Source organism: Flavobacterium sp. (assembly GCF_044360715.1).
Lineage (GTDB): Bacteria > Bacteroidota > Bacteroidia > Flavobacteriales > Flavobacteriaceae > Flavobacterium.
Genome location: NZ_JBIKJY010000001.1, coordinates 57672 through 115342 on the forward strand (window position 1 = coordinate 57672; position 57671 = coordinate 115342).

The 57671-nt window shown below is 31.9% G+C and carries 51 protein-coding genes and 2 tRNA genes (2 of these 53 cut by a window edge); 29 read left to right on the forward strand and 24 right to left on the reverse strand.

Annotation, left to right across the window (positions count from 1 at the left end; translation table 11 throughout):
* The 3 genes in view from infB to rimP are tightly spaced (at most 53 nt apart) and all read right to left on the reverse strand, a layout consistent with a single transcriptional unit that may run on beyond the window.
* On the reverse strand, positions 1 to 2215 hold the 5' portion of the coding sequence (gene infB / locus ACIQ16_RS00230; RefSeq protein WP_396148007.1) for a translation initiation factor IF-2. It extends 611 nt beyond the left edge of the window; 2215 of the gene's 2826 nt are visible here — the first part of the coding sequence; the start codon lies at positions 2213 to 2215; the stop codon falls past the left edge of the window.
* A 53-nt stretch (positions 2216 to 2268) separates the two neighbouring features.
* Positions 2269 to 3510: a transcription termination factor NusA gene (nusA, locus tag ACIQ16_RS00235; RefSeq protein WP_396148008.1), complete on the reverse strand. Its 1242-nt coding sequence runs from the start codon at positions 3508 to 3510 to the stop codon at positions 2269 to 2271.
* Between the two features lie 14 nt (positions 3511 to 3524).
* Entirely contained in the window at positions 3525 to 3992 is a 468-nt protein-coding gene (gene rimP / locus ACIQ16_RS00240) for a ribosome assembly cofactor RimP (protein WP_396148009.1), read from the reverse strand.
* Between the two features lie 180 nt (positions 3993 to 4172).
* Between rimP and ACIQ16_RS00245 the strand changes: the two genes are divergently transcribed.
* A complete protein-coding gene (locus ACIQ16_RS00245) occupies positions 4173 to 4997 on the forward strand; it encodes a universal stress protein (protein ID WP_396148010.1) in 825 nt (274 codons plus the stop codon).
* 55 nt (positions 4998 to 5052) lie between these two features.
* Here ACIQ16_RS00245 and ACIQ16_RS00250 read toward each other — a convergent pair.
* Positions 5053 to 5123: transfer RNA gene (locus ACIQ16_RS00250), tRNA-Gln, on the reverse strand.
* Between the two features lie 140 nt (positions 5124 to 5263).
* On the opposite strand from ACIQ16_RS00250, the gene ACIQ16_RS00255 reads away from it, so the two are divergent.
* Together ACIQ16_RS00255 and ACIQ16_RS00260 are read left to right on the forward strand one after the other, a co-directional pair.
* On the forward strand, positions 5264 to 8491 hold the full coding sequence (locus ACIQ16_RS00255; protein WP_396148011.1) for a protein O-mannosyl-transferase family: 3228 nt from the start codon (positions 5264 to 5266) through the stop codon (positions 8489 to 8491).
* 37 nt (positions 8492 to 8528) lie between these two features.
* Entirely contained in the window at positions 8529 to 9158 is a 630-nt protein-coding gene (locus tag ACIQ16_RS00260) for a polysaccharide deacetylase family protein (protein ID WP_396148012.1), read from the forward strand.
* On the opposite strand, the gene ACIQ16_RS00265 is transcribed toward ACIQ16_RS00260, so the two are convergent.
* Positions 9155 to 9451: a co-chaperone YbbN gene (locus tag ACIQ16_RS00265; protein ID WP_091312869.1), complete on the reverse strand. Its 297-nt coding sequence runs from the start codon at positions 9449 to 9451 to the stop codon at positions 9155 to 9157. The two genes, ACIQ16_RS00260 and ACIQ16_RS00265, sit on opposite strands and share 4 nt — an antisense overlap.
* A gap of 74 nt (positions 9452 to 9525) precedes the next feature.
* Entirely contained in the window at positions 9526 to 10755 is a 1230-nt protein-coding gene (locus ACIQ16_RS00270) for a metallophosphoesterase (protein ID WP_396148013.1), read from the reverse strand.
* Between the two features lie 125 nt (positions 10756 to 10880).
* Here ACIQ16_RS00270 and polA point away from each other — a divergent pair, with 125 nt between their 5' ends.
* Positions 10881 to 13715 (forward strand): DNA polymerase I, encoded by a 2835-nt coding sequence (gene polA / locus ACIQ16_RS00275; RefSeq protein WP_396148014.1) that lies wholly within the window; start codon positions 10881 to 10883, stop codon positions 13713 to 13715.
* A 97-nt stretch (positions 13716 to 13812) separates the two neighbouring features.
* Here polA and ACIQ16_RS00280 read toward each other — a convergent pair whose 3' ends face one another.
* The 3 genes from ACIQ16_RS00280 to ACIQ16_RS00290 are packed head-to-tail and all read right to left on the reverse strand — an operon-like array spanning position 13813 to position 18601.
* A complete protein-coding gene (locus tag ACIQ16_RS00280) occupies positions 13813 to 15198 on the reverse strand; it encodes a DUF5689 domain-containing protein (RefSeq protein WP_396148015.1) in 1386 nt (461 codons plus the stop codon).
* Positions 15199 to 15203: 5 nt separating this feature from the next.
* Positions 15204 to 15821: a choice-of-anchor J domain-containing protein gene (locus ACIQ16_RS00285; protein ID WP_396148016.1), complete on the reverse strand. Its 618-nt coding sequence runs from the start codon at positions 15819 to 15821 to the stop codon at positions 15204 to 15206.
* A gap of 11 nt (positions 15822 to 15832) precedes the next feature.
* Entirely contained in the window at positions 15833 to 18601 is a 2769-nt protein-coding gene (locus ACIQ16_RS00290) for a carboxypeptidase-like regulatory domain-containing protein (RefSeq protein WP_396148017.1), read from the reverse strand.
* Between the two features lie 134 nt (positions 18602 to 18735).
* Between ACIQ16_RS00290 and ACIQ16_RS00295 the strand changes: the two genes are divergently transcribed.
* The 3 genes from ACIQ16_RS00295 to ACIQ16_RS00305 all read left to right on the forward strand — a co-directional run bounded on the left by ACIQ16_RS00295 (position 18736) and on the right by ACIQ16_RS00305 (position 22085).
* A complete protein-coding gene (locus ACIQ16_RS00295; RefSeq protein ID WP_396148018.1) occupies positions 18736 to 19830 on the forward strand; it encodes an endonuclease/exonuclease/phosphatase family protein in 1095 nt (364 codons plus the stop codon).
* Between the two features lie 68 nt (positions 19831 to 19898).
* Positions 19899 to 20432: a 3-hydroxyanthranilate 3,4-dioxygenase gene (locus ACIQ16_RS00300; RefSeq protein ID WP_396148019.1), complete on the forward strand. Its 534-nt coding sequence runs from the start codon at positions 19899 to 19901 to the stop codon at positions 20430 to 20432.
* Between the two features lie 99 nt (positions 20433 to 20531).
* Positions 20532 to 22085, forward strand: coding sequence for an aldehyde dehydrogenase family protein (locus ACIQ16_RS00305; protein WP_396148020.1), 1554 nt, complete (start codon positions 20532 to 20534; stop codon positions 22083 to 22085).
* 106 nt (positions 22086 to 22191) lie between these two features.
* On the opposite strand, the gene ACIQ16_RS00310 is transcribed toward ACIQ16_RS00305, so the two are convergent.
* The 4 genes from ACIQ16_RS00310 to ACIQ16_RS00325 all read right to left on the reverse strand — a co-directional run bounded on the left by ACIQ16_RS00310 (position 22192) and on the right by ACIQ16_RS00325 (position 27174).
* Positions 22192 to 23805: a DUF1501 domain-containing protein gene (locus tag ACIQ16_RS00310; RefSeq protein WP_396148021.1), complete on the reverse strand. Its 1614-nt coding sequence runs from the start codon at positions 23803 to 23805 to the stop codon at positions 22192 to 22194.
* Between the two features lie 5 nt (positions 23806 to 23810).
* The gene (locus tag ACIQ16_RS00315; RefSeq protein WP_396148022.1) at positions 23811 to 25619 is read right to left on the reverse strand and encodes a DUF1800 family protein; all 1809 of its coding nucleotides are present in this window, start codon (positions 25617 to 25619) and stop codon (positions 23811 to 23813) included.
* 188 nt (positions 25620 to 25807) lie between these two features.
* Positions 25808 to 26383 carry a PhnA domain-containing protein gene (locus ACIQ16_RS00320; protein WP_396148023.1) on the reverse strand — a complete coding sequence of 192 codons (576 nt, stop codon included), beginning with the start codon at positions 26381 to 26383 and terminating at the stop codon, positions 25808 to 25810.
* 53 nt (positions 26384 to 26436) lie between these two features.
* Complete coding sequence (locus tag ACIQ16_RS00325; protein WP_396148024.1) at positions 26437 to 27174, reverse strand: metallophosphoesterase family protein; 738 nt, start codon at positions 27172 to 27174, stop codon at positions 26437 to 26439.
* A gap of 123 nt (positions 27175 to 27297) precedes the next feature.
* Between ACIQ16_RS00325 and ACIQ16_RS00330 the strand changes: the two genes are divergently transcribed.
* From ACIQ16_RS00330 to ACIQ16_RS00345, 4 genes are all read left to right on the forward strand, one after another.
* Positions 27298 to 27537, forward strand: coding sequence for a ferrous iron transport protein A (locus ACIQ16_RS00330; RefSeq protein ID WP_396148025.1), 240 nt, complete (start codon positions 27298 to 27300; stop codon positions 27535 to 27537).
* Entirely contained in the window at positions 27538 to 29640 is a 2103-nt protein-coding gene (gene feoB, locus ACIQ16_RS00335; protein WP_396148026.1) for a ferrous iron transport protein B, read from the forward strand.
* Positions 29641 to 29786: 146 nt separating this feature from the next.
* Entirely contained in the window at positions 29787 to 29912 is a 126-nt protein-coding gene (locus ACIQ16_RS00340; protein ID WP_396148027.1) for a FeoB-associated Cys-rich membrane protein, read from the forward strand.
* 232 nt (positions 29913 to 30144) lie between these two features.
* On the forward strand, positions 30145 to 32376 hold the full coding sequence (locus ACIQ16_RS00345; RefSeq protein ID WP_396148028.1) for a TonB-dependent receptor family protein: 2232 nt from the start codon (positions 30145 to 30147) through the stop codon (positions 32374 to 32376).
* A gap of 62 nt (positions 32377 to 32438) precedes the next feature.
* Here the strand turns inward: ACIQ16_RS00345 and ACIQ16_RS00350 are convergent, their stop codons facing one another.
* Entirely contained in the window at positions 32439 to 33257 is an 819-nt protein-coding gene (locus ACIQ16_RS00350; RefSeq protein WP_396148029.1) for a ZIP family metal transporter, read from the reverse strand.
* A gap of 73 nt (positions 33258 to 33330) precedes the next feature.
* Positions 33331 to 33978, reverse strand: a complete 648-nt coding sequence (locus ACIQ16_RS00355) for a metal-dependent transcriptional regulator (RefSeq protein WP_396148030.1) — start codon at positions 33976 to 33978, stop codon at positions 33331 to 33333.
* Positions 33979 to 34056: 78 nt separating this feature from the next.
* Between ACIQ16_RS00355 and ACIQ16_RS00360 the strand changes: the two genes are divergently transcribed.
* Positions 34057 to 34797: a transporter gene (locus ACIQ16_RS00360; RefSeq protein WP_396148031.1), complete on the forward strand. Its 741-nt coding sequence runs from the start codon at positions 34057 to 34059 to the stop codon at positions 34795 to 34797.
* Between the two features lie 3 nt (positions 34798 to 34800).
* A complete protein-coding gene (locus tag ACIQ16_RS00365; RefSeq protein ID WP_396148032.1) occupies positions 34801 to 35937 on the forward strand; it encodes a lycopene cyclase family protein in 1137 nt (378 codons plus the stop codon).
* A gap of 42 nt (positions 35938 to 35979) precedes the next feature.
* On the opposite strand, the gene ACIQ16_RS00370 is transcribed toward ACIQ16_RS00365, so the two are convergent.
* The gene (locus tag ACIQ16_RS00370) at positions 35980 to 36801 is read right to left on the reverse strand and encodes a hypothetical protein (RefSeq protein WP_396148033.1); all 822 of its coding nucleotides are present in this window, start codon (positions 36799 to 36801) and stop codon (positions 35980 to 35982) included.
* 151 nt (positions 36802 to 36952) lie between these two features.
* On the opposite strand from ACIQ16_RS00370, the gene ACIQ16_RS00375 reads away from it, so the two are divergent.
* The 4 genes from ACIQ16_RS00375 to ACIQ16_RS00390 all read left to right on the forward strand — a co-directional run bounded on the left by ACIQ16_RS00375 (position 36953) and on the right by ACIQ16_RS00390 (position 39893).
* Positions 36953 to 37363: a BrxA/BrxB family bacilliredoxin gene (locus ACIQ16_RS00375; protein ID WP_396148034.1), complete on the forward strand. Its 411-nt coding sequence runs from the start codon at positions 36953 to 36955 to the stop codon at positions 37361 to 37363.
* Positions 37364 to 37454: 91 nt separating this feature from the next.
* Entirely contained in the window at positions 37455 to 38186 is a 732-nt protein-coding gene (locus ACIQ16_RS00380; protein WP_396148035.1) for a lysophospholipid acyltransferase family protein, read from the forward strand.
* A gap of 5 nt (positions 38187 to 38191) precedes the next feature.
* Complete coding sequence (locus ACIQ16_RS00385; RefSeq protein ID WP_396148036.1) at positions 38192 to 39181, forward strand: acyl-ACP desaturase; 990 nt, start codon at positions 38192 to 38194, stop codon at positions 39179 to 39181.
* A gap of 67 nt (positions 39182 to 39248) precedes the next feature.
* On the forward strand, positions 39249 to 39893 hold the full coding sequence (locus tag ACIQ16_RS00390) for an HD domain-containing protein (protein WP_396148037.1): 645 nt from the start codon (positions 39249 to 39251) through the stop codon (positions 39891 to 39893).
* A gap of 125 nt (positions 39894 to 40018) precedes the next feature.
* On the opposite strand, the gene gdhA is transcribed toward ACIQ16_RS00390, so the two are convergent.
* A complete protein-coding gene (gene gdhA, locus ACIQ16_RS00395) occupies positions 40019 to 41362 on the reverse strand; it encodes an NADP-specific glutamate dehydrogenase (protein ID WP_396148038.1) in 1344 nt (447 codons plus the stop codon).
* Positions 41363 to 41636: 274 nt separating this feature from the next.
* Here gdhA and ACIQ16_RS00400 point away from each other — a divergent pair, with 274 nt between their 5' ends.
* The 8 genes from ACIQ16_RS00400 to ACIQ16_RS00435 all read left to right on the forward strand — a co-directional run bounded on the left by ACIQ16_RS00400 (position 41637) and on the right by ACIQ16_RS00435 (position 48852).
* Entirely contained in the window at positions 41637 to 41975 is a 339-nt protein-coding gene (locus tag ACIQ16_RS00400) for a T9SS type A sorting domain-containing protein (protein ID WP_396148039.1), read from the forward strand.
* 102 nt (positions 41976 to 42077) lie between these two features.
* Positions 42078 to 43964, forward strand: a complete 1887-nt coding sequence (locus ACIQ16_RS00405; RefSeq protein ID WP_396148040.1) for a T9SS type A sorting domain-containing protein — start codon at positions 42078 to 42080, stop codon at positions 43962 to 43964.
* 126 nt (positions 43965 to 44090) lie between these two features.
* On the forward strand, positions 44091 to 45071 hold the full coding sequence (locus ACIQ16_RS00410) for an acyl transferase (protein WP_396148041.1): 981 nt from the start codon (positions 44091 to 44093) through the stop codon (positions 45069 to 45071).
* 8 nt (positions 45072 to 45079) lie between these two features.
* Positions 45080 to 45847, forward strand: a complete 768-nt coding sequence (locus ACIQ16_RS00415) for a TatD family hydrolase (RefSeq protein ID WP_396148042.1) — start codon at positions 45080 to 45082, stop codon at positions 45845 to 45847.
* A 57-nt stretch (positions 45848 to 45904) separates the two neighbouring features.
* Positions 45905 to 47032: a 1-acyl-sn-glycerol-3-phosphate acyltransferase gene (locus tag ACIQ16_RS00420; protein ID WP_396148043.1), complete on the forward strand. Its 1128-nt coding sequence runs from the start codon at positions 45905 to 45907 to the stop codon at positions 47030 to 47032.
* Between the two features lie 58 nt (positions 47033 to 47090).
* Positions 47091 to 48071, forward strand: a complete 981-nt coding sequence (locus tag ACIQ16_RS00425; RefSeq protein ID WP_396148101.1) for an asparaginase — start codon at positions 47091 to 47093, stop codon at positions 48069 to 48071.
* A 4-nt stretch (positions 48072 to 48075) separates the two neighbouring features.
* Positions 48076 to 48160 (forward strand) — tRNA-Ser (locus tag ACIQ16_RS00430).
* Between the two features lie 47 nt (positions 48161 to 48207).
* A complete protein-coding gene (locus tag ACIQ16_RS00435) occupies positions 48208 to 48852 on the forward strand; it encodes a porin family protein (protein ID WP_396148044.1) in 645 nt (214 codons plus the stop codon).
* Here ACIQ16_RS00435 and ACIQ16_RS00440 read toward each other — a convergent pair.
* From ACIQ16_RS00440 to asnS, 3 genes are all read right to left on the reverse strand, one after another.
* A complete protein-coding gene (locus ACIQ16_RS00440; protein WP_396148045.1) occupies positions 48840 to 49451 on the reverse strand; it encodes a hypothetical protein in 612 nt (203 codons plus the stop codon). The two genes, ACIQ16_RS00435 and ACIQ16_RS00440, sit on opposite strands and share 13 nt — an antisense overlap.
* Positions 49452 to 49479: 28 nt before the next feature.
* The gene (gene rpoN / locus ACIQ16_RS00445; RefSeq protein ID WP_396148046.1) at positions 49480 to 50952 is read right to left on the reverse strand and encodes an RNA polymerase factor sigma-54; all 1473 of its coding nucleotides are present in this window, start codon (positions 50950 to 50952) and stop codon (positions 49480 to 49482) included.
* An 86-nt stretch (positions 50953 to 51038) separates the two neighbouring features.
* Positions 51039 to 52487: an asparagine--tRNA ligase gene (asnS, locus tag ACIQ16_RS00450; RefSeq protein ID WP_396148047.1), complete on the reverse strand. Its 1449-nt coding sequence runs from the start codon at positions 52485 to 52487 to the stop codon at positions 51039 to 51041.
* A 132-nt stretch (positions 52488 to 52619) separates the two neighbouring features.
* Here asnS and ACIQ16_RS00455 point away from each other — a divergent pair, with 132 nt between their 5' ends.
* From ACIQ16_RS00455 to ACIQ16_RS00465, 3 genes are read left to right on the forward strand one after another with little or no spacing between them, the layout of a single operon-like run.
* Complete coding sequence (locus ACIQ16_RS00455; RefSeq protein WP_291242970.1) at positions 52620 to 52835, forward strand: addiction module protein; 216 nt, start codon at positions 52620 to 52622, stop codon at positions 52833 to 52835.
* Complete coding sequence (locus ACIQ16_RS00460) at positions 52835 to 53137, forward strand: type II toxin-antitoxin system RelE/ParE family toxin (RefSeq protein WP_396148048.1); 303 nt, start codon at positions 52835 to 52837, stop codon at positions 53135 to 53137. Before ACIQ16_RS00455 ends, ACIQ16_RS00460 begins: the two co-directional genes overlap by 1 nt.
* Positions 53138 to 53188: 51 nt before the next feature.
* The gene (locus tag ACIQ16_RS00465; RefSeq protein WP_396148049.1) at positions 53189 to 54205 is read left to right on the forward strand and encodes an NAD-dependent epimerase/dehydratase family protein; all 1017 of its coding nucleotides are present in this window, start codon (positions 53189 to 53191) and stop codon (positions 54203 to 54205) included.
* A 61-nt stretch (positions 54206 to 54266) separates the two neighbouring features.
* On the opposite strand, the gene frr is transcribed toward ACIQ16_RS00465, so the two are convergent.
* Together frr and pyrH are read right to left on the reverse strand one after the other, a co-directional pair.
* Entirely contained in the window at positions 54267 to 54830 is a 564-nt protein-coding gene (gene frr / locus ACIQ16_RS00470) for a ribosome recycling factor (RefSeq protein ID WP_396148050.1), read from the reverse strand.
* Between the two features lie 66 nt (positions 54831 to 54896).
* Entirely contained in the window at positions 54897 to 55604 is a 708-nt protein-coding gene (gene pyrH, locus ACIQ16_RS00475; RefSeq protein ID WP_353079415.1) for a UMP kinase, read from the reverse strand.
* A gap of 141 nt (positions 55605 to 55745) precedes the next feature.
* Here pyrH and ACIQ16_RS00480 point away from each other — a divergent pair, with 141 nt between their 5' ends.
* Positions 55746 to 56336, forward strand: coding sequence for a thioredoxin family protein (locus ACIQ16_RS00480; protein ID WP_396148051.1), 591 nt, complete (start codon positions 55746 to 55748; stop codon positions 56334 to 56336).
* On the opposite strand, the gene truB is transcribed toward ACIQ16_RS00480, so the two are convergent.
* Positions 56302 to 57006, reverse strand: a complete 705-nt coding sequence (gene truB, locus ACIQ16_RS00485) for a tRNA pseudouridine(55) synthase TruB (RefSeq protein WP_396148052.1) — start codon at positions 57004 to 57006, stop codon at positions 56302 to 56304. The two genes, ACIQ16_RS00480 and truB, sit on opposite strands and share 35 nt — an antisense overlap.
* Positions 57006 to 57671 carry the 3' portion of an undecaprenyl-diphosphate phosphatase gene (locus ACIQ16_RS00490; RefSeq protein ID WP_396148053.1) on the reverse strand. It continues 144 nt past the right edge of the window, so 666 of the gene's 810 nt are visible here — the last part of the coding sequence; its start codon lies off the right edge, out of view — the gene reads right to left on this strand; its stop codon occupies positions 57006 to 57008. The genes truB and ACIQ16_RS00490 overlap by 1 nt, the downstream gene beginning before the upstream one ends.

Sequence of the window (57671 nt, forward strand, 5' to 3'; positions counted from 1 at the left end):
CTTTAAATTGTCCTAAAGCAATACGACGACCAATTTCAGAAAGTGTAATATGTTTCTGAGTACGAACCGATTGCTCACGAGCTAATTGTGCACGTTTAGTAGCAATTTGTTTTGCTTCTCTTTCGTCTTCATATACATTAAACTTGTCTCCGGCAGTTGGCGCTCCGTCTAAACCTAAAACAGATACTGGTGTTGAAGGTCCGGCAATTTTTACATTGTTACCTCTTTCATCAAACATGGCACGAATTTTACCATGATTTTTACCCGCTAACATGTAGTCTCCAATTTTTAAAGTTCCTGCTTGTACTAATATTGTAGAAACATAACCACGACCTTTGTCTAATTGTGCTTCTACTACAGTTCCTTGTGCTGGTTTATTTGGATTTGCTTTTAGTTCAAGAACCTCAGCTTCTAATAATACTTTTTCTAATAATTCAGGAATACCTTGTCCGAATTTTGCAGAAATATCATGAGATTGGTATTTTCCACCCCAATCTTCTACAAGTAAATTCATACCTGCTAATTGCTCTTTAATTTTCTCAGGATTCGCATTTGGTTTATCTACTTTATTGATTGCGAAAATCATTGGAACTCCTGCTGCTTGTGCGTGAGAAATTGCTTCTTTTGTTTGAGGCATTATGTCGTCGTCGGCCGCTACTACAATAATTGCAATATCGGTAACTTGAGCTCCACGAGCACGCATCGCTGTAAAGGCTTCGTGACCAGGTGTATCTAAGAAAGCGATTTTTTGACCACCATCTAAAGTTACTCCGTAGGCACCAATATGCTGTGTAATTCCTCCAGATTCTCCAGCAATAACGTTTGCTTTACGGATGTAATCTAATAACGATGTTTTACCATGATCAACGTGACCCATAACGGTAACAATTGGTGCTCTGAATTCTAATTCTTCTTCAGTATCTTCAATAATTACTGCATTTTCTTCAATGTCGGTTGTGATAAATTGCATTTCATAACCAAATTCATCTGCAACAATTGTTAATGTTTCAGCATCTAAACGTTGGTTCATGGTTACCATAATACCTAGTGACATGCATGTTCCAATCACTTTTGTAATAGGCACATCCATCATAGTAGCAATTTCACCAACCGTAACAAATTCTGTTACTTTAAGGATTTTGCTTTCTAAATCTTGTTGTGCTAAATCGTCATCAGTACGTTGACGGTGCGTATCTCTTTTATCTCTTCTATATTTTGCAGCTTTAGATTTATTACCTTTTCCTTGTAATCTTTCTAAAGTTTCTTTAATTTGATTTTTTACTTCTTCTTCCGTTGGCTCAACCTTTACCACTGGTGTTGATTTGTTAAAACCTGGTTTTTTGAAACCACCAGCACCTTGTCCGCCTTGATATGGTCTTTTTACAAAACCACCTTGACCGCCACCTTGCGTATTTCCAGCTGTACCACCTGTATTTGGTGTTCCTGGCTTAACAATTCTTTTTCGTTTATTTGCTGCTGAACCTGGAGCGCCTGGTGTTCCTGGCTTACTTGCCGCAGCACCTGGTGTTCCTGGTTTTTTAAATTCTTCTTTCTTTTTCTTAGGTTTATTAAATTGAGTTAAATCAATTGTTTGACCCGTGAAAGTAGCTCCTGAAAGTTTCGTGTATTGTGTATCTAATCGTACTTCAATTGGTGTGCCATCAGGATTAAATTCTTGAGGTTGAACTGAAGCTTCTTCTGATTTTGCTTTTGTTTTTTCAACAGATTTTTTTACCGTTTCTGCAGGTTTGTCTGAAGTTTTTTCTGCAACAACTGTTTTTTCTTCTTTTGAAACAACATTATTTTCTTTAGCAGCAACAGTTTTATAAGCTTTAGTTGCTTCTTGTTTTTTTGGATTTAAATCAATTTTTCCCAAAGAAACTGGAGCGGTAACAACTGCTTTTGCTTTTATTATTTCTTGTTTTTGTCTTTCTTCATCTGCAAGACGTTTTACTTCGAGTTCTTTTTCGATTTCACGTTTTAGTGCTTCTTTTTCTTTTTTCTTTTCTTCGCCAACTTCTTTCGAAGCTACTTTATTTCCTTTATCGGCCGAAAAAATATTGCACAAGACGTCGAATTCCAATTGAGAAACTTTTGCATTGGGACTGTGCTCAATGGTATGACCCTTTTCTTTTAAGGTGTCAACAGCTCTATCAAGTGAAATGTTGAATTCTTTTAAAACTTTACTTATTCGTATTACTCTTTCTTCAGACATATTTGTTTTTTGCTTAATTTTCTTTGTGATTGTGATGCTAAATTAATTGTTGATTAGCTATCTAATTCTTGTTTTAGGATATTGATAACATCTAAAATGGTTTCTTCTTCTAAATCTGTTCTTCTTACTAAATCTGCAACATCTTTATCGATAATACTTCTAGCGGTATCTAAACCAATTTTTTCGAATTCTTCAATAATCCATTCTTCAATTTCATCACTAAATTCTCTTAATTCCACATCGTCTTCTTCTTGAACAATTCCTTCGCGAATTACATCTAATTCGTATCCAGTTAATTGACTCGCTAATTTAATGTTTTGTCCGTTTCTTCCAATGGCTTTTGAAACTTCTTCAATTTTTAAGAAAACCTCTGCTTTTTTATTTTCTTCATCAATTTTTACTGTAGAAACTTTAGCTGGGCTAAGCGCTCTTGTAATAAATAATTGTGTGTTTTGTGTGTAATTAATTACATCTATATTTTCGTTTCCTAATTCACGAACAATTCCGTGAATACGAGATCCTTTCATACCTACACAAGCTCCAACTGGATCAATTCTATCGTCATAAGAATCAACGGCAACTTTTGCTTTTTCTCCAGGGATTCTAACTACTTTTTTAATTGTAATTAGTCCATCAAATACTTCAGGAATTTCTTGTTCGAATAATTTCTCTAAGAAACTTGGTGCTGTTCTTGACATTATAATTTGAGGTTTATTACCCTTAAGCTCAACACTTTCGATAATACCTCTTACATTTTCTCCTTTTTTAAAGAAATCGTTTGGAATTTGTTTTTCTTTTGGTAAGATAATTTCATTTCCATCGTCATCCATTAAAACTACCATTTTTGGTCGTACATGGTGTACTTCGGCAGTATAAATATCGCCAATTAAATCTTTAAATTGTTTGTAAAGATTGGTGTTATCGTGTTCATGAATTTTAGAAATCAAATTTTGGCGTAACGCTAAAATAGCTCTTCTACCTAAATCGATTAATTTCACTTCTTCAGATACTTCTTCTCCAATTTCAAAATCAGGTTCGATTTTTCTAGCTTCTGTTAATGTGATTTCTTCGTTTTCAAGATCTAAATCTTCATCAGCTACAACTACACGGTTTCTCCAAATTTCCATATCTCCTTTATCAGGGTTTATGATAATATCGAAATTGTCATCTGAACCATATTTCTTTTTCAACGCATTTCTAAACACATCTTCCAAAATAGCCATAAGGGTTACTCTGTCGATTAGTTTGTCGTCTTTAAATTCTGAAAATGAATCTATTAATGCAATATTCTCCATGGTATGCTTTATTTTTAAAATGATATTATTACTACTGCTTCTTTTATGTCTGAATAAGGAATTGTAATTGTTTTTTGAACGGTTACTTTTCCTTTACCTATTTCTTTTGGTTCTCTTGCACTCCAAGATAATGTAGCGGTTTGTTCATCTGCATCAGATAATGAAGCCTCAAAATCGCCTTGAGAAATGGTTTTTACTTTTACTGTTCTTCCTATATTTTTTTTATATTGTCTAACCATTTTTAATGGCGAAGACACTCCTGCCGAGGCAACTTCAATAGAATATTCTACTTCTTCTGCTTCTAAACCGCTATCTAAAAACTTATTTACATTGATACAATCTTGTAAATTCACACCAGAATCACCATCTAAGATAACAGAAATTTTGTTTGATTCTGAAAAATCTAAATCAATCAGAAACAATTGTGTGTTCTCCTCTAACGCTTTCTCAAGCAAGTCTTTTACTTTTTCTTTAAATGTCATCTTTATAAAAAGAGGCACGCAATGCGTGCCTCATTATTTGGTTGTTTACTAAATAACTTCGCAAATATACAACATTTTTTTTTAAATGTCCAAATATTTCATTTTTCCAAAAAAGCGAATCAAATCCATATTAAATCCGTAACTTTATAATATAATTAAACAATAATTAAATTTACACATATGAAAACAATTTTAGTACCTACCGATTTTTCAAAACATGCCGAAAATGCTTTACGAGTAGCGGCACAAATTGCCAAAAAAAACAATGGCGAAATAATATTATTGCACATGTTGGAATTATCAACTTCAGGAAATGATGCACTGAATACCTCTCATGAAATTCCTGAATTAATGTTTTTTAAAAATGCAGCCGTAGCCAAATTAGAAGAATTAGAAAACATAAGTTTTTTAGATGATATTAAAGTTTCGAGTATTGTACAGTTTAATATGGCTTTTGAAGGAATTATTGAAAATGGAAAAAAACATCAGGCTGATTTAGTAGTAATGGGCTCTCATGGGGCAAGTGGTTTCCACGAAATGTTTGTGGGTTCAAATGCCGAAAAAGTGGTAAGAAATTCAGAAATTCCAGTATTAGTGATTAAAAAAGAAGATGCGGATTTTAAAGTTGACACACTTACATTTGCTTCTAATTTTTCGGATGAAATTAAAAAACCTTTTGAAAAAGTAGTTGATTTTGCGAACTATTTCGGAGCTCATATTAATTTACTTTATGTAATTACACCAAATAATTTTAACACAACAAGAGCTGCAGAAGAAAAAGTTAGAAACTTTATTGAAGAATTTCACTTTTCTGATTATTCTACTCACATTTATAATGACATTAACGTAGAAAAAGGGATTTTACATTTTGCAAAAGATTCAAATTCTGATGTTATTGCCGTTTGTACGCACGGAAGAAAAGGAATCTCTCACTTTTTAAATGGAAGTATTTCTGAAGACTTAGTAAACCACGCTAAAAGACCTGTTATTGCTTTTAAAATATAAGTGATTTAAAAGTAATACAAATAAAAAATCCCGCTTTTCCAAGTGGGATTTTCTGTTGGTTCACAAGGACTCGAACCTTGAATGACTGCACCAAAAACAGTAGTGTTACCATTACACCATGAACCAATTATTTTGTAATTGCGAGTGCAAATGTAATATATATTTTATTCTCTGCAAATAATTTTTAAATAATTTTTAAGAAAAAATTAATTGGTAATCTCTTCAATAAATGGTTTCTTTGTAATCTAAATTAATTTAGTAAATATATGATTTCATTTAACTACAGCAAATGGAACACCTACATAGGTTGGTTTGCTTTTATAGTTGCATTAGTTACCTACACTCTAACCGTAGAACCAACAATGAGTTTTTGGGATTGTGGTGAATATATTGCCACCGCAGCTAAACTTGAAGTGGGGCATCCGCCAGGGGCGCCATTATATCAAATGATAGGTGCGTTTTTTGCTATGTTTGCCACAGATAATAGTCAGATTGCATTAATGGTAAATATGGTATCGGTATTTTCAAGTGCTTTTACTATTTTATTTATGTTTTGGTCGGCATCTAAAATTATACGAAAAATTGTTATCGCTACCTCTGAATGGAATAATGAAACTTCAAAACTTACACTTGGCGCATCATTAATTGCTGCCTTATCCTATACATTTACAGATAGTTTTTGGTTTAATGCAGTAGAAGCTGAAGTATATTCAATGGCTTCATTATTTATTGCTTTATTATTTTGGTTGGGTCTAAAATGGGAAGAAGAACTGGAAACAGAAAGAGGAAATAAATGGGTTATCTTAATTTCATTGGTTATTGGGCTTTCCTTTGGGGTTCACTTCTTGGCCTTATTAGCTTTACCATCAATTGGAATGTTATATTTTTTCAAAACCCAAAAAAACATTACAGTTAAGAACTTTATTATTGCCAATGTAGTGATATTAGCTATATTGATGTTTATCTTTAAATTCTTACTGCCTTATACGTTATCGTTTTTTGCAAAAACAGAAATTTTTGCTGTAAACTCCATGGGATTGCCTTTTAATTCTGGAACTATTATTGCCTTTTTACTAATTGTAGCTGGTTTTTATTTTGGTTTAACATATACTAAGAAAAAAGAATTAGTAAAGTTTAATACACTATTATTAAGTATACTATTTATTTTAATTGGATTTTCAACATGGATAATGCTTCCCGTAAGAGCCAATTCAAATATTAACATTAACGAGAACAAACCAAGTGATGCTGCTGAAGTTTTAGCGTATTACAATAGAGAACAATACGGGGAAACTAAGTTATTTTATGGGCCTCAGTATTCTAATACTTATGCTGGGGCTGATGAAGAGAATCCGTATTCTGATGATAAACCAAATTACGAAAGAGACGAAAAAACAGGAAAATATATTATTACCAATAATTATATAAATGGAAAACACAATCCAAACTCTAAACACAATGCGTTTTTACCAAGACTTTGGAGTGAGGAACACGCCAAAAACTACATGACTTTTACAAAGCCATTAGAATTTAGTGTAAACCATGAAGCCTTTTATGATGAAGAAACTGGAGAAACGGATGAAGATAAATTAGGACAATTTACCGAAATTGTTTCTGATTTTAGAAGTCAATTTGCATCTAACAAACTTGGATTAGACGAATACGAAGAATTTCTTAAAACCTATGGCGATTATTTAACTATTGAAAAACCATCGTTTTCAGACAATATGAAATTTATGTTTGAGTACCAATTTGGCTATATGTATTTCCGATATTTAATGTGGAATTTCGTTGGAAGACAAAATGATTTACAAGGAAATTATGAAAGTTTAGAAGGAAATTGGTTAAGCGGAATCAGCTTTATTGATAATATACATTTAGACAACCAAAGTGAATTAACTACCGATATGAAAAACAATAAAGGTAGAAATACATATTTCTTTTTACCTTTTATTTTAGCCGTTATCGGAATGGTTTATCATGCACAAAAAGAATGGAAATCGTTTTATGTTTTACTACTCTTGTTTTTATTCACTGGTTTAGTTTTGAAAATCTACTTAAACGAAAGACCTTTCGAACCAAGAGAAAGAGATTATGCTTTAGTAGGTTCGTTTTATATTTTCGCAATGTGGATTGGCGTTGGAATTTATGCCATTTATCAATATATTTTAAAATATGTGTCGCCTAAAGTAGCGCTTCCAGCCGTATTGGCCACTACTTTATTAGCTTCACCAGTACTATTGGCATCAGAAAACTGGGATGACCATAATAGAAGTGGAAAATACACCGCTGTAGCGATGGCAAAAGCCTATTTAGATTCTTGCGAACCCAATGCTATATTGTTTACAATTGGCGACAATGACACCTTTCCAATGTGGTATTTGCAAGAAATTGAAGGATACAGAACAGATGTTAGAATTGTAAACACAAGTTTGTTAGCAACCGATTGGTATATTGATGAGATGAAAATCAAATCAAATAAATCAGAAGCTTTACCTATTTCTTTTACTCACAATCAATATGTGGGCGATAAAAGAAATTACTGTTTATTTGACGAAAGAACAACTGACACGTTAGATTTAGGTTTAACTTTAGATTTCTTAAAAGACGATCGTTCTAAAAGAGAAATGAAAAATGGTCAATTTGTACATTTTTATCCGAGCGAACATTTAAAAGTTAAAATTGACAAGCAAAACATAATCAAAAATAAAGTTGTAGATAAAAAATATTACGATTCTATTGTGCCACAAATTAATTTAAAATTAAAAGGCGGTGCAATTTATAAAAACAGAATTTTAATGTTAGATATTTTTAATGCCAACAACTGGAAACGACCTATCTATTTCTCTCCAGGAAGTTTTGGGGCAGACGACTATATTTGGATGAAAGAATACCTTCAGTTAGATGGTATGGTATATAAATTAGTCCCTGTAAGAACCAAACTAAAAGAAGGAAATTCTTACGATATGGGTTATATTGATACTGAAAAAACCTTCAAAATCATCAACCAATGGACTTGGGGTAACGCTGGAAGCGATAAAATTTATCACGACCCAGAAACGCGCAAAAATGCATTATCTTACAGAAACAATCTTTCTCGTTTAATGACCGCATTAATTGAAGAAAAGAAATTTGATAAAGCCGAAAAAGTAATTCAAATAGCTATGAAAAATATGCCAATTGATTACTTTGAATATTATACTACTGTAGAACCATTTGCTGAAGGATATTATAAAATTGGTAAAAAAGAAGAAGCAAGAAAAATCTTAAATCAACTGATTAAAAAATATCAAGAAAAAATAACTTTCTTTCATTCGCAATCAGAAAAACAGAAAGCCTTTTATCGAATGGAAATTTATAGAGAAATTGAAATTTATCGTTCGCTATTGTTATTAGCTCAGGAAAATGGAGATATAGAGTTTTACAATTTACAACGCGTGAAATTCAACAACTTCAATAATATGATGGGCGATTATAAAAGAGAAATTGAATAAACAAATACACAAGCCATTCGTTTGAATGGCTTTTTTTATGATAAAAGTTCCTAAAATAATAAAGCTGTTATTTTTCAATCAGGTTTGGGATATTCCAAATTCTGAAAATACTATTTATTTAACTTTTGATGATGGTCCTACTCCAGAAATCACAGAAAGGGTTTTAGAAATTTTAGACAAACATCAAATCAAAGCCACCTTTTTTTGCATTGGTGACAACGTAAGAAAACATCCAGAAATCGTACAGAAAATTCTTTCTAAACAGCATTCTGTAGGAAATCATACCTATAGTCATTTAAAAGGATGGAGAACTCCTACAAAAACATACATTAACAACACAGAAGCTTGTAGAATGAAACTAAATTCACAATTTACCATTCAAAATTCACAAATTTTCAGACCTCCTTATGGAAAAATCACACCTTGGCAATCCTTCAAACTGAGAAAATTAGGTTACAAAATAATTATGTGGGACGTATTGAGCAAAGATTATGATGCAAGTATTTCTGTAGAAAAATGTTATGAAAATGTATTAAAAAATGTTTCTTCTGGAAGTATTATTGTATTTCACGATAGCAATAAGGCAAAAGAAAATATTCTCAATAGCTTAGAAAAAACCATTGAAACATTAAAAAGTAAAGGATTTAAATTTGAAAAAATCGCCTAAGCTTGTTCTTGAATAAGAGAAATTAAAGTATTGGCATCAAATTCACCGCTTTGTCTCCAAACCATTTGACCATCTTTGTAAATCATAAAAGTTGGTAGACCTTTAATACGAAGTGCTTCCGCTAATTCTTTATTTTTATCTACATCAATTTTAATCACTTTTGCTTTGTCGCCTAAAGCAGCTGCAACGTGACGAATTGTTTCATTCATAGTAATAGATTGTTCGTGCCATTCCGTAAAAAAATCAATTAATACTGGCACTTGTGCATCTATAAGTTCTCCAAATTTCGACATAGACCGAATTGTTTATTAAACAAATGTATATATTTTTTTAATATATCAAACAAAAAACCACATTTTTTAAGCAATTACGCCTCTTTTTTGGATTTTTTTAACTCAATTACGGTAATTTCGGGCATAATTCCTACTCTACCTGGATACGCGTGAAAGCCAAAACCCCGATTTACATAAATATATCTTCCGGCATTTTCATACAATCCTGCCCATTGTTTATATACATACTGTACAGGACTCCATTTGAACCAACCCGGAATTTCAATTCCAAATTGCAATCCGTGCGTATGACCTGACAAGGTTAAATGATAATGAGTATCGTGATTTTTTATTTCATTTTCCCAATGACTTGGATCGTGACTCATTACTATTTTAAAATCTTCTGGTTTAACATCTGATGTTGCCTTTTTTAAATCGCCTTTTTTACCAAAATGTACACCCCAATTTTCTACACCAACCAACACAATTTCAGAAGAACCTTTTTTCAACTTTACATTTTCATTCATTAACAAAGTAAAATCTAATTTTTTATGAATGTTTTTTACATCTTCAAAATTTTGAATTTCTTCTTTTTCTGAATCCCAATCGAAATACTTCCCATAATCGTGGTTTCCTAAAATGGAAAATTTACCAAATTTAGGTTGATACAATCCTTTAAACGTATCAATCCACGGATCCATTTCTTTGGCGTGTGTATTTACGATATCACCTGTGAACAATAATAAATCGGAATTTTGTTGATTAATTAAATCTACAGCGTATTTAATTTTATCGGTATCTTCATCAAAACTACCGCTATGAATATCTGAAATTTGAGTAATTGTCATCCCGTCAAATTCTTCAGGTAAATCGTCGAAAAAGATTTGTTGTCGCAGTACTTTAAAATTATATTTTCCAATAGTCATTCCGTAAAGTAAAGAAGCAAAAGGAATTGTCGCAATTCCTAAAGCAATCTGACTCACAAAACGTCTTCTTGGACTAAAAAATTGTTCTCTGTTTTCATCAACAAAACTCATAATAGAAGCTTCCACCAAGCGTGAAACATCCTCAATAAATAAAATTAAGAAAAGTAATATTTTAGGAACATAAATAAGTAATGTCATCCCAATAACAAGCAAACTTGATTTATTTTGACCTTTCCCTCTATCGAAATTCATAAATGAATAGACGATAAAAAGCATTAAAACGATTGAAATCACTAAATAAATTAATAAAACCCATTTGTTTTTGGTAATCGTTTTAATTGCTTGAAATGAATAAAATTCGACAATTAATAATATTAGAAGCGGTAGTAAACCTTTCATATTTTTTTATTTTTTACAAATTAACTAACAAGTTCACAATTAACATAAATATTTATTGAAATTTAACAAAGATTTTTTATTTAAAGTATTGTATTTTTACAAACGAATAGATAAAAAGACCATTTATGTCACAAAAACGCTTATTTCTTTTAGACGCTTATGCATTAATTTTTCGCGGGTATTATGCCTTTATAAAAAACCCAAGAATTAACTCAAAAGGTATGGATACTTCTGCCATTATGGGATTTATGAATGCCTTAATGGATGTCATTAAACGTGAGAAACCAGATCATTTAGCGGTTGCTTTTGATAAAGGCGGCAGTACGTTTCGTTTGGAAATGTTCGAACAATATAAAGCCAACCGAGATGCTACGCCAGAAGCTATAAAAATTGCGGTGCCTTATATTCAAGATTTATTGCGTGCTATGCATATTCCAATTATAGAAGTTGCTGGTTTTGAGGCAGATGATCTCATCGGAACGATTGCCAAACAAGCCGAAAAAGAAAATTACAAAGTTTTTATGGTTACGCCAGATAAGGATTTTGCCCAATTGGTTTCCGAAAATATTTTTATGTATCGTCCTGCCAGAATGGGAAATGACATTGAAATTTGGGGAATTCCAGAGGTACAAGCGAAATTTGAAATAGAACATCCATTGCAAGTAATAGATTATTTGGGAATGATGGGCGATGCCGTAGATAATATTCCAGGATTACCAGGTGTTGGAGAAAAAACAGCAAAGAAATTATTGGCCGAATTCGGTTCAATGGAGAATCTTTTAGAGAATACAGATAAATTAAAAGGCGCTTTAAAAGACAAAATTGAAGCCAACAAAGCACAAGGAATCTTATCTAAAAAATTAGCTACTATTTTATTAGATTGTCCTGTAACTTTTAACGAAAAAGATTACGAATTATCTTCGCCAGATGTAGAAAAAACAGATGCGTTATTTATGGAATTAGAATTCCGACAAATGAAAGCGCAATTCGATAAATTGTACAATCCGACGGCGAATACTGAAGTAACAAATTCTGAGATTCCCTTTTTAAAGAAAGCACCGGTTAAAAAAACTACAGATGAACAATATGATTTATTTGGTTTTTCAGATAGTGAAGATGCTACAGAAACACACTCATCGTATTATGCAACTTTAGAAAATACGGAACATTTCTATCAAAACGTACAAGGTGATTTACCAACAAGAATGTTCATTCAGAATGTATTGAATCAAACTTCGGTATGTTTTGATACGGAAACGACTGGTTTAGATGCGTTAAATTCCGAATTAGTAGGTTTGGCATTTTCTTGGGAAAAAGGAAAAGGATTTTATGTGCCATTTCCAGAAAACAGAGAAGAAGCTCAGGTTTTAATTGAAAAATTCAAGCCGTTTTTCGAAAATGAAAACATCGAAAAAGTTGGTCAAAATATTAAATACGATTTAAAAATTCTTTCTCAATACGGAATTGAAGTCAAAGGAAATTTATTCGATACGATGATTGCGCATTATTTGATTAATCCAGATATGCGTCATAATATGGATGTATTGAGTGAAACGTATTTAAAATATTCACCAAAATCTATTACAGAATTAATTGGGAAGAAAGGGAAAAATCAGGGCAATATGCGCGATATTCCTTTAGATGAAATTAAAGAATACGCTGTAGAAGATGCCGATGTAACGATTCAACTTAAAAATCATTTTTTACCTATTTTAGAAAAAGTGGGTACTAAAAAATTATATGATGAAATTGAAATTCCGTTAGTTCCTGTTTTAGCCGATATGGAAAAAGAAGGTATTAATTTGGATGTCGATTTTTTGAATAAAATGTCCGTTGAAATGACGGCTGAAAGTAAAGCTTTAGAACAAAGTATATATGAAACCGCTGGTGAAACCTTTAATTTAGCGTCTCCTAAACAATTAGGTGATGTTTTATTTGAAAAAATGAAAATTGGCGGAGCAAAACAGAAGAAAACAAAAACGGGTCAATATGCCACGGGTGAAGAAATATTAAGTTATTTAGCCCACGACAATCCGATTGTAAAAGACATTTTAGAATGGCGTCAAATGGTAAAATTACAAAGTACTTATATTGATGCATTACCGAATCAAGTGGATTCAAAAACAGGTCGTGTTCATACCGATTACATGCAAACCGTTGCCGCGACAGGTCGTTTGAGCTCTAATAATCCGAATTTACAGAATATCCCTATTCGTACCGAAAGAGGAAGACAAATTAGAAAAGCATTTATTGCCAGAGATGAAAATTACACCTTAGTTTCTGCCGATTATTCTCAAATTGAATTGCGAATTATAGCGGCTTTATGTGGTGAAGAAAATATGATTGCTGCGTTTAAAAACAACGAAGACATTCATAAAAGTACAGCGGCTAAAGTCTTTAATATTCCTTTAGAAGAAGTAACAAAAGAGCAAAGAAGTCACGCCAAAACCGTCAACTTTGGAATTGTGTATGGTGTTTCAGCTTTCGGATTGAGCAATCAAACCAATTTATCACGTAAAGAAAGTGCCGAGTTGATTGATGCGTATTACAAAACCTATCCGAAATTAAAATCATTTATTTCTGAACAAGTAGATTTTGCAAGAGAAAATGGTTATGTAGAAACCATTTCGGGCAGAAGACGTTATTTAAAAGATATAAATTCTGCAAACGCAATAGTTCGTGGTGGTGCAGAAAGAAACGCCGTAAACGCTCCGATTCAAGGTTCAGCTGCAGATATTATTAAAATCGCAATGATTAACATTCATAAAAAACTAAAATCGGAAAATTGGCAATCGAAAATGTTATTGCAAGTTCACGATGAATTAGTTTTTGATGTGCATAACAGCGAATTAGAAAAAATTCAACCGATGATAAAACACGAAATGGAAAATGCCTTTAAAATGATTGTTCCGTTAGAAGTGGAAATTGGTAGTGGTAAAAACTGGTTGGAAGCACATTAATAAGTTATTAAACCTGACAGGTTTCGAAAACCTATCAGGTTTAAACAAAAATGCCTTCTTAAAATTAAGAAGGCATTTTTTATTTGTATTATATAAATTAGTTTATAACAATATCATCAATTTGCATTGTAGTAGTTACACCACCACTACCATTTCCAATATATTCAAAAACTAAAAAGCCATTTCCAGTTAATGCGCTAGGTATTGCCCAATTTCCACTATCGGTAAAATTTGTAGGGTATCCTGAAGACAAACCAGCATCTATCGTAAAACTTGACGTAATATTTGTTAATGTCGCTGATGTAACATCTGAACCCGCTACATAATTTGTAGTATAATATACTTTTAAACAAGTTCCGTTTGCAAAACCTGCTTTGGTTTTAAATGAAACTGTTGAGGCACTCGTAAGATTAATAGGTACAAAAAACAAACTTCTATTAGCTTCTGCTGTTCCTCCAAAAGAGCTCATTTGAATGTATTTATTTCCACCAAACGTTTTCACTTGCCAATATCTAGTTCCAATTGCAGCATCATTGATATATTTTGGAAAAATTTGCTGATTTGTAGTGGTGTATGATGTAAAAGGTTCGTTTAAAGTAGCGTCATACGTTAATGATGTACCAACAATTGGCGGCGCTAAATCAATTACTAATCTAGGATTCGTTAACTTAATATCATTTTCCGTACGAACCATAAATTGGAAAGTACTCCCAAATTTGGTTAATACACCACGTATTTTTCCGCTTTTATTTGAAACTGGTTTTGATGAAAAGTTTGCAAATTCAGAAATTCTTACAATAATTTTATTTCCAAATTGATCTAAAATTTCATGATTTGTAGCACCACCTAAATTATTTAAAGTGGCATCAAAATATTTTTTCCCAATTGATGCATCAGTAAATTGCACATTATCCAATTCGATAAGTTTATTTAAATTAGCATTATTTAATGTAGCCAAAATAGTTAAATTATTTACCAAAGTATTTTCATTTACTTTTGTACAACCACGTTTAATAATTCCTTCATATTCAACACCAGAAATTCTTCCTACTTCATCATCCGTTAAAATAGCAGGTGTTCCATTATTGTATAAAGAACCTAAAACCATAGCGCCATTTTCTGTTACAAAATATCTGTCTTTTAAATTTACATATACTTTTCTACCTGGCTCATACTTATTGAATAAATTGTAAGCGTCTATTGGCATACTAAACCCTCTAGTGCCATCAACAGATACTAATGATATTGATTTATAAAAATTCCCTCCTTCATCACTTGAAGTTACAAATGCTTCAATAATGTCATTTGGAACATATTTTTGATATGTTGTTGTAGAGGTAGCTATTAAAGCCGGCACCGTTATAGTTGCAGTTAAATCACTACACTCACCAGATAAATTTGGTACGTCATAATTATCACTATTAATACAACTAAAAAGTGTTGAAAATAGTAATGTTGCTAATAATATGTGTATTTTTTTCATAACTCTTAATTTTTAGTGATCTTAACATTATCTAATTGGCATGTTGTAGTAACGCCTCCTGTTTTGCTTCCTGTATATTTAAAAGCAATTCTTACATTATTACTATTATATGCACTAATATCAATATTTCCGCTACTAACTACAACATCATTAGCGCTTGGAGTTGCAAAAGTTAAAGGTGTCCATGTAGCTGTTGAAATCCCAGCAGTACTACCATCATAATTTGTTGAAATAAAAGCGGTCATTGGATATCCATTTGAAAATCTTGTTTTCGTAGTAAAAGAAAGAATTTCACCAGTAGTACTAGTTAAATCGATAGCTGGAGTAATTAACCATGCCACATCGTTAGTTCCTGCCGCAGAATAGAACGAAGAAAATTCAGCATAATTATCACCCGTGAAAACTCTTGCGTGCCATAAACGAGTTGAAGTCGCATTATGATTTACCCATCCTGTTAAAGTAATTGGCACTTCAACAGCACCACTTCCTGTTGTAGAAGTTGAAAAACCTTCATTGAATGCGTATTTAAAAACTGTCGGAATATCTGTTTCAGCTACATCACAACTTACAAAAGATACAGCAGTAATAATTGCAAACGTAATTTTTAAAAATATATTTTTCATTTTCAATTTATTTAGAAGTTAACGTATAAGTTAATAAAATAAGTTCTTCCGAATCCATAAAAATATTTAGGACCGAAAGCTGGTGTACCATTGGCATTATCAGCTTGTAGATCTGGGAAAGTTGCTTTTCTAGACTGTTCAAAACCACCCGTTTTATAGGTTGTATTTAGCGCATTATTAATTGAAGCGAAGAAACCAATTGTAGTAGTATCAATTCTCCAAGATTTACCACCCGTAAGATTTAATAAATTAAAGTTAGCAAATTTTTCTTGTTTTAATGCTTTTCTAACTGTTTCTTCATTAGCTCCCGAATAATTATCTCCAGTAGCTCCGTCTATACTAAAATTATCTGTTCTTGTTATATTTGAAATGTCTAAATACGAATCAGCTAAGTAATTAATATTTGCACCAACCCACCAGAAATTTGGATCTCTATATTCTAACCCTAAAGAAGCTGCTGTTTGTGGCATACCTGGTAATCTGTAATTTTTTAAATACGCTTTTCCAAAATCTACAACTGGTTGTGTATTGGTTAAAGTTGCTTGTGCATCGTCATTAATTTTTAAGTTTGGATTGTTTCCATATAGATATTGACCATATGATGCGGCAACCGTACCTTTAATTGTAGAAGTAAATTGATATTCTAAACCAATTTCAGCACCAAAATTTCTCTTTTCAATTCCTGTTAAAAGTTCAGAAATAAACGAATCTTGATCGTTTCCATCTACATCTTCTCCAATACCTTCAGCATAAAAGAATGAAATTTCTGTTGCATTTTGTACTCTTGAAGCAAATCCTGTTACACGTGCTTTAAACTTAGGCGTTCTTACTACATAAGAAGCATCTGCACTTGCAATTGTTTCGCTGTTTAATTCTGGAGTAATGTTATTATTAACACGAGCATTGGCAAAAGTATTTCTCATATTTGGTGCTTTTGTCATATACACCCCATTGAAATCTAATAAATGTTGCCCTGTAATTTTATATGTTAATCCACCTTTGAATCCAAAATTTTCAAAAATTTGTTTTGATCCTTTTCCAAAAGACGTGTTGGCATAAATTCCGTTTCTGTATAAACCTTCTCTTTGATATTGCGTTCTTGAGAAAGATTGTGCCAAGTAGAAATCTACTTTTTTATAGGTAAATTTAAATTGCGTAAATGCATCTGCAACAATAGCATTTAAATTATAATTGTATCCGTATTCGTCACCTACTTTAATTTGTCGGTTCGGATTATTAAGATTCGACTGTCCCATATCACCTGAAAAGAATGGGTCAATATCTTCAAAAAATTGTCCTCCTAATAAATCCAACATATTCTGGAAATTATGAGATTTTAATTTTTTAAAACTCGCACCAGCATTTAATTTTACGTTATCCGATAAATCTGAAAATAAAATGGAGTTAGCTGTAATCTGTTTGTCATCTGTTCTGTCTTCATACAACGCATATAAACTTTTTCCTGGAGTAACACTACTATTTAAGTTCGCGTAATACATATTATTCCAATTAATTTGACTATTATTTGTAAAATAACCTTGTGCTGCTACTGCACCTGCTGTATCACCTAAATTAGAAAAATAACTCGGTAAGTTTTTATAGTAGGTTGGATCGGGATTATTTGCTGTTTGAAAATCTAATCTACTATTTCCTATAGAACCCGTTTGATAAGCAACATTAGTATTTAATGTAGTTTTATCTGAAATCTTCCAATAATGACTTAACATCAAAATTGGTTCTTCGACATCTTTATCTCTAGAATTTCGTTTTTTACCGTCTTGCCATCCCCAAAATGAATTATATTTAATTCCCATTAAATTATTAACCTCAGCAGTATTTGGAGACGATTTTCCTCTTGTATTTTGAGCATAAATTGCTGTAAAATTTAAACTGTGTTTCTTATTAATTCTTTTTTCTACACTTGCAAAAAAGGAATTAGCTCCGTAATCTGTTCCTTCAAAATATGCTTCTTGCGCCCATCTTCTTGAACCAGAAATACTATATGCCCAACCATTATCCATTAAACCTGAATTATGAGTAACCATAGAACGCCAAGAATAATTCGTATTGGTTCCTGCCATAGAAATTCTTGTTCCTTTTCTGTATAAAGAAGCTCTTGTATTAATTTCTTGCGTTCCTAAAATACCTCCAAAAGTATAATCTGATGGTGCAGAACCTAATGTAAATTCTTGGATTCTTGTGGCGTCATTTAATCCGCCCCAGTTGCTCCATTGTGGTCTTCCATCATAGATTTTATTCATTGAAATACCATTAATCATAGTTACTCCATATTCATTATCTAAACCTCTCATTCGAAATCTAGCTAAACCCCAGTTAAATGCTGCGGCTTGCTGATAAGCATCTCTTGAAGATTGTAATAAACCTGCAGTACTTTCAGAACCACTGTTGTCATCACCTAAGTCGTTTTCAGTAATGGTTACTAAACTTAATTGCTGCTCTAATGTAATGTCTTCGTCCAAAAACAATAAACCAACATCTAAGGTTTGATTTGCCACCACTTCAATGGCAAAATTTTGGGTGTTATATCCTTCTACGGAAATTACTAAAATTTGGTTGCCTACTGAAATACCACTAATTTGAAATTCTCCAAAACTATTGGTCGTTACAAATTGTTCATTAGATTGAATCATTACTTTCACGCTACCCAAAGGGCTTTGCGATTTTGAATCAACTACCTTTCCTTTTACAGTTGATTGGTTTTGAGCCATTACAAAAACAGCCTGAAACAAAAACAAAAGACTTAATACAAGTTTTTTCATACTTAATTTTAAATTAATACCTTACAAGCAATTTAGTAACAAACTAAAAAGCTAACAAAGATAAAACAATAAATTAAATTATTTACCTTTGTTTCAAATTTTACACTTTATATAATTATAACTTAACCTTAAATATGAACATCAAATCAATTTACAGTGCTTTAGCGATACTATTATGTGTTTCTGCAAGTTTTTCTCAAGGAAAAAAGACCTACCTGGTTAATACAATTGCTTTTTACAATTTAGAAAACTTATTTGATACCATTAATGACCCAAATATAAATGATGAAGATTTTATTTATACGCCTGAAAATTATAAAGATAAACTTCAAAAATTAGAACGAGTAATTTCTCAACTTGGAACAAGCGCCGAGCAAAAGAATTCTCCAGTGATTTTAGGCGTAGCCGAAATTGAAAACAGACAAGTATTAGAAGACCTATGTAAGCAACCACTTTTAGCTGCTAAAGGCTATTCGGTTATTCATTTTGATTCGCCAGATAGACGTGGAATTGATACCGGATTTTTATATCAAAAAGGACATTTTCAACCTACGAGTTATAAAAATTATGCCTTAATCGTTACAGAAGATGAAACCGATAAAAAAGCAAAAGACAAAGAAAAAGTAGAAGATACCGATGATAATGTGGTAGACATAAAAACCAAAAGAATTTACACTCGAGATCAAATATTAATGACAGGATTATTAGACGGTGAAGAAATGCATTTTATAGTAAACCATTGGCCTTCGCGCAGAGGTGGTGAAAAAAGAAGTAGTCCGCTACGTGAAGCTGCAGCAGCATTGAATAAAAAAATTATCGATTCGTTACAAGTTATTAATCCAAATGCGAAAATCTTCACAATGGGCGATTTGAATGACGGCCCTTTTAATAAAAGTGTGAAACAAGTTTTAGGCGCAAAAGGAGATGAAAAAGAAGTGCAACCGTTAGGACTTTACAATCCTGCCGAAAAATTAATGAATAAAGGAATTGGAACCTTAGCTTTTAGAGATTCTTGGGATTTTTTCGATCAGATTATCATTTCTGAGCCTTTATTGAGAAAAGATTATTCTTCTTGGAGATATTGGAAAGCTGGGGTGTACAATGCACCTTTTATGATTCAACAAACGGGTCAATATAAAGGATATGCTTTACGAAATACTTCGATTGGACCTGGATATTCAGATCATTTTCCATCCTATATTTACTTGATAAAAGAAGCCAAAAAATAAAAAATAATTGAAGGTACATTAAAAGTGCCTTTTTTTATTTTGTAACTTTACCTTTTAAAATTCTTTTTATGTCAATTGCAAAACCTTTCAACTTGAATAAGTGGATAGAAGAAAACAGACATCTTCTTGTTCCGCCAGTTGCAAATAAAAATTTATATATAGATTCTGGCGATTATATTGTTATGATTGTAGCAGGACCTAATGCCAGAAAAGACTATCATTATAACGAAACTGAAGAATTATTTTATCAGTTAGAAGGCGATATTACTGTGTATATTCAAGAAAACGGAGAAAAAAAAGCGATGCATCTTTCCGCTGGAGATATGTTTTTATTACCTGCTAAAGTACCGCATTCGCCAAGCAGAACAGAAAATTCTATTGGTTTAGTAATTGAAAAAAAACGAAATCATTTAGATGTAAAAGACGGATTGCTTTGGTTTTGCGATTCTTGCAATCACAAACTTCACGAAGTATATTTTGAGTTGAACAATATTGAAAATGATTTCCTTATACATTTTAGTGATTTTTATGCTTCAGATGAAAAAAGAACGTGTAAAAAATGTGGAACGGTTATGGAAAGCAATCCAAAATTTGTAAAATAACCACATCTATATTCTATTCTCTATAATCTATAATCTAAAAGTTAAAATCAATTTATTACCTTTGTATAAAAATAACAAAATCATTTAAAAAAGTTAAAAATGTCAACAATAGCCTCACAATTTGGAATGCCTGAAGCTTTAAAAGCACTTGGAATAAAAGAAATTAATGAAGGAACCTCAACGGGTTCTAACAGTTTTTCATCTGGAGAAATCATTGAAAGTTATTCGCCAGTAGATGGTCAATTAATTGGAAAAGTTAAAACAACCACAGCTGCTGATTACGAAAAAGTAATGCAAAGTGCTACAGCTGCATTCAAATCGTTTCGAGCTATGCCAGCACCGCAACGTGGTGAAATTGTTAGACAATTTGGAAATAAATTAAGAGAATTAAAAGAACCTCTTGGAAAATTAGTTTCCTATGAAATGGGGAAATCGTTACAAGAAGGATATGGTGAAGTACAAGAAATGATTGACATTTGCGATTTCGCAGTAGGTTTATCCAGACAATTGAACGGACAAACCATTCCGTCTGAACGTCCTGGGCACGTAATGAGAGAACAATGGCATTCCATTGGAGTAGTAGGAATTATTTCTGCTTTTAACTTTCCAGTAGCCGTTTGGGCTTGGAATACGGCATTAGCTTGGATTTGTGGTGACGTTTGTGTGTGGAAAGCTTCGGAAAAAGCACCTTTATGTTCTATCGCTTGTCAGAATATTATTGCAGATATTTTAAATGAAAATCAGTTACCAGAAGGAATTTCTTGTATCATTAACGGCGATTACAAAGTAGGCGAAATGATGACTACAGACGTAAGAATTCCATTAATTTCTGCTACAGGTTCTACCAGAATGGGAAGAATTGTTGGCACTACTGTGGCACAACGTTTTGGAAAATCTTTATTGGAATTAGGCGGAAACAACGCCATTATTATCACACCAACTGCCGATTTAAAAGTAGTAGTTCCTGGAGCCGTTTTTGGAGCGGTTGGAACAGCTGGACAAAGATGTACTTCTACAAGACGATTAATCATTCACGAAAGTGTATACGATAAAGTAAGAGATGCCATTGTGGGTGCTTACGGACAATTAACCATTGGGAATCCGTTAGATCAAAAAAATCATATAGGACCGCTTATTGATACAGATGCGGTGAACACGTATTTAGCAGCAATTGAAAAAGCAAAAGCAGAAGGTGGAAAAGTATTAGTTGAAGGTGGTGTTTTATCAGGTGAAGGATACGAATCTGGATGCTATGTAAAACCAGCCATCATTGAAGCTGAAAATCATTTTGAAATTGTACAACACGAAACGTTTGCCCCTATTTTATATCTAATGAAATACGAAGGCGAAGTGGAAAATGCAATCGAAAAACAAAATGGTGTGGCACAAGGTTTATCTTCAGCCATTATGACAAATAGCATAAAAGAAGCTGAGAAATTTTTATCTTTTGCGGGTTCCGACTGTGGAATTGCAAATGTAAACATCGGAACTTCTGGTGCAGAAATTGGTGGTGCTTTTGGTGGTGAAAAAGAAACAGGCGGCGGAAGAGAATCGGGTTCAGATGCTTGGAAAGTGTATATGAGACGACAAACCAATACCGTAAACTATTCGGATCAATTGCCATTAGCGCAAGGTATTAAGTTTGATTTGTAGAATTGAAGTGATTAGTGAAAAGTAATTAGTGATTAGTCGCTTTTTAAGATAAAGAAAAACCCCTGCAATATTTTTGCAGGGGTTTTTTGGTTTTATAGGTAAGGAATTACTCAATAATAAATTTCTTATATACTTTTTTTCTGTTCCATTCAATAGATAATAGGTACATTCCAGAAGATAAATTTTGATAATATAAGGTGCTATTATTTTCTAAGATAAATTCTACAGTATTGTAAATTAAACTTCCATTAACTGAAAACACAGTAAATTGCACGTTAGTATTTACGGTATCTGAAAACAAAACCTTTAAAATTCCGTCTTTGGATGGGTTTGGATACAATAGTACACCTTGGTTATTTTCATCTTCAAAATTGATACTATCACTTAAAGTAGCATCAAATATGGGTAATTTTACATAATTACCTCCCAAAACTTCTGCGGCTTCAGTCTCAGACATACACAACCAATCTTGCATCACAGTGGTATAAATTTGTCTGTAATCAAACTGCATTGGAATTTGATCATTTACCGCAGCATTTGTTGGTAAAACAGGAGAAGTTCCTATCATTCCAGGAATTGGGTGCGTCGTATTTGCCACTTCATTAGGGCTGGTGTTTAGTGCGCCACCAAAGAAAATAACTGGTGCTGCCGAACCGTGGTCTGTTCCTTTACTTGCGTTACTTTTAATTCTTCTACCAAACTCACTAAACGTCATTCCGGTAACATCATTATCTTTACCCATATAGGTAATTTCTTGTTGAAACGCACCAATAGCTTGAGACAATAAGGTCAAATTTATAGCTTGAGAACCTTGCGTTTTATCAGTACTATCTACCTGATTTTCGTGTGTGTCGTGCGTATTAGGATGATTTACAATGTAAACTGGAGTTTGTAATCCTCCATTAATAAGTTTGGCTACAATTTTTAACTGGTCGGCCAATTTGTTACTTGTTGGATAAGTAACTCCCGAGTTTAATGCAAAATTATAAGCGGTTTGAATCACATTTCTATACACATTACTTTGGTCTTTCATTAATCGAAGAAAAGTAAGTTCGTGTCCATAATCTGAATTTGGCGAAGGGTCTGTAATACCGTTAATCACATTAAGTAACGCATTTGGATCTGGAGCACTGTAACCCATATTCATATTTGGTCCTTGCAATGAAAAAGGCAACGTTGACCCAATTTGTATGGCTAAAGGATGCGGCATTTCAGGCGAAGGATAATCCATTGGGTAATTTGGATATTTAATATCTAATGCTCTACCAAGCCAACCGCTATTTAAATTTTGATTACTTCCCGATGCCGTAAACCAAATATCAGTTGCTCTGAAATGACTATAATTTGGATTGGGATAAGATACCCCCTGCACAATCATCATTTTTCCATTATTGTACAGATTTTTCATTTCTGTCATAGCAGGATGTAATCCAGTAGTAGCGTTATTATTTAAAGTTAACACGCTACTTTCTGGCATTAATATATTAGCACGCGCATTAACTAAATTGCTCCATTTGTCCAATGGAAAAACCGTATTTAGCCCATCATTACCACCATTTTGTTGAATAATAACTAATATTTTACCACAGTTTATGGCAGAAAGCGCCATTTTTTCTAATGTTACACTATCAACTTCCGAAGATGCCATAACAGGAATACCATTAAATAAAAGTGGCGTTGTTGCTAAAGCAGTAGTTTTTATAAAATTTCTTCTTTTCATAACAATTACATTAGTTGATATTCTGAAAGTTGCGTAATAGCAAGTAACAAACTTTTTAATCTTGTTTTTACGATACTGGTAAAACCGGCATTTGTTGGATTGTTAACATAATTGCTCCATGCACCAGACCAGTAATAATTTTCTACTTGATTTGATAATAGATTCTGTACTTTTAAATTGTTTTTTACGGAACTACTTAAATCAATAGGAAGTAAATATTTTACACATTCGTTTACTAATAAGTCTGGATCAGAAATTACTGAGGGTGCAAACTGAGAAACCCACGCAATCACATTTACTTCAATTCGGGTTGTTAACCCATTATATGTTAAATTAAAACCATTAAAAATAGCATCAATAAATGCAGCTCTTTTTTGTACCGTATTTGAATTAATCCAATACTCGTGAAAATTTGGATTTTGATAATAGGCTGGCCATCCTGCAACATTTGGAATGGCTCCCATTGTTTGATCCATAGTTAGTAAATAACGACTACTTATGGCACTCCAAACAGAATATTGCGCATAATAATTTGTTTGGTCAGTTACATTATAATTGAGATTAAAAGTACGAAGCGAACCAATAACTAAATCGAAAGGTGATTTAATATACACCCCATAATTTGCCATATCATAAAAATGCTGACTTTTAAATAATTTATCTAAAACTGGTGCAATTTCCCAATTATTAGCAACAAAATGTTGCGCTAAAGGCACAATAACATTCGCTTCTATATTGGCATCAATATCATAATAAACAAAATAACGGTACAATCGTCTGCAAATATATTCGGATACGACTTGCGATTTTGAAAAAATCATATCAATAAATGCATCTAATTCTGCACTACCATTACTTGCAATAGTAGTATTATTAAAAAAAGCTGAAAATTGTTTTGTACTTGTATTGTGTTGCGTTGAAACAAAGCTTGTTGTAGTTGGATGTGCATTTAAATTTTGAACGCGCCAACCGGTAAGAATCTTTGCTGCTGCCACCACATCAGCTTCTGTAAACTGACTCAAAGGATCTTTTCCAAGCGTAAAAAGCTCCATTATTTCTCGAGCAAAATTTTCGTCAGGCGCATTACTGGTATTGGCTTGATTATTTAGATAATACATCATCGCAGGTTGTGTTGCAACATTTCGTATTAAAGTTTTAAAATTGCCTAAACCATTATTCCTAAAATTTTGAACATATTCGTGAGATATTCTTGCTGAATTTGTATTACAGTAGGTATTTTGAGAAAGTCTAACCGTATTAAAATCAACAGGAATAAAATGATACCAAAACCAAGTCATTTTCTCTCTTATATTGAGTTGTTGGTTTAATGCCAAACCCAAATTCCAAGAAGCAACGCTATTTATCCTGTAAATATTTGTAGTGTTTCCAATACTTGTTGAATTAAAGGCGTGTTGTGTCCAGTTACTCCCGTATGGAATATTTCCCTCATCAGCAAAAATATTCTGATAGTAATTAACTGGTGGATTTGGTTGTGTATTTGGGACTGTTAATAGTGAATTAACACTCGAATTAAAACCCGCTTGTAAAAAAGGGCCAACGTCTGAAAATTTAAAGCCAAATTGTGTTCTTCGTAATAAATGTAAAACCGAAGCCGTATTCCAAGCACCAGCATATGGAGTTAAACCGCTTGTGATGTTACCTATTCTATTGGTTTCAGCATTTGCGTCAATAGATTGGTACCTTCTTAAGCCATAGTTTTTTCTTTTATATTTTTCAAAAAGAGGATCTTGACTTTCTTCTCTTCGAAGGAATACTTTTTTAAAAAGATTTCTTCTCGAATATTTTTTTTCCATACCCTAAACTTAACACATTAATTATTAGACTATTAAATCTAAAAATGGTTTAATATTTTTTATAAAAATACAAAAAAAAATATTTAAAAATAAAAACCCTGCAAATTAAGGTGTATGCAGGGTTTTATATCTCTAAAATTCTGACAGGTTTTTGAAGCCTGTCAGGATTAATACGATACATTAACTAATTACTTCGTTTTCTTCACGTATTGTGTTAAAATATAAATATGTTGGTTTTCTACTCTACCTTCAATCAAGTTAGCATCATCCCAAACTACTTTTATATTATGTACTGCTGCGCCTCGTTTTGCAGTAAACGTAGCGCCTTTAACATCTAAATCTTTAATTAACACCACTGAATCGCCATCTTTTAAAATGGCACCGTTGCTGTCTTTATGAACAATTTTATTTTCGTCTTCTTCTTCGCCTTCGCCTGTAGCTTTTGCCCATTCTAATGCTTCTTCGTCTAAATACATCATTTCTAAAGTATCGATGTTTTTTAAACGTGCTAACATTCTCCAAGATAAAATTTGAACAGGTAAATTTTCGTTCCACATACTATCAGATAAGCCTCTCCAATCATTTGGATTCATAATATCTGGGTTTTCCACTTGATCTTTTAATTGCTTGGTCAATAAAACCGAATGAGCTAAACTTTCTTCTGTATAAGGTGGTAAAGTGTACACCACTAAATCCAATTCGGCACCACTAATTTCACATTTTGACTCGCTTCTGTCTTTTAATTTTCTTTCAATTACACTCATTATTTCTGTTTTTATGGCTGTTATTTATTCCTAATTATGGGCAAATATAAGTATTAATTTCTTCCTATTTCGTTTGGATAAAACTTACGCAATTCATCACTTTGCCAAAACACTTTAGAAGTACAATCCATTATAGTTAATACCCCATAAAAAGCGGCTCCAGTATCTAAATTCCAAACAGAATTTTTACAAAGCGGCGGCACAATTTCAGTTTTAGAAACAGGCGTGTGTCCGATAAATATTTCAGAATAAATTTTTAATCTTTTTGGATATAAAGGCGAATCTTTATCCATATTTTCATCTAAACACAAAGCCACTTCCCAAAGCGTTCTATCCCAATATAATAATTTGGGGAAAAACTCCTGTGAAACGCCATTCATATTTGTAAAACCCGCGTGAATGAACAACCTGTTTTCAGCATCTAAATAATAATTTCGTAATGATTTTAAAAAGGCAATGTGTTTTTGTTTCGTTTCATTTGAAACAATTAAATACGCATCAACAGTAGCTTTGCCTCCATGTTTAAACCATAGTTCTTCTTTTAAGTTTTCATGTCGATTTTCTAACCAATCCAAAAGCAATTCATCATGATTTCCTTTTATAAAAATACATTTTTGTTGTTCCGATAAGGCAATTAAAAAATCTAAAACGCCTGGCGATTCGCTCCAACCATCTACATAATCTCCTAAAAAAATTAACGTATCATCTGCTTTTATTGCTGCTTTTTGTAGCACTTGAATTACTGCTTTTAATCCGCCGTGTATGTCTCCAATGACTAAGGTTCTGCTCATTTGTTGATTTTAAATACGGTTACTAAGGTACAAATATTTGTTCAATGGTAAAACATGATAATTGTTAGGTTTTTGTTTTCGGAATATGTTATCTTTGTATTTTAATTCAATCTAAATAAGTTTGTGAAAAATAGTAATGCTAGTGTATTAAAAAAGGGACAAATGGCTCAAATTTCGGATATTAATATTGATGAAATTCCATTAAAACTTATTGAAATGGGTTGTTTGCCTGGTAATACTATCCAATTAATTCAGGTGGCGCCAATGGGAGATCCTTTATTTTTTAATATAAACGATGCTAAAGTGGCGATTAGAAAAAAAATAGCTCAAGAAATCTATATTTTACAAGAATCTATTCAATAAATGTATTCTAATACCATAAAAGTTGCGTTAATAGGGAATCCAAATGTGGGTAAAACTTCTGTTTTTAATCAGTTAACAGGATTAAATCAGCAAGTGGGAAATTATCCTGGAATTACTGTGGATAAAAAAACAGGCATTTGTAAACTCAATCAAATTACGAAAGCTAAAATTATTGATTTACCAGGAACGTATAGTTTAAATGCCAATTCTATTGATGAAAATGTAGTAATTGAACTGCTATTAAATAAAAATGATGAAGATTTTCCAGATGTGGCTGTTGTGGTTACTGAAGTGGAAAACTTGAAGAGAAATTTATTGCTTTTTACACAAATAAAGGATTTGGAAATTCCAACGTTACTTATAATTAATATGAGTGACCGAATGAAACAAAAAGGAATTGAACTAAACATTCCGTTGCTTGAAACAGAATTAAAAACCAAAATTGCCTTAATAAGTTCCAGAAAAAATATTGGAATTGAGTATATAAAAGAATTAATTTTAAATTACAAAAATCTTTCTACAGAAGCTTGTTTAAATTCGAGTTCTATTGATATAGAATATTTTAATCGTCTTAAAAAAGCATTTCCAAATCAGTTACTTTATAAATTATGGCTGGTAATTACGCAAGATGTAAACTTCCTAAATTTAGAACGAAACGCAATAGAAAACAACTTTACCCGATCGCACTCTGATTTAAAAAAACTACAACAAAAAGAAACCATAAAAAGGTATCAATTTATTAATGATACGTTGAAGATTACCCAAAAAATCGACAAATCAAAAGCGACCGATTTTCAAAGTAAATTAGACAATATTTTAACTCACAAAGTCTTTGGATATTTAATTTTCTTTGGCATATTATTACTTATTTTTCAATCTATTTTCGATTGGAGTAGCATTCCAATGGATTTTATAGATACTACTTTTTCAAAATTTAGTGCATTAACTAAAGAGAATCTTCCGAAAGGAAAATTTACAGATTTACTTTCTGACGGAATCATTCCTGGAATTGGAGGGATTATTATTTTTATTCCACAAATTGCCTTTTTGTTCCTGTTTATTTCTGTTTTAGAAGAAAGCGGTTATATGAGTCGTGTCGTATTTTTAATGGATAAAATTATGCGAAAATTCGGCTTGTCCGGAAAAAGTATTGTGCCTTTAATTTCTGGAACGGCTTGTGCTATTCCTGCCATAATGAGTGCTCGAAATATTGAAAATTGGAAAGAACGTTTAATTACAATTTTAATCACACCTTTTATTACTTGTTCTGCACGCTTACCAGTTTACGCCATATTAATTTCATTAATTATTCCAGAAAAACGATTTTTAGGTTTCAGTTTACAAGGTTTAACTTTAATGGCATTGTATTTATTGGCTTTTGTGGTAGCAATTGGCTCGGCATATTTACTAAATAAGGCACTAAAATTAAAATGCAAATCGTATTTCATTGTAGAAATGCCGAGTTATAAAGTTCCTCTTTTAAAAAATGTAGCCCTAAATGTTCTTGAAAAAACAAAAGCATTTGTAACGGGAGCTGGAAAAATAATTTTAGCTTTATCAGTAATTTTATGGTTTTTAGGCTCACACGGACCTGGAGAAAATTTTAATAACGCGCAAGAAATCGTTGAAAAACAGGTATATTCTAATGAACAAAAAATAAATCCTTCTGTGATTGAAAATAATGTTTCAGCTTATAAATTAGAAAATTCCTACATTGGGATTATGGGAAAAACCATTGAGCCTGCCATAAAACCATTAGGTTACGATTGGAAAATTGGAATTGCTGTTGTAAGTTCTTTTGCAGCCAGAGAAGTATTTGTTGGAACACTTGCCACCATTTATAGTGTAGGAAATCAGAGCGAAGAAGAAGCTACTATAAAAATGAAAATGGCGGAAGACATTGATGCTAAAGGAAATAAGATATTTAATTTTGCCACTGGAATTTCATTACTGTTATTTTATGCTTTTGCGATGCAATGCGTAAGTACACTTGCTATTGTGAAAAAAGAAACCAACTCGTGGAAATGGCCGATTATTCAACTGGTTTTTATGAGCGGATTTGCTTATTTGGTTGCACTAATAGCATATCAAACACTAAAATAGGTTTTTAAACACATAAACACAAAGTTTGCTTTTAATTTGTTATGAACAAGTTAATATTAGAACTTTTTTATAAACACAGATTGTAGAAATTTATTTAATTTTAATAATCCGTGTTGTTAACTTAAAAATTTAAAAAATTGGAATTTATGAATTTGCAAGAAATTTTAACATACATCTGTTTGACTTTAGCCGTTGGTTTTTTATTAAAAAAATTCTTTTGGAAGAAAAAAGCAAATAAAAAAGGTTGCGGAGATGACTGCAGTTGTCATTAATAGTTCTAATTCAAAAAAAAAATGAATTTTTACATTTTTAATATTTAAAAAAATGTTCTTAATTAAATTTAATTTGACAAATATTAACAATTAAATTTAATTTTATGCTAAAATTTACCCTAAATATTTATAAATATTTAAAATTTAAAAATCCTTAAAAAGTTTTTATTTATAATTTGTCTAAATAAAATTAAGTAATTAATTTTGTTGTCTAGAATTAATCTAAATAAAAATGAGAAAAGTATTTGTAATTATCACCACATTAATTAGTGGTGTTTCAATAAGTCAAAATCAAAAAATTAAAAGCGCCGATACCATCTATAAAATAGAACCTGTTGTCATTAAAACAAAACAACAAAGTCCAGAAAGAATGCCAGAAATAAAAGAAAATATTCTTTTTTCAGGTAAGAAAAATGAAGTTTTAAGACTTTCTAATATTAATGGAAATTTTACCACTAACAATGCCAGAGAAATTTTTTCAAGAGTTCCAGGAGTTACCATTTGGGAAAATGAAGGGTCCGGAATACAAATTAACGTGGGCGTACGCGGTCTAAGTCCAAATAGAAGTTGGGAATTGAATACCCGACAGAATGGATACGACATTTCATCCGATGTATTTGGGTATCCAGAAGCGTATTATAATCCACCATTAGAGGCTGTGGAAACAATAGAATTAGTTCGTGGTGGATCTGCCCTTCAGTTTGGCCCTCAATTTGGTGGGATGTTAAACTACGTTTTAAAAAGAGAAACTAAAAAACCATTTTCATTTGAATCACAAAATACAGTAGGTAGTTACGGTTTAATGAGTAGCTTTAATGCCATTGGTGGAAAATACAATAAATTTTCTTATTACATCTACAATCATTCCCGAAGTGGTGATGGCTGGAGAGACAACAGTAAGTATTCCGTTAGAAATACACACGCTTTCATAGCTTACCATTTTACAGAAAAAACCAAGCTTACTGCAGAATATACGAATATGGATTACAAAATGCAGCAAGCCGGAGGATTAACTGATAATCAATTTAAAAATAACCCCCAACAATCTTTAAGAGAAAGAAACTGGTTTGGTACGCCTTGGAATGTATTTGCTATTAATTTTGACACTAAAGTCAATAATCGTTTTTCATCTAATACCAAACTTTTTGGACTTATAGGTGAGCGTAATAGCGTAGGATTTACTGCTACTCCAAATATTGAAGATGTAATAAACTCTGTGACTAATGATTTTGCAAATAGACGAGTTGACCGTGATTATTATAAAAATTTTGGTGTTGAAAATCGTAATATCTTAAAATACAAACTAGGTAAAATTGCTAATAATCTTGCTTTTGGAGCGCGACTAAACAAAGCCAGTACACGTCGTGTTCAAGATGGCAAAGGAACAACTGGTGCTGATTTTGATTTGTCAATTGACGGAAGATTTGGAAGAGATTTAGATTTTACTACAGAAAATGTGGCTGTTTTTGCTGAAAATCAATTTAAAGTATCTGAAAAATTTAGTGTTACTCCAGGAGTTCGTTATGAATATATTAAAAATACAGGAGAAGGAAGATTTGGTATTAGCAGTGGTAATGACATTATAATGCCTGTTAAATCTACATCAAGAAACCAACCATTATTTGGATTAGGGTTAGAATATAAATTTATTAGTACTAATATTTATGCCAATATTACTCAAGCATTTAGACCCGTCTTATTTTCAGACATTACCCCACCAGCCGTTACAGATGTAATTGACCCTAATTTGAAAGATGCAAGCGGTTTTAATGCTGATTTAGGTTTTAGAGGAACATATAAAAACTATTTAAATTTTGATTTTAGTTTGTTTTATTTAAGTTACAATAATAGAATTGGTGGTGTTAGACAATTTATTAATGATGATCCCACTAAAGGAACTTTCATATTCAGAACAAATTTAGGAGAAACCATAAACAAAGGAATTGAAGGCTTTTTAAATATAAATATAACTCGTTTCTTCCAAATAGAAAAACCATATGGTAACCTAGATCTTTTTGCATCTATTAGTTTTATTGATAGCCGCTATACTGATTTTAGTATTTTTAGTGCTACAGGTTCAGCACCAAATGTAACAATAACAGAAACTAATCTTTCAGGGAATAGAGTTGAAAATGCTCCTAGATACATTCATAATTTTGGTCTTTCTTGGGGAAATACTAGCTTTTCTACCACATTACAATACAGAATGTCAGGTAAAATTTTTACGGATGCTAACAACACAGTTGCGCCATCTTCAAACGGAGTAACGGGCCTATTAGAACAATATCGAGTAATGGATTTTTCGTCAGAATATAAATTTCTAAAACATTACAATGTAAGAGCGGGAGTGAACAATCTTTTAGATAAAAATTATGCAACTAGAAGAGCTGGCGGTTATCCAGGGCCTGGTATTCTTCCTGGTGAAGGACGAACTTTCTATATTTCATTAGGTATTAAACTATAACTATTTTAGTTGATTTTTGATTAAAATATAGCTAATATTGAAATTAAAAATTGTAGTAAATATTACCCCAAAGCTACATCTAAACTCATCATTACAATAAATCCTGCAATAAATCCTAAGGTGGCAATATCGGTATTTTTATCTTGTTGGGTTTCTGGTATCACTTCTTCTACGACTACGAAAATCATAGCCCCAGCTGCAAATGCCAATGCATAAGGTAAAATGGGAGTGAAAAAAGTAACAGCAACGGCGCCTAAAACTCCGGCAATAGGTTCTACAATTGCAGACGATTGCCCGTACATAAAACTTTTTCTACGACTCATTCCCATTCTTCGTAAGGGCATAGAAACGGCAATTCCTTCCGGAAAATTTTGAATTCCAATACCTATAGCTAACGTAACAGCCCCTGCAATAGATGCTTCTGGAATGCCAGCTGCAACGCCGCCAAACAAAACTCCAACCGCCAAACCTTCTGGAATATTATGTAAAGTGATAGCTAAAACCAATAAAGTTGTCCGTTGCCAAGGCGATTTTATCCCTTCTGTTTCTTTAAAATTAATATGCAAATGGGGTAAGGTTTTATCTAATGCAAATAAAAACAAAGCCCCCATTAAAAAACCGCTTGCAGCAGGAATAACTTTAGTAAAACCTTCACCTTCACTCATTTCTATGGCTGGCGCCAGCAAACTCCAATAACTTGCCGCTACCATAACACCTCCTGTAAAACCTAACATTCCGTCTAAAACAGCACGATTCATAGTTTTAAAAAAGAATACTAATGAAGCTCCGGCAGCAGTAACCAACCACGTAAACATCGTAGCATAAAAAGCGGCTAATATTGGATCAATTCCTTCTAAATGTTTTATTAAATCGTTGTACATTTAATTTTACTTTTTAAAACACTGATTTTAGAAATCATTAAAATTTTAAATATTCCTAAAATCTGTGTTGTTTTTATTTTACATATAAATTATTCGCAATTTTATCTGAAATAACTAAAACATTTGAATTCACTTCAATTTTAAGGGTTCCATCAAATGGTTCTTTTTCTAACACTTTCATTTTTGTACCCAACGAAATGTTCTGTTTGTTCAAATATTGTAAAAAATCAACAGAAGTATCTTTTACGCCCACACAGGTCATGGTTTTACCAACTTCGATTTCAGAAACCAATTGCTTTTCTATTTTTATTATTTCTCCTTTTGCATTCGGAATAGGATCGCCGTGCGGATCAAAACTTGGAAAATTTAAAAACTGATCCAATTGATTGATTAATTTTTCAGACTGAATGTGTTCTAATTCTTCCGCAACTTCGTGTACCTCATCCCAAGCGAAACCGAGCTTTTCTACTAAAAAAACTTCCCATAAACGGTGTTTTCTTACAATTATTTTGGCATTAAATTTTCCTTTATCTGTTAATGAAACGCCTTGGTATTTTTGATAATGTATCCAATCTTTTTCAGATAATTTTTTAAGCATATCTGTTACAGAGGAAGCTTTTGTATCTAACATTGCAGCAATAGCATTAGTATTCACGCCTTTTGGTGAAAGGTTTGATAAATGATAAATAACTTTCAAATAATTTTCTTCAGAAGTGGTCATTTTGTATATTTGAAAAGCAAATGTAAAATAAATTTACGGATTTAAAAAAATATTTTTAGATTTGCCTAAAAAATATATATGAAAAAAATCATACTATTACTAATTTGGATTCCTTTTTTAGCGTTTAGTCAAGAAGTTGAACCCATACAAACGGATAGACCCGACCAAACAGAAACGCCCTATTTAGTTCCAAAGAAAATGTTTCAAGTGGAAAACGGATTCAGTTTTCAAAAAAATAACGCTAATAGTAAAACCTTGACTTTGCCTTCTTCTTTGTGGAAATATGGAGTCAACGATAATTTTGAATTGCGATTAATCACTGAATTTTTAATCGACAACAATTTGGACTCAGAAATTTCAGGATTAAACCCGGTGCTTGTTGGATGTAAAATTAAAATTGCTGAAGAAAAAGGGATTTTTCCTAAAACTTCATTTATAGGACACGTTGGACTACCAAATGTAGCGTCATCAAAATATAAAAATGAATTTACAGCGGCCGAATTTCGTTTTGTAATGCAACACACCCTTTCAGAAAAAATGTCTTTTAGTTATAATCTAGGAAGCGAATGGGACGGAAACTCGCCCGAAGCTACATTTATTTATACCATTGCAACAGGTTATTCTATTTCGGAAAGAATAGGAAGTTATATTGAAGTTTTTGGCTTTTTACCTGAAAATGCAACTGCAAATCATTCAATTGATGGAGGAATAACTTATTTGATTAATGATAATTTTATGCTAGATTTGTCATCAGGATTCGGAGTTACTAAAAATGCGCCAAGCTATTACGCAGCTTTTGGTTTTTCTTTCAGAATGTAACAAATGAAACACTATCATTACATATTTACCGGAAACGGCTTATCGGCTTTATTGACCCTTTTTGAAATGGTGAAATCTGGGCAGTTTTCTGATAAAAAAATACTTTTGATAGATTCCGATGCGAAAAACAAAAACGACAGAACGTGGTGTTTTTGGGATACTGAAAATTTATTTGATGAAATTAGTACTAAAAATTGGCAACGCGCTTGGTTTAACAACGAAAACTTCAGCAATCAATTAAATTTGTTTCCGTACTCATATAAAATGATAAAAAGTTCGGATTTTTATAAATTGATGTTTGATACGATTTTACAACATAAAAACATCGAAATTTTTCAAGATGAGGTACTTGATTTTTCAGAATTTGGCCATCATTGTGTGGTTCAAACTAAAACGAAATCGTTTACCTGCAATCAAATTTTCAATAGCATCTACAATCCGGAATTTGTAAAATCACAAACTAAGTTTCCTTTAGTACAACAACATTTTATTGGTTGGTTTATTAAAAGTAAGGAAGCTGTTTTTACTGAAGATTGCCCTACTTTTATGGATTTTTCAGTAGCACAAAAAGGAAATACGCGCTTTATGTATATTTTACCGACTTCATCAACTGAAGCATTATTAGAATATACGTTGTTTTCTAAAGATTTACTTTCAAAAGAAGCATACGAAGCTGAAATTGAAATCTACATTAAAAAATTAGGTATTGCCGAATATGAAATCGTAGAAAAAGAACAAGGTAACATTCCAATGACGTGTTTTCCGTTTTGGAAAAATAACAGTAAAAACATAATAAATATTGGATCGGCAGGGGGATGGAGCAAAGCTAGTACGGGTTATACATTTAAAAATTCGGTAAAAAAATCAAGAGAATTAGTTAGGTTTTTACGAACAGAAAATGATTTTACTAAATTTCATAAAATCAATAAATTTTGGTTTTACGATTTATTATTAATTGACATTTTGTATCAAACCAATCAATATGGAAGCGCCATTTTTTCGAGTATGTTTAAAACTGGAAAAGCACCTTTAATTTTCAAATTCTTAGATGAAGAAACTTCTATATGGGAAGACTTGCAAGTCATTTGGATATGTCCAAAAAGCTTATTTATTAAAGCATTATTGAACCGAATTTTTTAGTTTCATCCAGACATTCTGAACTAGTTTCAGAATCAAACTTTTTTATTCTTGTAATTTCTTATTTACCAATTTTATATTGGTATAAAACTGATTTACATCTGTAAAAATAACGCCTTTTTCATCAAATCGTTTAAATGTAAAATCTCGTAATTTTTCTTCGATACTTAACGATTTCAAAACCATTTTATTTTTCACAATTTCAAAATTCATAGCGACTTTTTCCCTTTGGTATATCCAGTTTGAAGTGAATTTATGATTTTTACCAATATTTTCTTCACTGGAATAAAAGAACGGATAAGGTTCTTGAGTTTCATAATTTAATTGCAATAAATTGTAATTTTTATCCACAATAAAATTCCCTTTATAAAACCCTTTTGATTCAAAAGTTACCAATAACTCATCATTATCTAACCATTCTCTGGTAAATTCATATCCATTTGGATGAATAAAAAAGTCCAATTCGGCAGTGGTTAAATTTTTACGAATCGGAAAACCCGAAAGCCATCCAATTGGTGATTCATCTGAAGTATATGCTTTAAAAATTTCTTTAAAATTTGAAAACCAATTGTTTTTATTTTCAATGACATTTTTTTTTGAAAACGTATTATTGAAATTTGAAATTTTTATAATTTGCTCTTCATTTCTGTTAATAATTGTATCCGAATTTTTTAAATTTATTTGACGCAAATTGAAAACAAAACTTGTAGTATCGGTTTTTTTTAATAATTGCTTATTTACTCTTTTTAAGATAGTTACAATTTTAGGTTTGCTTTTAATATGTATCAATTCAATTTCTGCATCTTTGAGTTCTTGTGCAAAACTATATGTAGCAAGACTTAAAAAAAATAAAATATAATATTTCATAACTAAATTAATTATTACAAATATAGCATACAATTTTAAAGATATGATCAAATTTATAGCACGATAACAAATCTTTATGAAAAGTTTATATGTGTAGAAGTAAAAACTTTGTAAATTTGTACATTATAAACGATAATTAAAAAAACAAAATATGTATCCAGAAGAAATGGTAAAACCGATGCGTGCAGAATTATCTGATGCAGGTTTTCAAGATTTATATTCAGCTGAAACCGTTGAACAAGCTATCAGTCAAACAGGAACAACTTTAGTAGTTGTAAATTCAGTTTGTGGTTGTGCAGCAAGAAATGCTCGTCCAGGAGCAAAAATGAGTTTAGAAAACGCAAAAAAACCAAGTAATTTAGTAACTGTTTTTGCAGGAGTTGACAAAGAAGCAGTGGACAAAGCAAGAGAACATATGTTCCCTTTTCCACCTTCTTCACCTTGTATGGCGTTATTTAAAGACGGCGAATTAGTTCATATGTTAGAACGCCATCATATTGAAGGCCGTCCTGCAGAACTTATTGCAGAAAACTTAAAAGACGCCTACAACGAATTTTGCTAATTACTATGCAAGCATACTATAAAAACCACCTAATTGGTGGTTTTTTTATTTTTAACTCGTACCTTTGAAAACGTTATAACAAAAAAAAGGTATGCAAAAAATTATTTCGTATCCATTATCGGTACTATATGCAATAGTTTTTTTATTTTGGTTGCTCATTTTTCACCCTATTCAATTGGTTTGTTACTACGTTTTTGGGTATAATGCACATAGAATGTCTGTAGCGGTTCTAAACTTTTTTTTATTAAGAACTGCACATATTTTAGGCACCACGTATTCTTTAGCTGGGCGAGAAAATTTACCAAAAAACAAACCTTTAATTTTAGTTTGTAACCATCAAAGTATGCACGATATTATTCCAATTATTTGGTTTTTAAGAAATGTGCATCCAAAATTTATCAGTAAAAAAGAGCTTGGCAAAGGCATTCCAAGTGTTTCTTTAAATCTAAGAATTGGGGGTTCTGCATTAATAGATAGAAAAGACGGAAAACAAGCTTTAGCAGAAATAAAAAAAGCAGGAGAATACATTAATAGTACAAATCGTTCGATGGTTATTTTTCCAGAAGGAACAAGAAGTAAAACAGGAGTTCCAAAAGAATTTGCAACAAACGGATTGAAAATGTTATTCAAATTTGCTCCAGACGCCTATTTTGTTCCAATTAGTATAAATAATTCTTGGAAAATGAATAGGTTTGGACAATTTCCTTTAGGATTAGGAACAAAAATAACATTTCAAATTCATGAACCATTAAAAATTTCTGACTATTCATTTGATGAAATTTTTGAAAAAACAGAAGAAATTATAAAAAAACATATAAATTAAAAACCATGTCAATACAAAACATTCGACTTGAGGTCATGCAATTATTGGAAAAGAAAATTGATTCTTTTATGGAAGAATTTTTAATTCCAGTAGAAAAAATTTGGCAACCAACAGATTTGTTACCAGATTCTAACAATGAAAACTTCTTAGAAGAAGTAAAAGAATTAAGAGAAATTTCAAAAGATTTACCTTATGATTTTTGGGTTACTTTAGTTGGAGATACTATTACAGAAGAAGCTTTACCAACCTACGAATCTTGGTTAATGGATGTAGAAGGCGTGGATAACGTGGAAAGAAATGGATGGAGCAAATGGGTACGCCATTGGACAGGTGAAGAAAACCGTCATGGGGATGCTTTAAACAAATATTTATATCTTTCTGGAAGAGTAAATATGCGTGAAATAGAACAAACTACACAACATTTAATTAATGATGGTTTTGATATTGGAACCGGAAGAGATCCATACAAAAACTTTGTTTACACCAGTTTTCAAGAATTAGCCACTTTTGTTTCTCATAACAGAGTAGCACTAATTGCTAAAAAATACGGCGAAAAAAAATTATTCAAAATGTGTAATTTAATTGCTGGTGATGAAATGCGCCATCATTTAGCCTATAGCGAATTTGTAAATCAAATATTTAAAGTAGATCCTAGCGAAATGATGCTGGCGTTTCAATACATGATGAAGCAAAAAATTACCATGCCTGCTCTTTTCTTACGCGAATCGGGCGAGAAAATTGGTAGTGCTTTTGAAGCGTTTTCAGATTCCGCACAAAGAATTGGCGTGTATACTGCCGCTGATTATGTTGATATCTTAGAGAAATTAAACGTGAAATGGGACATTGCAAATATGAACGGACTAACCGCAGAAGCTGAAAAAGCAAGAGATTATCTTATGAAATTACCAGAAAGAATGAAGAAAATTTCTGAAAGAATAATCATTCCAGAAGAAGGTCAAATTTTTAAATGGGTTGAGCCTGCTTTAATTAGATAATTTTTTAAATTCTAAAAACATAAATTCCAAATTCCTAAAGAGTTTGGAATTTTTTATCGATACTAAAATGGCAATACTAGAAAACACAAAAAACTTCGTAAAAAAGCAACTAGAAAATGCTGAAAGTGGTCATGATTGGTTTCATATAGCACGTGTATATAAAAATGCTCTGCTAATTGCAAAAGAAGAAACCTGCAATTTAGAGGTAATTCAATTAGCAGCTTTATTACACGATATTGCCGATAGTAAATTTCACGATGGCGACGAATCTATAGGTCCAAAAACAGCTCGTGATTTTTTAACAAAAGAAAATGTTTCGGAAGAAACCATTTCTCACGTGGTGGCTATAATTGAAAACATTTCATTTAAAGGTGGTAATTTCGAAAAAAACTTCAGTTCTAAAGAGTTGGAAATTGTGCAAGACGCCGACAGACTTGATGCAATTGGAGCTATTGGAATTGCACGAACATTTAATTACGGTGGTTTTAAAAACAGAGAAATATATAATCCAGAAATCGTTCCGAATTTGTCGCTTTCAAAAGAAGCATATAAAAATTCAACTGCGCCTACAATTAATCATTTTTACGAAAAATTATTGCTGTTAAAAGATAAAATGAATACGGAAACAGGTAAAAAATTGGCTCAAAAAAGACATGATTTTATGGAAACGTTTTTAGAGCAGTTTTATAATGAATGGAACGGAATTGTTTAGTATTCAGTGTTCCGCTTTTAGTGTTCAGTTATTAGTATAAAAAAAGCAGTTTTCAAAAATGAAAACTGCTTTTTTTATTTTAAATACTCTTTTCTGTTTACTAATTACTGCAAACTGAACACTTATTAAACTACACCTTGACCTAACATAGCATCTGCAACTTTTACGAAACCTGCAATATTAGCACCTTTAACGTAATCTACATAACCATTTCCGTCTGAACCATATTTTACACATGCTTCGTGGATGTTTTTCATAATTCCTTTTAATCTTTCGTCTACTTCTTCTGAAGACCAACTTAAACGTAAAGAATTTTGAGACATTTCTAAACCTGAAGTGGCTACACCACCAGCATTAGATGCTTTACCTGGTGCAAATAATATTTTTGCGTTTTGAAACACAATAACCGCTTCTGGAGTAGTTGGCATGTTTGCTCCTTCTGCCACACAGAAACATCCGTTTGCAACTAATGTTTTTGCTTCGTCCTCGTTTAATTCATTTTGAGTTGCACAAGGTAATGCAATATCACATTTTACTTCCCAAGGACGTTTTCCTTCAACAAATTTTGCCGATGGATATTTTTTAACGTAATCTGAAATTCTTCCATAATTTACGTTTTTAATTTCCATTACATACGCTAATTTTTCAGCGTCAATTCCAGCTTCGTCATAAATATATCCAGAAGAATCTGACATAGTTACTACTTTACCACCTAATTGAGTTGCTTTTTCAGCCGCATATTGTGCTACGTTTCCAGAACCAGAAACCACAACGGTTTGTCCAGCAAAACTTTTACCTTTTGTTTTTAACATACTGTCTGCGAAATACACATCTCCGTAACCTGTTGCTTCCGGACGAATAAGTGAACCTCCAAAAGAAATTCCTTTACCTGTTAATACACCAGTAAATTCATTTCTTAATCTTTTATATTGACCAAACATATAACCTACTTCACGACCTCCAACACCAATATCTCCAGCAGGAACATCCGTATCAGCACCAATATGTTTTGATAATTCTGTCATAAACGCTTGACAAAATCTCATAATTTCTACATCTGATTTTCCTTTTGGATCAAAATCGGCACCACCTTTTCCACCACCCATTGGCAATGTAGTTAATGAATTTTTGAAAACTTGTTCGAATGCTAAGAATTTTAAAATACTTAAATTTACAGAAGGATGAAAACGAATTCCTCCTTTATAAGGTCCGATAGCAGAGTTCATTTGAATTCTGAAACCTTTGTTTACTTGAGTAGCTCCTTTGTCGTCTATCCAAGCTATACGAAACATAATTACTCTTTCTGGTTCCACCATTCTTTCCAATAACATTTTGCCTTGGTATTTTGGATTTGCCTCGATAAAAGGAATTACGGTTTCAGCCACTTCTCTTACGGCTTGCATAAATTCTGGTTCGTTTGCATTTCTTTTAGCTACTTCGCCTAAAAATGCTGTAACACTTTGACTCATAATTATATTTTTTTTGATAATTTTCAGCTGCAAATATACATCTTAAAAAAAATACTTCGAAGAATTTGATAAAAAAATTAGTGTTTTTTTAAGAAAAAAGAAAGTAGTATTGAAAAAAATAAGAAATCATCAAAAAATCAACAAATTGTTACATTTTTGAAATTACGATTTGTATACGCAAAAAATTAAATATTAATCAGAATTAATTATTTTTTTCCTATTTTGGTATACTAATTGATATTTATTTTATAAATTTACCTCATATATACAAATTATGGCAAAAAATTACATTTATATCATCCTATTCTTCTTATCATTTAGTATTGGCGCTTTGGCTCAAGAAAGCAGAAACAGCGGTTCAGCTAAATCGCAAGAACCTACTATTGAAGGACTAAGTTTGTACCCAAACCCTAACAATACTGGGAAAGTTTACATTACTTCTAGATTAAATTTGGATAAAAAAGTTGAAATTTTTGATGTTTTAGGCAAAAAAGTAATTGATACTACTTTATACACTAAAGAATTAAACATCTCTAATTTAAACCCAGGTGTTTACATCATTAAAATCAAAGAAGGAGAAGCTTCAGCTACTAGAAAGCTGATTGTTAACTAGCTAATAATTTATCTTTATTAAATTTACATTAATTTTATGTGACCTATGTGGCCTAAAATTAATTTTGTTTCTATATTTGTACTCAATTTAATTTCTAAAAAAATGAAAAAACTTTACTTTTTACTTTCTTGTTTATTAACTATTTCTAGTTTTGGACAAGTATTTACAGAAGATTTTAACTATGCTGATAACGCATTATTATCTGCTAATGGCTGGACGGCTTTTAATGGTGCAGGTACTGCATCTGTTGATGTTGGAGCGTCTAATGGTTTAAATTATACTGGTTATTCAGGAACAACTGGCTTTACAGCTTCAGCTGTTGGAAATGCAGCTAGATTAGACACTACAGGTGAAGATGTAAATAAAAACTTTGCATCAAGCGTTACTTCAGGTAGCCTATATTATACATTTTTAGTAAATGTTACTTCTGGAAATGCAGGTTATTTTGCAGGGCTTTTATCTGCAGGTACTACCTTTAGCAATAGAGTATTTGTAAAACCTTCAACTGTTACTGGAAAAGTAAACTTTGGATTATCAAATACTGGTACTGCAATATACGCAACTACACCAACAGATTTTGATTTAAACACAACTTATCTTATTATTGTAAAATATGATGTTACTACTACTGGTAACGCTAGTATGTGGATAAAAGCCACAGGTATACCAGCTACTGAAGCAGCAGCAGGTACTCCTGAAGTAACTGTGTCAGGAACAGTTCCTGCAACTGCATCAGGATTTTTTTTAAGACAATATGATCCGGCTCAAAATATAACTATTGATGGTATAAGAATCTACTCAACTTGGTTTAATGCTGCACCTTGTACTCTTGTTTTAAATGCTGAAACAAGAGTATGTAACGCAACAACTTTAGCTTTAGATACATATACAACTACAATTCCATTTACAGGTGGTGGAACTGCAACTTATACAATGAGTGCCACTACCGGTACTATAAGTGGTGATAATCCTTCAACAGCCGCAACAGGAAATATTATTATTTCTGGCGTTACAGAAGGCACTAATTACACGTTAACTATTTCAGGTGGTTGTAACATTGTTAAAACAATTACTGCACCAGAATGTAAGCCAATAAATGCATTGCCTTTTACTGATTCATTCCCTTACACTGTTGGAAATTCATTAAATAATGAGCAAAAATGGAGTATTTTAAATACGGGTGATAATATTATTGCTTCAACTGGTAACTTAAATTATACAGGAATTACTTCTGCTGGAAATTCAATTTCATTTGGTGGCGCCGGAGCTGAATCAAAAACTTTATTTACTAATACTACAACTGGTAGTATTAATGCAAGAATGTTAGTTTCTGTAACAGATATTTCTGGAATTACAGCAGATTTAACGGGTGCTTATTTTGCAATTCTTACTGACAACGCAAGTAGTTTAACTAATGCAAGATTATGGGTTAGAAAAAACGGAACGCAAATTCAATATGGAATTGGAGCTGCTACCACTGATGTTGTTTGGGGTGCAACTTTGTATGCTACAGGTACCACACAATATTTAGTGCTTGGATATGATTTTATTAATAATTCTGTATTTTTATGTGTAAATCCTACAATCGGAGGAACTACAGCGCCGACAGCTACTTATACTCCAACTGCTGCAATTACAGGCATAGGTGGATTTGTATTTAGACAAGACTCAGCTACTCTAACACCAACAGCAATAACTATAGACGAGTTAACGGTAGATACTGTGCTAAACTTTACTCTATCTAACCAATCTTTCTCACAAATTGACGGATTGAAAATGTATCCAAATCCAGCGAAAAATAATTTATTTATTGAAACGGCTTTAAATAGTGATATTAATGTATCTATAATAAATGTTTTAGGAAAAGAAGTAATCAATTCTAAAGTAAGTAATAATGCTGTAACTATTTCTGGTTTAACTCCAGGTATGTATATTGTAAAAATTACTGAAGAAGGAAAAACGTCTACTAAAAAATTAATTATTGAATAATTATAGATCCTGAAACAAGTTCAGGATGACAAATAAAGGAAAGCATCAACGAAAGTTGGTGCTTTTTTTATGCCCAAAAACCAGAAAAGATACTTGCAACTAATATTCTTTTTCTACTTTTGTACTATGATTTCACAAGAAGACATTTTTGCTATTTCCTCTAAAAAAGAATTTGAAAAAATTACTTTAAAAGTTTTTCGTTATCAATACGAAAACAACAAAGTGTATCAAGCGTTTTGTAATCATTTAGGAAAAAACTCAAGTAATGTCAAGCAAATAGATACGATTCCGTTTTTACCCATACAGTTTTTTAAATCGGAAACAATAGTTTCTAATTCAAACCAAGTTGAAGCTGTTTTTACCAGTAGCGGTACAACAGGCGCTATTACAAGTCAACATTTTGTTACAGATGTTTCAATATACAAAAACAGCTATAACCTGGCTTTCGCTCAATTTTACGGGAATATTCAAGAATATTGTGTCTTAGCGTTACTTCCATCCTATTTAGAAAGAGAAGGTTCTTCTTTAATTTATATGGTAAGCGATTTAATCGCAAAAAGCAATCATAAAGACAGTGGTTTCTATTTAAATAATTTAGAACAACTTGCTAATAAAATTATCGAACTAGAAAATGAAGGTCAGAATATTCTATTAATAGGCGTTACATATGCTTTGTTAGATTTAATTGAATATAAAAAATTTAACTTAAAGAATACTATCGTTATGGAAACTGGCGGTATGAAGGGCAAACGAAAAGAAATCATACGAGAAGAATTGCATCAAACACTTTGCGAAGGTTTTGGAGTGAACACCATACATTCGGAATACGGTATGACCGAACTTTTATCTCAAGCCTACTCGTTAGGAAACGGTATTTTTGAATGTCCCTTATGGATGGATGTACTAATTAGAGATACGGAAGACGCGTTACAATATGTTGAAAACGGAAAAACCGGTGGCATCAATGTGATTGATTTAGCAAATATTAATTCCTGTTCGTTTATCGCTACGCAAGATTTAGGAAAAAAACACCACAATATGACTTTTGAAGTATTAGGAAGATTTGATAATTCCGACATAAGAGGTTGTAATTTAATGGTTTATTAAAAAATAAAATGATATTAACAGATACACATACCCATTTATATTCTGAAGAATTTTCTGAAGACAGAGATAAAATGATTCAGAACGCAATTGATTCAGGCGTTTCAAGACTTTTTGTGCCTTCTATAGATAGTAGTTACACTCAAAAAATGTATGCTTTAGAAACACAATATCCAGAAAATGTGTTTTTAATGATGGGACTACATCCGTGTTATGTAAAAGAAAATTACGAAGACGAATTGGCGCACGTTATTTCCGAATTAACCAATAGAAAATTTGCAGCAATTGGCGAAATTGGTATTGATTTATTTTGGGACAAATCGTTTTTAAAACAACAACAAGACGTTTTTTTAAAACAAATTCAACTCGCCAAACAATATAAACTACCTATAAATATTCATTGTAGAGAGGCGTTTAACGAAGTTTTTGAAATTTTAGAACAAGAAAAATCAGAAGAATTATGGGGAATTTTCCATTGTTTTACTGGAGATTTCAATCAAGCGCAACAAGCCATTTCTTGCGGGATGAAATTAGGAATTGGCGGCGTAGCCACTTTTAAAAATGGTAAAATTGATCAGTTTTTAAATGAAATTGGCCTCAAACACATTGTTTTAGAAACTGACGCGCCGTATTTGGCACCCGTGCCTTATAGAGGAAAACGCAATGAAAGTAGTTATATTAAAGTAATAGCTGAAAAATTATCAGAAATATATCAGTTGCCAATAGAAGACATAGCTGCAATTACCACACAAAACAGTAAAGATATCTTCGGATTTTAAAATTTGTTAACGTATAATTCCTATTTTTTTCGTTTTTTTGTAGTTCTAAAATAAAGTATGTCGAAATTTGATAAAATACGTCCCTATTATGATGCTGAAGTAAACGATGCTATTCGTGCTTCACTTAATCATCCTATGATGAAAGCATTAGTGGACTTTGCGTATCCAAATACTGAAGAATCAGTCTGGAAAGAGCAATTGCTTCGCACACATTCTATTAGAGATTTTCAAATTAATTTTGCATACCACGCCATAAAAAAAATATTAGAAAAAAGTTCTGACGGTTTAACCACATCTGGCTTTGAAAAATTAGAACCAAATACCTCCTATTTTTTCATTTCAAATCATAGAGATATTATTTTAGACACCTCGTTATTAAACGTTTGTTTACACGAACATGGTCTAGTGATGACGGCATCTGCCATTGGAGATAATTTAGTGAAAAAAGATTTTTTACTAATGCTTTCTAAACTAAATAGAAATTTTTTAGTACAAAGAAATCTTTCGCCAAGAGAGTTATTAGAAAGTTCTAAATTACTTTCGGAATATATGTATCGATTGGTGTCAAAAGAAAATCGTTCCGTATGGATAGCTCAGCGAGAAGGAAGAACAAAAGATGGAAATGACGCCACGCATTCTGGAGTATTAAAGATGATTGCGATGGCATCCGACGAGAATAATAATATGGATTTCTTTAAGAAAATAAAAATTGTGCCAGTTTCCATTTCCTATGAATATGATCCAACGGATGCGCTAAAAATTCCGCAATTAATGGCTGAAGCCAATGACGAAATTTATACTAAAGAAAAAAACGAAGATTTTATAACGCTATTAAGCGGCATTATTGGGCAGAAAAAACGCATTCATATTCACGTTGGTGATGTTTTAGATGCCGAATTAGATGCGATTTCTGAAGAAACAACAAACTCCAACAAACAAATGTTTGCATTGGCACAAGTGATTGACGATTCTATTTTACAATCCTATAAGCTTTGGCCTACCAATTATATTGCCTACGACATATTACATCAAACTACTACTTATTCTGATTGTTATACCGAAAAAGAAAAACAACTTTTTGAACGTAGATTAGAATTAAGAATTAATGCGGATGACATAAAAATGAAAGAAAGTTTCTTAGCGATGTATGCCAATCCGGTGCTAAATAAATTAAAATACCAATAAATTGAAAGCAAATCAAAAGGCAACTATTTTATTAATTTATACCGGTGGAACTATTGGTATGATTAAAGATGCCGATACAGGAGCATTAAAAGCTTTTAATTTCAAAAAACTAATAAAAGGCATTCCAGAACTTAAATTATTAGATTGCAATATTGAAACTGTTTCATTTGAAAAACCAATTGATTCGTCTAATATGCAAATTTCAGATTGGCAAAAAACAGCTGAAATTATTGAAAAAAATTACACTAATTTTGATGGTTTTGTGGTACTTCACGGATCGGATACGATGTCTTATAGTGCTTCTGCTTTGAGTTTTATGTTTGAAAATTTAAACAAACCAATTGTTTTTACGGGCTCTCAATTACCTATTGGTGATTTACGTACAGATGCAAAAGAAAATTTAATTACCGCCATTCAAATTGCTTCTTTGCAAGAAAAAGGAAAACCAGTTATTCAAGAAGTTTCCCTTTATTTTGAATATAAATTATACAGAGGAAACCGAACTACAAAAATAAGTGCCGAACATTTTAATGCATTTACATCGCCAAATTTTCCTGAACTTGTAGAATCGGGCGTGCATTTGAATGTAAATAATGAAGTGCTTCTAAAAGAAAACGTTTCAAAAAAGTTAAAGGTTAATACTAACTTTGATGACAATGTTTTTATTTTAAAATTATTTCCTGGTATAAATAAAACCATTTTACACACGCTTTTACATACGCCAAATTTAAAAGGGGTGGTTTTAGAAACCTATGGCTCAGGAAATGCCCCAATGGAAAATTGGTTTATTGATGAAATTGAAAGCGCCATAAAACGTGGCATCCATATTATAAACGTAACCCAATGTAGTGGAGGAACCGTTTTAATGGGTGCTTATGAAACCAGTACTCGCTTAAAAGAAATTGGTTTAATTTCTGGTAAAAATATTACTACAGAGGCCGCTATTACAAAATTAATGTATTTGTTAGGGCAAAACGTGGCTAACTCGGTTTTTAAGACTATTTTTGAAACCTCATTGCGAGGTGAAATGAACGATTAAAATTAGAGAGGTGGCCGAGTGGCTGAAGGCGCACGCTTGGAAAGCGTGTATATGGCAACATATCGAGGGTTCGAATCCCTTCCTCTCTGCAAAACTGTAGTGGTTTTAGACAATTAAAAAACAATAACTATTACAAATGAGAATATTATTTTTTTTATGGATTCCCTTTTTTTGTTTCTCACAAGAAATAAAACCCATTGAAATTGATTCCCTTTACAGAGAAGATCAATTTTATTCTTCTTTAAGTTATAATTTAGTTCAAAATCGTCCTGATGGATTTAAGCAATTTTCATTTTCACCTGGAGTAACCTTTGGGATTTTGAGAGACATACCTATTTCAAAAAATAGACATTGGGCAATTGCACCAGGAATTGGCTATTCGTACAATAATATTAAACAATTTATAAATTCTGAAGAAATTGTTGGGGCTACAGAAAACACCTCATCTGAAAACATTAGAACCATAATTACAACTCATAGCGTTGATTTTCCTTTAGAACTTAGATGGCGAAATTCCAACCCAAGTAGTCATAGTTTTTGGCGAATTTATACTGGATTAAAAACCAGCTATGTATTTAATTCAAAATTAAAATTAGAGTCCACAACAGAAAGTTCTAAAGAATCTATTTCAGATGAAATAAATCGTTGGCAATATGGCGCTTATATTTCTGTTGGATTTAATACTTGGAACCCATATATTTATTATGGTTTAAATCCAATCTTTAAAGAAGGCTCTAAAATGAGTAATTTTAATGTTGGTTTTATCTTTTATATATTATAAAACCAAACCAAAATTTGTGGCAAACCGCCTATAGCGATTCCTGCTAGTAATTCTATTGGTGTATGAGCTTTCATATATAATCTTGACGAGGCAACAAATCCCATACACAGTATTAAAAGTGCTACAGTATTAATCGCGGCTATTTCTAAATAACTGGTAAAAATTAATACAAAAACAGTTAAAGAAGTACAGCCTATCATATGTAAACTGGCTTTAAATCGAAAGATTACAGAAACAAACACCAAAAAAGCACTTATAAATCCTGCTTGAAAAAACTTAAATAATTCTGGAAAATGTGTTTCTAAAACCGTGAATTTTAAAAGCAAATACAATAGCACCAATTGAATAAAAATAGGCAATCTTCTTTCTTCAAGTGTGGCTTCGGTAAAGGAATTTATTTTTTTTAAAGCTCTTAATAATAAATAAAAACTTATAGGTAACAGCAGTGTTAATATAAAGATTTGAATGCACGACAAATATACTTCAGCTAAATTATTAGTGTTATCCGTAAACAAAAAATACACTATTGCTCCGTAAAGCGAAATAAATATCGGATGAAAAATATATGAAAATGGTTTTAAAAAGTATTTTGTAGTCAATTGAAACTGTTTTGAAAGTTTAGAAAAGTTACATTTTTTTTCTCAATCTGGCTACAGGAATATCTAATTGTTCTCTATATTTAGCAATAGTTCTTCTTGCAATTGGAAATCCTTTTTCTTTGAGAATTGCTGCTAAATCTTCATCTGGTAAAGGTTTGTTTTTATCTTCTTCAGCAATAACACGCTCTAAAATATTTTTGATTTCAATGGTAGAAACATCTTCCCCTTGATCGTTTTTCATCGCTTCAGAAAAGAATTCTTTAATTAGTTTCGTTCCGTAAGGTGTGTCAACATATTTGCTGTTTGCTACACGGGAAATGGTAGAAATATCTAAACCAATCATATCGGCAATATCTTTTAGAATCATTGGTTTTAACTTAGATTCTTCACCTTCCAAAAAGTATTCTCGTTGAAAATACATAATGGCATTCATCGTAACAAATAAGGTTTCTTGACGTTGTTTTATCGCATCAATAAACCATTTAGCAGAATCTAATTTTTGTTTGATAAACTGTACCGCATCTTTCTGTGAATTAGACTTATCACTGGAAACCTTATACGTTTGCAGCATTTCTTGATAGTCTTTAGACACGTGTAATTCAGGCGCGTTTCTTCCGTTCAAAAGCAATTCTAATTCGCCATCTACAATACGAATGGTAAAATCAGGAACTACGTGTTCAATAATCCTACTATTGCTATCGTAACTTCCACCCGGTTTTGGGTTTAATTTTTCTATTTCCTCAATAGCTTTTTTTAATTGTTCTTTGGAGCAATCAAATTTTTGCAGTAATTTATCGTAATGTTTTTTAGTAAACGCATCAAATTGTTTATCAAGTAAAGCAATGGCTAAATTAACTGATTCTGTAGGTGTTTTGTGTTTTAATTGGATCAATAAACATTCTTGTAAATCTCTTGCGCCTACTCCAGAAGGTTCTAACTGTTGCACAATATGCAATACTTTTTCTACTGATTTCTCGTCGGTATACACCCCTTGCGTAAACGCCATATCGTCAACGATATCCTGAATGGTTCTTCTGATATAACCAGAATCTTCAATGCTTCCCACCAAAAACTCAGCAATTTCTCTATCGTTCTCCGAAAGAATAAACGTGTTTAATTGATTAATTAAATCTTGATGAAAACTAATTTGTGCCGCCATAGGCAACGTTCGGTCTTCATCGTCATCACTGTAATTATTACTTTGATATTTATAATCTGGCGTATCGTCATTGCTTAAATACTCATCAATATTAATGTCGCCAGTATCTATTTGGTCGTTATCGTAATCATCATAACCATCCTCATCATTTGAAGTATCATTATAATCATCTAATGACTCGTTATTGTCGTCTAAACTTCCTTCTAAAGCTGGATTTTCAACCATTTCCTCTTGCAAACGTTGTTCAAAAGCTTGCGTAGGCAATTGAATCAACTTCATCAACTGAATTTGTTGAGGCGATAATTTTTGCGATAATTTGAAATTTAAACTGTGTTTAAGCATTGATTTTTTTGTTTAAAAGTTTAAGGTTTCAAGTTTCAAGTTATTGCAACTACAACAACTTGAAACTTTAAACTTGAAACAAATTTTTAGAACTCTGCGTTATCTGGTGTTCTTGGGAAAGGAATTACGTCGCGAATGTTTGTCATACCTGTAACAAACAACACCAATCTTTCAAAACCTAATCCGAAACCTGAATGCACCGCTGAACCAAATCTTCTGGTGTCTAAGTACCACCATAATTCTTCTTCATCAATACCTAATGCTTTCATTTTTTCAATTAAAACATCTAAACGTTCTTCACGTTGCGAACCACCAACAATTTCTCCAATGCCTGGAAATAAAATATCCATAGCGCGTACGGTTTCTTTTCCTGGTTCGGTTCCGTCATTTAATCGCATATAAAATGCTTTAATTTTAGCTGGATAATCAAATAAAATTACCGGACATTTAAAATGTTTTTCGACTAAGAAACGTTCGTGTTCTGATTGTAAATCAGCACCCCATTCGTCAATTAAATATTGGAATTTTTTATTTTTATTTGGTTTCGAATTTTTAAGAATATCAATTGCTTCAGTATACGAAACACGTTTGAAATTGTTTTCTAAAACAAAATTTAATTTTTCTAACAACGCCATTTCGCTACGTTCCGCTTGTGGTTTGTTTTTTTCTTCTTCTAATAAACGATTTTCTAAAAACTTTAAATCTTCAGGACATTTATCTAACGTGTATTTTATTACATTTTGAATAAAATCTTCCGCTAAATCCATATTCGCAGCCAAATCATTGAAAGCCACTTCTGGTTCAATCATCCAAAATTCAGCTAAGTGACGTGATGTGTTTGAATTTTCCGCACGGAAAGTAGGTCCGAAAGTATACACTTGACCTAAAGACATCGCATACGTTTCTGCTTCTAATTGCCCAGAAACCGTAAGATTCGTTTGTTTTCCGAAAAAGTCTTCTTTGTAATTTACTTTTCCATCTTCTGTTCTTGGCGTATTATCAAAAGGTAAAGCCGAAACTTGAAACATTTCTCCAGCACCTTCAGCATCAGAACCTGTAATAATTGGTGTATTTACATACACAAATCCTTTTTCTTGAAAATAGTTATGTACCGCGAAAGACAACGTAGAGCGAACACGCATAATCGCACCAAACATATTGGTTCGGGTACGCAAGTGTGCATTTTCTCTTAAAAAGTCTAAACTTGGTTTATTTTTGGGTTGTATTGGGAATTTTTCCGCATCAGAATCGCCTAAAATTTCAAGTTTGGTCACTTGAATTTCAACTTTTTGTCCAGCACCTTGACTTTCTACTAAAGTTCCAGTCACAGAAATTGCAGCACCTGTAGTAATTCGTTTTAAGGTTTCTTCAGGTGTGTTTTCAAAATCAACCACACACTGAATATTATTAAGTGTTGAACCGTCATTTAGCGCAATAAATTGATTGTTTCTAAACGTTCTTACCCAACCTTTTGCGTTTACTTCTTGTAACGTTTTTGTATTTTCTAATAAATCTATAATTCTGATGTGCTTCATAATCTCCAAATGTTCATTTAAAATGCAAATATAGGGCGAATTTTTGAGTTTTAGAAATACGAATTTTAGATAAATTTATAATTAAAATTAGGTAGTATTTTATATATTTGTCTCTAAATAAATATTAAAATTATGGATATCGCAACAAGAAAATATAATTTTATACAAGAAGTTTTTTCAATAGAGAATGAAACATTTGAAAAATTAGAAAAAATTTTAAAAAAAGAAAAAGCTGGTAAAGCCAATATCCCTTTGGAGCATAAAATCGAATTAGAAAAACGTTTGGATGCTTATAAAAAAGACCCTGATAACGTTTTAAGTTGGTCAGATGTAAAGGAAAAATGGTAATGAAATATGCATTAAAATTACTACCAATCGTTTATAAAGATTTGCAAAAAGCAAAAAAATGGTACACCACAATTAATGCAGATTTAGGAGAAGATTTTAAAAATAAAATAAATCAGGAATTCGAATATATAAATCAATATCCAAAACAATATCAAAAAAAACATTTGGACATTAGACAAGGATTTGTTTCCCGATTTCCATATACCATTTACTACATAATTGAAGAAAATAAAAAAACGATTTTAATAATTGGTGTTTTAGCGCAAAAACAAAGTTTTGAAAAAATTGCCAAGAGAATGTAAACCGCTTTATAAAAGCGGTTTTTTATTTCAATTTTTCACTAATTTTACAAAATGATATTAGTTACAGGCGGAACAGGTTTAGTTGGTTTTCATTTATTATTGCAACTTTCTCAAGAAGAGAATGCCATTCGTGCAATATATAGATCGGAGAAAAAACTTCTACACATTAAAAAATTATTCGAAAATGAAAACAAGCTTTCGGAATTTGAAAAAATTGATTGGGTTAATGCCGATATTTTAGATATTCCTGCACTTGAAACTGCTTTTACTTACGTTTCTTATGTATATCATTGTGCGGCGATGGTTTCTTTTAATCCAAAAGATGAAGAAAAACTATATCAAAACAATATTGTTGGAACCGCAAATGTGGTGAATTGTTGCTTGTCTTCTAATGTAAAAAAATTATGCTATGTAAGTTCAATTTCGGCATTAGGAAACGGAACGGAACATAATTTATTGATAAATGAAGAAACGGAAAGAAACAACGAAGCCGTAAGAAGCGATTATTCTATTTCGAAATTTGGCGCAGAAATGGAAGTTTGGCGTGGTTTTCAAGAAGGATTGGAAGTAGTAATTGTAAATCCGGGTGTAATTTTCGGGAATGGATTTCCAACAGAAGGCAGTAGTTTATTTATTCAAAATATAAAAAACGGACAATTATTTTATACGCAAGGTAAACTTGGAATTGTAGCTGTGGAAGATGTGGTAAAAGCTATGACGACTTTAATGAAAAGCACCATTTCTGGAGAACGCTTTATTTTAGTTGCCGAAGATGTAACTTACAAAGAATTGTTTGATAGTATTGCAGCTAATTTAGCTTCGAGAACCTCAGCAAACAAAATAAAAAAACCAAAATTTGAAATAAAAAAGTGGCAATTGCAAATTATTCGAATCTTTGAGTTTATTTTCACAACCCTGTTTTTCAGAAAACGAATGCTCACAAAAGCAACCATAAACGCATTATATAACTTAGAAACTCACGATACGACTAAAATTAAAAACGCTATTGATTTTGAGTTTTTAGATATGAAGGTGTATTTGAAAACGTTGATAGTGAAAATGAAATAAAAAATCCAAATTCCTTTTACATATTGGAATTTGGATTTTTAATATTGAAAGTTATTTATTATTATACTTTCATAATTTCAGCTTCTTTAGCTACAAAAACCTCATCAATTTTCTTAATAAAAGCATCTGTTAATTTTTGCACTGAATCTTCAGCAATTTTACAAATATCTTCAGATGTTCCCTCTTTTTCTTCTTTTTTGATGTCGCTATTGGCGTCTTTTCTGGCGTTTCTGATACCTACTTTGGCATCTTCTGCTTCTGCTTTGGCTTGTTTTACCAATTCGCGTCTTCTGTCTTCTGTTAAAGCGGGAATACTAATGATAATATTATCTCCATTATTCATTGGATTTAACCCTAAATTAGCAATCATAATCGCTTTTTCAATAGGTTGTAACATCGCTTTTTCCCAGGGTGTTACTGTTAAAGTTCTTGCATCCACAGCTACAACATTTGCCACTTGAGCCAATGCCGTTTGCGCACCGTAATAATCTACAAAAACACTACCTAACATTTGCGGAGAGGCTTTTCCTGCTCTAATGTTTAAAAATTCTTTTTCTAAATGCGCTACCGAACCATTCATAGATTCTTTTGCGCTATCAATAATAAAGTTAATTTCTTCTGTCATTTTATTTATTTTAAAATTCCAATATAATAAATTCCAATTTCGTAAATCGTAAATCTAAATTCGTAATTAAATTGTTACTGTTGTTCCTATCGTTTCTCCGTTACAAATTTTAAGTAAATTTCCTTTTTTGTTCATATCAAAAACAATAATCGGCAATTTATTTTCTTGACTTAAAGTAAATGCTGTCGTATCCATTACATTTAATCCTTTGGCTAACACATCATCAAAAGTAATGGTGTCATATTTCACGGCGCTTGGATCTTTCTCTGGATCAGCTGTATACACCCCATCCACGCGAGTTCCTTTTAAAATTACATCGCAATTTACTTCAATTCCTCTTAAAACTGCTGCCGTATCTGTAGTAAAATATGGATTTCCAGTTCCGGCACCAAAAATTACAATTCTACCTTTTTCAAGGTGTCTTGTTGCTCTTCTTTTGATATAAGGTTCTGCAATGGCTTCAATTTTTAATGCGGTTTGTAAACGTGTTGGCATTCCTGCATCTTCTAATGCCCCTTGTAACGCCATTCCGTTAATTACAGTGGCTAACATACCCATATAATCGCCTTGTACGCGATCCATTCCGTTACTTGCACCTGCTACACCTCTAAAAATATTTCCACCGCCAATTACAATGGCAATTTCTACACCTTGGTCGTGAATTTGTTTGATTTCTGAAGCATAATCTGCTAAAGTTTTCGGATCAATTCCGTACTGTCTTTCGCCCATTAAGGCTTCTCCACTTAATTTAAGAAGGATTCTTTTGTAACTCATTGTGTTATTTTTAGTGTTGCAAATATAATTATTATCTGCTATCAAAAAAACAATTTAATTTAGAAACTCCAATTCTATGTAACATATAATACACAATTGCTCATTATTTATTTTTAAATTTGTAAAAACAATTCATCCGTTATGAAATCTATCATCCAATCTGCTTTACAAAATAGTCATTCTTATACTGAATATCGAAATATTGTTTCGAAATTAATTAGCGAAGGAAAATCGACAGGAAAGGAACAAAGTGCGGATTTATTACACTATTCGGAATTGAATGAAGTACGAATGAAACGCTTAGAAAAAACACAAAAATTAGATGGCGAAGTAGAAAAAATGCTACAAAATTTGAAATCAAAACAAACTTGGTTAGTAATTTCAGAAGGTTGGTGTGGCGATGCGGCTCAGATTTTACCAATTATCAAATTAATGTCTGAAGCTTCTGAAAAGATTGAGTTGAAAATAGTGTTACGTGATGAAAATGACGCTTTGATGAACCAATTTTTAACTAATGGTTCAAAATCAATTCCGAAATTATTGATTTTAGATGAAGCATTTAACTTAATAAATCATTGGGGACCAAGACCAGAAGGCGCAAAAAATCTAATAATCGAGTATAAAGCAAACCGCGGAATTGTAGATGAAGCTGGAAAAATGGCGTTACAAAAATGGTATTTGGACGATAAAGGGATTTCTACAATGAAGGAGATTGTTGCAATCCTTCAATAAAAGCCTCCGGTTCCGTAGCGTTTTCCACCGAATAATTTCCGATTTTTGTTCTACGAAGCGCGGTTAAATGACCTCCTGATTGTAAAGCCAATCCAAAATCGTAAGCAATGGAGCGAATGTACGTTCCTTTGCTGCAAACAATTCTAAAATCTATTTCGGGTAAGTCAATTCTGGTAATTTCAAATTCGGAAACTGTTACTTTTCTGGTTTTTATTTCTACTTCAATACCAGCACGAGCAGATTCGTATAACCTTTTTCCGTCTTTTTTAATGGCTGAAAAAACTGGTGGTTTTTGATCTATTTCACCAATAAATTTTGGTAAGGTTTCGTATATTAAAGCTTCTGAAATATGTTCTGTTGGAAAAGTGGCGTTAATTTCTGTTTCTAAATCATAAGAAGGCGTTGTGGCGCCAACTGTAATGGTTCCAGTATATTCTTTAGCTTGACCTTGTAATTCTTCTATTCTTTTTGTGAATTTTCCCGTACAAATTAGTAATAATCCAGAAGCCAATGGATCTAAAGTTCCCGCGTGACCAATTTTGAATTTTTTGGGTAATTTTAATTCCTTTATTAATCCGAATTTTAATTTATTTACGGCTTGAAAAGACGACCATTTAAGTGGTTTATCAATCAATAAAATTTGTCCTTCTTGGTAGTCTTCTGCTTTCATTATTTGTATAAATTAAAGTACGCTAACAATAGCATTCCTGCAATAATTCTGTACCAACCCCAAGGTTTAAATCCGTATTTTTTAATGATTTCAATGAAAAATTTAATAGCTAAAACTGCTACAACAAACGCAACTAAATTTCCAATTATAAACATTTTAGTATTGTCTTCTGTTTTCAGAATTAACTCGAAACCTTTTAAACCACTTTTATCATAGGTTTTCAAAAACACCGAATAACAAGTAACCGCTAACATAGTTGGCACGGCTAAAAAGAATGAAAATTCCGCTGCCGCTTGTCGACTTAGCCCTTGTTGCATCCCTCCTATGATACTGGCAGCACTTCTGCTTGTACCTGGCATCATAGCTAAACATTGCCAAAAACCGATAGTAACTGCTTTTTTTATAGTGATGTCTTCTTCTTTATGAATGGTAGGATTTTTGAAAAATCGATCTACAAATAGTAAAATTATTCCTCCAATAATTAATACAATTGCAATAGGTGTAGGATGTTCTAAAACAGCTTCGATTTTATCATCAAATAATTTTCCCAAAATTAAAGCAGGAACAACTGCGCAAGCCAATTTAATAAAGAATTGCAACTTCGAAAAATCAAAAAACTTTTTCCAATACAATACAACCACCGCCAAAATGGCTCCAAATTGTAT

Bases quoted from the DNA above. Each gene is read 5' to 3' on its own strand.
- ACIQ16_RS00480 (WP_396148051.1), top strand. From the start codon at position 55,746: ATGAAATCTATCATCCAATCTGCTTTACAAAATAGTCATTCTTATACT.
- ACIQ16_RS00415 (WP_396148042.1), top strand. From the start codon at position 45,080: ATGATATTAACAGATACACATACCCATTTATATTCTGAAGAATTTTCT.
- ACIQ16_RS00340 (WP_396148027.1), top strand. From the start codon at position 29,787: ATGAATTTGCAAGAAATTTTAACATACATCTGTTTGACTTTAGCCGTT.
- ACIQ16_RS00245 (WP_396148010.1), top strand. From the start codon at position 4,173: ATGAAAACAATTTTAGTACCTACCGATTTTTCAAAACATGCCGAAAAT.
- ACIQ16_RS00270 (WP_396148013.1), bottom strand. From the start codon at position 10,755: ATGAAAGGTTTACTACCGCTTCTAATATTATTAATTGTCGAATTTTAT.
- ACIQ16_RS00265 (WP_091312869.1), bottom strand. From the start codon at position 9,451: ATGTCGAAATTTGGAGAACTTATAGATGCACAAGTGCCAGTATTAATT.
- ACIQ16_RS00320 (WP_396148023.1), bottom strand. From the start codon at position 26,383: ATGAGTGTAATTGAAAGAAAATTAAAAGACAGAAGCGAGTCAAAATGT.
- ACIQ16_RS00370 (WP_396148033.1), bottom strand. From the start codon at position 36,801: ATGAAATATTATATTTTATTTTTTTTAAGTCTTGCTACATATAGTTTT.
- pyrH (WP_353079415.1), bottom strand. From the start codon at position 55,604: ATGAGTTACAAAAGAATCCTTCTTAAATTAAGTGGAGAAGCCTTAATG.
- ACIQ16_RS00380 (WP_396148035.1), top strand. From the start codon at position 37,455: ATGCAAAAAATTATTTCGTATCCATTATCGGTACTATATGCAATAGTT.
- ACIQ16_RS00315 (WP_396148022.1), bottom strand. From the start codon at position 25,619: ATGGAAAAAAAATATTCGAGAAGAAATCTTTTTAAAAAAGTATTCCTT.
- ACIQ16_RS00280 (WP_396148015.1), bottom strand. From the start codon at position 15,198: ATGAAAAAAATACACATATTATTAGCAACATTACTATTTTCAACACTT.
- ACIQ16_RS00400 (WP_396148039.1), top strand. From the start codon at position 41,637: ATGGCAAAAAATTACATTTATATCATCCTATTCTTCTTATCATTTAGT.
- ACIQ16_RS00465 (WP_396148049.1), top strand. From the start codon at position 53,189: ATGATATTAGTTACAGGCGGAACAGGTTTAGTTGGTTTTCATTTATTA.
- nusA (WP_396148008.1), bottom strand. From the start codon at position 3,510: ATGGAGAATATTGCATTAATAGATTCATTTTCAGAATTTAAAGACGAC.
- ACIQ16_RS00350 (WP_396148029.1), bottom strand. From the start codon at position 33,257: ATGTACAACGATTTAATAAAACATTTAGAAGGAATTGATCCAATATTA.
- ACIQ16_RS00435 (WP_396148044.1), top strand. From the start codon at position 48,208: ATGAGAATATTATTTTTTTTATGGATTCCCTTTTTTTGTTTCTCACAA.
- ACIQ16_RS00310 (WP_396148021.1), bottom strand. From the start codon at position 23,805: ATGAAAAGAAGAAATTTTATAAAAACTACTGCTTTAGCAACAACGCCA.
- ACIQ16_RS00390 (WP_396148037.1), top strand. From the start codon at position 39,249: ATGGCAATACTAGAAAACACAAAAAACTTCGTAAAAAAGCAACTAGAA.
- feoB (WP_396148026.1), top strand. From the start codon at position 27,538: ATGTATTCTAATACCATAAAAGTTGCGTTAATAGGGAATCCAAATGTG.
- ACIQ16_RS00300 (WP_396148019.1), top strand. From the start codon at position 19,899: ATGTCAATTGCAAAACCTTTCAACTTGAATAAGTGGATAGAAGAAAAC.
- rimP (WP_396148009.1), bottom strand. From the start codon at position 3,992: ATGACATTTAAAGAAAAAGTAAAAGACTTGCTTGAGAAAGCGTTAGAG.
- gdhA (WP_396148038.1), bottom strand. From the start codon at position 41,362: ATGAGTCAAAGTGTTACAGCATTTTTAGGCGAAGTAGCTAAAAGAAAT.
- ACIQ16_RS00255 (WP_396148011.1), top strand. From the start codon at position 5,264: ATGATTTCATTTAACTACAGCAAATGGAACACCTACATAGGTTGGTTT.
- ACIQ16_RS00305 (WP_396148020.1), top strand. From the start codon at position 20,532: ATGTCAACAATAGCCTCACAATTTGGAATGCCTGAAGCTTTAAAAGCA.
- rpoN (WP_396148046.1), bottom strand. From the start codon at position 50,952: ATGCTTAAACACAGTTTAAATTTCAAATTATCGCAAAAATTATCGCCT.
- ACIQ16_RS00325 (WP_396148024.1), bottom strand. From the start codon at position 27,174: ATGAGCAGAACCTTAGTCATTGGAGACATACACGGCGGATTAAAAGCA.
- ACIQ16_RS00455 (WP_291242970.1), top strand. From the start codon at position 52,620: ATGGATATCGCAACAAGAAAATATAATTTTATACAAGAAGTTTTTTCA.
- ACIQ16_RS00365 (WP_396148032.1), top strand. From the start codon at position 34,801: ATGAAACACTATCATTACATATTTACCGGAAACGGCTTATCGGCTTTA.
- polA (WP_396148014.1), top strand. From the start codon at position 10,881: ATGTCACAAAAACGCTTATTTCTTTTAGACGCTTATGCATTAATTTTT.
- ACIQ16_RS00295 (WP_396148018.1), top strand. From the start codon at position 18,736: ATGAACATCAAATCAATTTACAGTGCTTTAGCGATACTATTATGTGTT.
- truB (WP_396148052.1), bottom strand. From the start codon at position 57,006: ATGAAAGCAGAAGACTACCAAGAAGGACAAATTTTATTGATTGATAAA.
- ACIQ16_RS00460 (WP_396148048.1), top strand. From the start codon at position 52,835: ATGAAATATGCATTAAAATTACTACCAATCGTTTATAAAGATTTGCAA.
- asnS (WP_396148047.1), bottom strand. From the start codon at position 52,487: ATGAAGCACATCAGAATTATAGATTTATTAGAAAATACAAAAACGTTA.
- ACIQ16_RS00420 (WP_396148043.1), top strand. From the start codon at position 45,905: ATGTCGAAATTTGATAAAATACGTCCCTATTATGATGCTGAAGTAAAC.
- ACIQ16_RS00385 (WP_396148036.1), top strand. From the start codon at position 38,192: ATGTCAATACAAAACATTCGACTTGAGGTCATGCAATTATTGGAAAAG.
- ACIQ16_RS00285 (WP_396148016.1), bottom strand. From the start codon at position 15,821: ATGAAAAATATATTTTTAAAAATTACGTTTGCAATTATTACTGCTGTA.
- ACIQ16_RS00360 (WP_396148031.1), top strand. From the start codon at position 34,057: ATGAAAAAAATCATACTATTACTAATTTGGATTCCTTTTTTAGCGTTT.
- ACIQ16_RS00410 (WP_396148041.1), top strand. From the start codon at position 44,091: ATGATTTCACAAGAAGACATTTTTGCTATTTCCTCTAAAAAAGAATTT.
- ACIQ16_RS00345 (WP_396148028.1), top strand. From the start codon at position 30,145: ATGAGAAAAGTATTTGTAATTATCACCACATTAATTAGTGGTGTTTCA.
- ACIQ16_RS00405 (WP_396148040.1), top strand. From the start codon at position 42,078: ATGAAAAAACTTTACTTTTTACTTTCTTGTTTATTAACTATTTCTAGT.
- ACIQ16_RS00260 (WP_396148012.1), top strand. From the start codon at position 8,529: ATGATAAAAGTTCCTAAAATAATAAAGCTGTTATTTTTCAATCAGGTT.
- ACIQ16_RS00425 (WP_396148101.1), top strand. From the start codon at position 47,091: ATGATTAAAGATGCCGATACAGGAGCATTAAAAGCTTTTAATTTCAAA.
- ACIQ16_RS00375 (WP_396148034.1), top strand. From the start codon at position 36,953: ATGTATCCAGAAGAAATGGTAAAACCGATGCGTGCAGAATTATCTGAT.
- ACIQ16_RS00355 (WP_396148030.1), bottom strand. From the start codon at position 33,978: ATGACCACTTCTGAAGAAAATTATTTGAAAGTTATTTATCATTTATCA.
- ACIQ16_RS00290 (WP_396148017.1), bottom strand. From the start codon at position 18,601: ATGAAAAAACTTGTATTAAGTCTTTTGTTTTTGTTTCAGGCTGTTTTT.
- frr (WP_396148050.1), bottom strand. From the start codon at position 54,830: ATGACAGAAGAAATTAACTTTATTATTGATAGCGCAAAAGAATCTATG.